At 59.9% G+C, this 56,609-nt stretch carries 53 protein-coding genes and 1 riboswitch (2 of these 54 cut by a window edge); of the genes, 25 read left to right on the top strand and 28 right to left on the bottom strand.

Features of this window, described 5'->3' with window-relative positions; all coding sequences use genetic code 11:
* From ACZ1G7_RS20015 to ACZ1G7_RS19990, 6 genes are all read right to left on the bottom strand, one after another.
* A protein-coding gene (locus ACZ1G7_RS20015; RefSeq protein ID WP_472661227.1) for a dihydroneopterin aldolase crosses the window boundary here: on the bottom strand, positions 1-651 show its 5' portion. Its footprint begins 222 nt before the window's first position; 651 of the gene's 873 nt are visible here — the first part of the coding sequence; it begins with the start codon at positions 649-651; its stop codon lies off the left edge, out of view.
* Positions 652-750: 99 nt separating this feature from the next.
* Complete coding sequence (locus tag ACZ1G7_RS20010) at positions 751-1,452, bottom strand: cell wall hydrolase (protein WP_472661225.1); 702 nt, start codon at positions 1,450-1,452, stop codon at positions 751-753.
* 217 nt (positions 1,453-1,669) lie between these two features.
* On the bottom strand, positions 1,670-4,204 hold the full coding sequence (locus ACZ1G7_RS20005) for a putative PEP-binding protein (RefSeq protein ID WP_472661223.1): 2,535 nt from the start codon (positions 4,202-4,204) through the stop codon (positions 1,670-1,672).
* A gap of 369 nt (positions 4,205-4,573) precedes the next feature.
* On the bottom strand, positions 4,574-6,742 hold the full coding sequence (glyS, locus tag ACZ1G7_RS20000) for a glycine--tRNA ligase subunit beta (RefSeq protein ID WP_472661221.1): 2,169 nt from the start codon (positions 6,740-6,742) through the stop codon (positions 4,574-4,576).
* A gap of 1 nt (position 6,743) precedes the next feature.
* Positions 6,744-7,268, bottom strand: a complete 525-nt coding sequence (locus ACZ1G7_RS19995; protein ID WP_472661219.1) for a DUF6446 family protein — start codon at positions 7,266-7,268, stop codon at positions 6,744-6,746.
* Positions 7,265-8,212 carry a glycine--tRNA ligase subunit alpha gene (locus ACZ1G7_RS19990; RefSeq protein WP_472661217.1) on the bottom strand — a complete coding sequence of 316 codons (948 nt, stop codon included), beginning with the start codon at positions 8,210-8,212 and terminating at the stop codon, positions 7,265-7,267. Before ACZ1G7_RS19990 ends, ACZ1G7_RS19995 begins: the two co-directional genes overlap by 4 nt.
* Positions 8,213-8,390: 178 nt before the next feature.
* Between ACZ1G7_RS19990 and ACZ1G7_RS19985 the strand changes: the two genes are divergently transcribed.
* Together ACZ1G7_RS19985 and ACZ1G7_RS19980 are read left to right on the top strand one after the other, a co-directional pair.
* Complete coding sequence (locus ACZ1G7_RS19985) at positions 8,391-10,130, top strand: peptidoglycan-binding protein (RefSeq protein ID WP_472661215.1); 1,740 nt, start codon at positions 8,391-8,393, stop codon at positions 10,128-10,130.
* An 83-nt stretch (positions 10,131-10,213) separates the two neighbouring features.
* The gene (locus tag ACZ1G7_RS19980; RefSeq protein ID WP_472661213.1) at positions 10,214-10,726 is read left to right on the top strand and encodes a GNAT family N-acetyltransferase; all 513 of its coding nucleotides are present in this window, start codon (positions 10,214-10,216) and stop codon (positions 10,724-10,726) included.
* On the opposite strand, the gene ACZ1G7_RS19975 is transcribed toward ACZ1G7_RS19980, so the two are convergent.
* Entirely contained in the window at positions 10,723-12,381 is a 1,659-nt protein-coding gene (locus ACZ1G7_RS19975) for a thiamine pyrophosphate-binding protein (protein WP_472661212.1), read from the bottom strand. The two genes, ACZ1G7_RS19980 and ACZ1G7_RS19975, sit on opposite strands and share 4 nt — an antisense overlap.
* Positions 12,381-13,829: a TrkH family potassium uptake protein gene (locus ACZ1G7_RS19970; protein WP_472661210.1), complete on the bottom strand. Its 1,449-nt coding sequence runs from the start codon at positions 13,827-13,829 to the stop codon at positions 12,381-12,383. The genes ACZ1G7_RS19975 and ACZ1G7_RS19970 overlap by 1 nt, the downstream gene beginning before the upstream one ends.
* Before the next feature lie 144 nt (positions 13,830-13,973).
* Between ACZ1G7_RS19970 and ACZ1G7_RS19965 the strand changes: the two genes are divergently transcribed.
* The 4 genes from ACZ1G7_RS19965 (at position 13,974) to ACZ1G7_RS19950 (ending at position 15,672) form a co-directional block, all read left to right on the top strand.
* On the top strand, positions 13,974-14,495 hold the full coding sequence (locus ACZ1G7_RS19965; RefSeq protein ID WP_472661208.1) for a hypothetical protein: 522 nt from the start codon (positions 13,974-13,976) through the stop codon (positions 14,493-14,495).
* Between the two features lie 75 nt (positions 14,496-14,570).
* Positions 14,571-14,894, top strand: a complete 324-nt coding sequence (locus ACZ1G7_RS19960; RefSeq protein ID WP_472661207.1) for an ArsR/SmtB family transcription factor — start codon at positions 14,571-14,573, stop codon at positions 14,892-14,894.
* Entirely contained in the window at positions 14,887-15,327 is a 441-nt protein-coding gene (locus ACZ1G7_RS19955) for an SRPBCC family protein (protein WP_472661205.1), read from the top strand. The genes ACZ1G7_RS19960 and ACZ1G7_RS19955 overlap by 8 nt, the downstream gene beginning before the upstream one ends.
* Positions 15,328-15,357: 30 nt before the next feature.
* Positions 15,358-15,672, top strand: coding sequence for a YciI family protein (locus ACZ1G7_RS19950; RefSeq protein WP_472661203.1), 315 nt, complete (start codon positions 15,358-15,360; stop codon positions 15,670-15,672).
* A gap of 96 nt (positions 15,673-15,768) precedes the next feature.
* Here the strand turns inward: ACZ1G7_RS19950 and ACZ1G7_RS19945 are convergent, their stop codons facing one another.
* The gene (locus ACZ1G7_RS19945; RefSeq protein ID WP_472661201.1) at positions 15,769-16,890 is read right to left on the bottom strand and encodes an aminotransferase; all 1,122 of its coding nucleotides are present in this window, start codon (positions 16,888-16,890) and stop codon (positions 15,769-15,771) included.
* Positions 16,891-17,030: 140 nt separating this feature from the next.
* On the opposite strand from ACZ1G7_RS19945, the gene ACZ1G7_RS19940 reads away from it, so the two are divergent.
* The 6 genes from ACZ1G7_RS19940 (at position 17,031) to ACZ1G7_RS19915 (ending at position 25,222) form a co-directional block, all read left to right on the top strand.
* Entirely contained in the window at positions 17,031-18,752 is a 1,722-nt protein-coding gene (locus ACZ1G7_RS19940) for a phage baseplate assembly protein V (protein WP_472661199.1), read from the top strand.
* Positions 18,753-18,807: 55 nt separating this feature from the next.
* Positions 18,808-19,578: a hypothetical protein gene (locus ACZ1G7_RS19935; RefSeq protein WP_472661197.1), complete on the top strand. Its 771-nt coding sequence runs from the start codon at positions 18,808-18,810 to the stop codon at positions 19,576-19,578.
* A 29-nt stretch (positions 19,579-19,607) separates the two neighbouring features.
* A riboswitch (SAM riboswitch) is annotated at positions 19,608-19,685 on the top strand.
* 76 nt (positions 19,686-19,761) lie between these two features.
* Positions 19,762-20,955, top strand: coding sequence for an O-succinylhomoserine sulfhydrylase (metZ, locus tag ACZ1G7_RS19930; RefSeq protein WP_472661195.1), 1,194 nt, complete (start codon positions 19,762-19,764; stop codon positions 20,953-20,955).
* Positions 20,956-21,052: 97 nt separating this feature from the next.
* The gene (folE2, locus tag ACZ1G7_RS19925; protein WP_472661193.1) at positions 21,053-22,156 is read left to right on the top strand and encodes a GTP cyclohydrolase FolE2; all 1,104 of its coding nucleotides are present in this window, start codon (positions 21,053-21,055) and stop codon (positions 22,154-22,156) included.
* A gap of 78 nt (positions 22,157-22,234) precedes the next feature.
* Positions 22,235-23,194 carry a Do family serine endopeptidase gene (locus tag ACZ1G7_RS19920; protein WP_472661191.1) on the top strand — a complete coding sequence of 320 codons (960 nt, stop codon included), beginning with the start codon at positions 22,235-22,237 and terminating at the stop codon, positions 23,192-23,194.
* A gap of 93 nt (positions 23,195-23,287) precedes the next feature.
* Complete coding sequence (locus ACZ1G7_RS19915) at positions 23,288-25,222, top strand: C25 family cysteine peptidase (protein WP_472661189.1); 1,935 nt, start codon at positions 23,288-23,290, stop codon at positions 25,220-25,222.
* Between the two features lie 3 nt (positions 25,223-25,225).
* Here the strand turns inward: ACZ1G7_RS19915 and ACZ1G7_RS19910 are convergent, their stop codons facing one another.
* The 4 genes from ACZ1G7_RS19910 to ftsY form a co-directional block, all read right to left on the bottom strand.
* The gene (locus ACZ1G7_RS19910; protein WP_472661187.1) at positions 25,226-25,828 is read right to left on the bottom strand and encodes a hypothetical protein; all 603 of its coding nucleotides are present in this window, start codon (positions 25,826-25,828) and stop codon (positions 25,226-25,228) included.
* 113 nt (positions 25,829-25,941) lie between these two features.
* A complete protein-coding gene (locus ACZ1G7_RS19905; protein WP_472661186.1) occupies positions 25,942-26,547 on the bottom strand; it encodes an inner membrane-spanning protein YciB in 606 nt (201 codons plus the stop codon).
* 3 nt (positions 26,548-26,550) lie between these two features.
* A complete protein-coding gene (locus ACZ1G7_RS19900) occupies positions 26,551-27,456 on the bottom strand; it encodes an EamA family transporter (RefSeq protein ID WP_472661185.1) in 906 nt (301 codons plus the stop codon).
* A gap of 79 nt (positions 27,457-27,535) precedes the next feature.
* A complete protein-coding gene (ftsY, locus tag ACZ1G7_RS19895) occupies positions 27,536-29,092 on the bottom strand; it encodes a signal recognition particle-docking protein FtsY (RefSeq protein ID WP_472661184.1) in 1,557 nt (518 codons plus the stop codon).
* Between the two features lie 306 nt (positions 29,093-29,398).
* Here ftsY and ACZ1G7_RS19890 point away from each other — a divergent pair, with 306 nt between their 5' ends.
* Complete coding sequence (locus ACZ1G7_RS19890) at positions 29,399-30,085, top strand: FkbM family methyltransferase (RefSeq protein ID WP_472661183.1); 687 nt, start codon at positions 29,399-29,401, stop codon at positions 30,083-30,085.
* Here the strand turns inward: ACZ1G7_RS19890 and ACZ1G7_RS19885 are convergent.
* The gene (locus ACZ1G7_RS19885) at positions 30,082-31,779 is read right to left on the bottom strand and encodes an NAD(P)H-dependent oxidoreductase subunit E (RefSeq protein WP_472661182.1); all 1,698 of its coding nucleotides are present in this window, start codon (positions 31,777-31,779) and stop codon (positions 30,082-30,084) included. The genes ACZ1G7_RS19890 and ACZ1G7_RS19885 overlap by 4 nt on opposite strands.
* Positions 31,780-31,989: 210 nt before the next feature.
* On the opposite strand from ACZ1G7_RS19885, the gene ACZ1G7_RS19880 reads away from it, so the two are divergent.
* Positions 31,990-32,433, top strand: a complete 444-nt coding sequence (locus tag ACZ1G7_RS19880; protein ID WP_472661181.1) for a hypothetical protein — start codon at positions 31,990-31,992, stop codon at positions 32,431-32,433.
* Here the strand turns inward: ACZ1G7_RS19880 and xseA are convergent.
* Entirely contained in the window at positions 32,430-34,025 is a 1,596-nt protein-coding gene (gene xseA / locus ACZ1G7_RS19875; protein WP_472661179.1) for an exodeoxyribonuclease VII large subunit, read from the bottom strand. The genes ACZ1G7_RS19880 and xseA overlap by 4 nt on opposite strands.
* Positions 34,026-34,089: 64 nt before the next feature.
* Between xseA and purD the strand changes: the two genes are divergently transcribed.
* Complete coding sequence (purD, locus tag ACZ1G7_RS19870; protein WP_472661177.1) at positions 34,090-35,355, top strand: phosphoribosylamine--glycine ligase; 1,266 nt, start codon at positions 34,090-34,092, stop codon at positions 35,353-35,355.
* 96 nt (positions 35,356-35,451) lie between these two features.
* Here purD and ACZ1G7_RS19865 read toward each other — a convergent pair whose 3' ends face one another.
* On the bottom strand, positions 35,452-36,204 hold the full coding sequence (locus tag ACZ1G7_RS19865) for an FG-GAP repeat domain-containing protein (RefSeq protein WP_472661175.1): 753 nt from the start codon (positions 36,202-36,204) through the stop codon (positions 35,452-35,454).
* Positions 36,201-36,524, bottom strand: coding sequence for a 2Fe-2S iron-sulfur cluster-binding protein (locus ACZ1G7_RS19860; RefSeq protein ID WP_472661173.1), 324 nt, complete (start codon positions 36,522-36,524; stop codon positions 36,201-36,203). Before ACZ1G7_RS19860 ends, ACZ1G7_RS19865 begins: the two co-directional genes overlap by 4 nt.
* A gap of 171 nt (positions 36,525-36,695) precedes the next feature.
* Here ACZ1G7_RS19860 and ACZ1G7_RS19855 point away from each other — a divergent pair, with 171 nt between their 5' ends.
* Positions 36,696-37,241, top strand: coding sequence for a peptidoglycan-binding domain-containing protein (locus ACZ1G7_RS19855; RefSeq protein WP_472661171.1), 546 nt, complete (start codon positions 36,696-36,698; stop codon positions 37,239-37,241).
* 49 nt (positions 37,242-37,290) lie between these two features.
* Here ACZ1G7_RS19855 and ACZ1G7_RS19850 read toward each other — a convergent pair whose 3' ends face one another.
* Together ACZ1G7_RS19850 and ACZ1G7_RS19845 are read right to left on the bottom strand one after the other, a co-directional pair.
* Positions 37,291-38,670: a Do family serine endopeptidase gene (locus ACZ1G7_RS19850; RefSeq protein WP_472663772.1), complete on the bottom strand. Its 1,380-nt coding sequence runs from the start codon at positions 38,668-38,670 to the stop codon at positions 37,291-37,293.
* Between the two features lie 294 nt (positions 38,671-38,964).
* Positions 38,965-39,879: a sterol desaturase family protein gene (locus ACZ1G7_RS19845; protein ID WP_472661169.1), complete on the bottom strand. Its 915-nt coding sequence runs from the start codon at positions 39,877-39,879 to the stop codon at positions 38,965-38,967.
* Between the two features lie 549 nt (positions 39,880-40,428).
* Here ACZ1G7_RS19845 and ACZ1G7_RS19840 point away from each other — a divergent pair.
* Positions 40,429-41,085 (top strand): glutathione S-transferase family protein, encoded by a 657-nt coding sequence (locus ACZ1G7_RS19840; protein WP_472661167.1) that lies wholly within the window; start codon positions 40,429-40,431, stop codon positions 41,083-41,085.
* 2 nt (positions 41,086-41,087) lie between these two features.
* Complete coding sequence (locus ACZ1G7_RS19835; protein WP_472661165.1) at positions 41,088-41,357, top strand: glutathione S-transferase C-terminal domain-containing protein; 270 nt, start codon at positions 41,088-41,090, stop codon at positions 41,355-41,357.
* A gap of 109 nt (positions 41,358-41,466) precedes the next feature.
* Here the strand turns inward: ACZ1G7_RS19835 and ACZ1G7_RS19830 are convergent, their stop codons facing one another.
* The 6 genes from ACZ1G7_RS19830 to ACZ1G7_RS19805 all read right to left on the bottom strand — a co-directional run bounded on the left by ACZ1G7_RS19830 (position 41,467) and on the right by ACZ1G7_RS19805 (position 46,616).
* Complete coding sequence (locus tag ACZ1G7_RS19830) at positions 41,467-41,667, bottom strand: DUF2065 domain-containing protein (RefSeq protein ID WP_472661163.1); 201 nt, start codon at positions 41,665-41,667, stop codon at positions 41,467-41,469.
* On the bottom strand, positions 41,664-42,551 hold the full coding sequence (gene hflC / locus ACZ1G7_RS19825; protein ID WP_472661161.1) for a protease modulator HflC: 888 nt from the start codon (positions 42,549-42,551) through the stop codon (positions 41,664-41,666). Before hflC ends, ACZ1G7_RS19830 begins: the two co-directional genes overlap by 4 nt.
* The gene (gene hflK, locus ACZ1G7_RS19820; protein WP_472661159.1) at positions 42,548-43,708 is read right to left on the bottom strand and encodes an FtsH protease activity modulator HflK; all 1,161 of its coding nucleotides are present in this window, start codon (positions 43,706-43,708) and stop codon (positions 42,548-42,550) included. Before hflK ends, hflC begins: the two co-directional genes overlap by 4 nt.
* Positions 43,709-43,771: 63 nt before the next feature.
* The gene (locus tag ACZ1G7_RS19815) at positions 43,772-45,229 is read right to left on the bottom strand and encodes an FAD-dependent oxidoreductase (protein WP_472661157.1); all 1,458 of its coding nucleotides are present in this window, start codon (positions 45,227-45,229) and stop codon (positions 43,772-43,774) included.
* A gap of 18 nt (positions 45,230-45,247) precedes the next feature.
* Positions 45,248-46,036: a ribose-5-phosphate isomerase RpiA gene (gene rpiA / locus ACZ1G7_RS19810; protein ID WP_472661155.1), complete on the bottom strand. Its 789-nt coding sequence runs from the start codon at positions 46,034-46,036 to the stop codon at positions 45,248-45,250.
* Positions 46,037-46,112: 76 nt separating this feature from the next.
* On the bottom strand, positions 46,113-46,616 hold the full coding sequence (locus ACZ1G7_RS19805; protein ID WP_472661153.1) for a thiamine pyrophosphokinase: 504 nt from the start codon (positions 46,614-46,616) through the stop codon (positions 46,113-46,115).
* 305 nt (positions 46,617-46,921) lie between these two features.
* On the opposite strand from ACZ1G7_RS19805, the gene ACZ1G7_RS19800 reads away from it, so the two are divergent.
* Positions 46,922-48,928 (top strand): hypothetical protein, encoded by a 2,007-nt coding sequence (locus tag ACZ1G7_RS19800; protein WP_472661151.1) that lies wholly within the window; start codon positions 46,922-46,924, stop codon positions 48,926-48,928.
* A gap of 437 nt (positions 48,929-49,365) precedes the next feature.
* On the opposite strand, the gene ACZ1G7_RS19795 is transcribed toward ACZ1G7_RS19800, so the two are convergent.
* From ACZ1G7_RS19795 to ACZ1G7_RS19785, 3 genes are read right to left on the bottom strand one after another with little or no spacing between them, the layout of a single operon-like run.
* Positions 49,366-50,037 (bottom strand): phytanoyl-CoA dioxygenase family protein, encoded by a 672-nt coding sequence (locus ACZ1G7_RS19795; protein WP_472661149.1) that lies wholly within the window; start codon positions 50,035-50,037, stop codon positions 49,366-49,368.
* A complete protein-coding gene (locus ACZ1G7_RS19790; RefSeq protein ID WP_472661147.1) occupies positions 50,027-50,245 on the bottom strand; it encodes a DUF2842 domain-containing protein in 219 nt (72 codons plus the stop codon). Before ACZ1G7_RS19790 ends, ACZ1G7_RS19795 begins: the two co-directional genes overlap by 11 nt.
* 16 nt (positions 50,246-50,261) lie before the next feature.
* Complete coding sequence (locus ACZ1G7_RS19785) at positions 50,262-51,557, bottom strand: adenylosuccinate synthase (protein ID WP_472661145.1); 1,296 nt, start codon at positions 51,555-51,557, stop codon at positions 50,262-50,264.
* A gap of 335 nt (positions 51,558-51,892) precedes the next feature.
* On the opposite strand from ACZ1G7_RS19785, the gene secG reads away from it, so the two are divergent.
* The 6 genes from secG to ACZ1G7_RS19755 all read left to right on the top strand — a co-directional run.
* A complete protein-coding gene (gene secG / locus ACZ1G7_RS19780; protein WP_472663771.1) occupies positions 51,893-52,243 on the top strand; it encodes a preprotein translocase subunit SecG in 351 nt (116 codons plus the stop codon).
* 161 nt (positions 52,244-52,404) lie between these two features.
* Entirely contained in the window at positions 52,405-54,048 is a 1,644-nt protein-coding gene (locus ACZ1G7_RS19775; RefSeq protein ID WP_472661143.1) for a CTP synthase, read from the top strand.
* Between the two features lie 117 nt (positions 54,049-54,165).
* Positions 54,166-54,459, top strand: a complete 294-nt coding sequence (locus ACZ1G7_RS19770) for a DUF1330 domain-containing protein (protein WP_472661141.1) — start codon at positions 54,166-54,168, stop codon at positions 54,457-54,459.
* Positions 54,459-54,905, top strand: a complete 447-nt coding sequence (locus tag ACZ1G7_RS19765; protein ID WP_472661139.1) for a tellurite resistance TerB family protein — start codon at positions 54,459-54,461, stop codon at positions 54,903-54,905. The genes ACZ1G7_RS19770 and ACZ1G7_RS19765 overlap by 1 nt, the downstream gene beginning before the upstream one ends.
* A gap of 50 nt (positions 54,906-54,955) precedes the next feature.
* A complete protein-coding gene (locus tag ACZ1G7_RS19760) occupies positions 54,956-56,290 on the top strand; it encodes a glutamine synthetase family protein (protein WP_472661138.1) in 1,335 nt (444 codons plus the stop codon).
* A 45-nt stretch (positions 56,291-56,335) separates the two neighbouring features.
* Positions 56,336-56,609, top strand: the start of a protein-coding gene (locus ACZ1G7_RS19755) for a type 1 glutamine amidotransferase (RefSeq protein WP_472661136.1). Its footprint extends 425 nt past the window's final position; 274 of the gene's 699 nt are visible here — the first part of the coding sequence; its start codon is at positions 56,336-56,338; its stop codon lies off the right edge, out of view.

Genomic DNA, 56,609 nt, shown 5'->3' with positions numbered 1-56,609 from the left:
ATCGCGGCTGGCCAGCACCCAAGCTTGTTGTTCAAGCGCCAACAGGTCGATGCGGCGCTGCGTGAACGCATGCCTCGTAACCGGGCGTTCACTCTGCCCCGGCCCTACACACAGGATCAGCGGCGCTTCCGCCTTTGACAAGTCATCAAGCCACGCGGACAGGTCTGTCGCATGCACAGCGTCTTCATCAAGGAAAACCACATACGGGCGCACGACCTCCGGCTCTACGGGTGTCACCGCCTCCCGGTCGCGCACGATCTCAACGCCCAAAGCGCCCGGCCCACGATCCAGCTTTTCAATGCGCACAAACACACGCGCCGCGCGTGGGTCGGCCAAAATGCCCTCCGCCACACGTTCCGCGAGCGTCTCAAGCAGGTTCAAACGCTCCGCATTCAGTTCGCGATCGATGGCTTCGGTGATCGTGTCATAGCTTAGGATGCGGTCGACATCATCGTTCAACCCGTCAGGCAAACGCACCTCCACGACGATGTTAAAACAAATGCGCTGCGTCGCGCCACGCTCTGCCTGAAAGGCACCGATCTCTACCTCACGCGTGTGATCACGCAGCGAAATCCGGTCGCGCGGTTCGTCAGACATGGCTTCGGATCGCTCAGACGGATGCGCGAAAGCAAGACGAATTTCAGAGCTCATAACGGCGCACCTTTTTCCTTTGGTCCAAGGCTGCTTAACAGAGGCTGGGCGCGCTGTCCTGCGCCAAACCCGAACCCGAAGCCGCCAAAAGCGAACCCGTCAGCTTGGTTTGTAGAAAAGATGCACACCCATCTTGGCCGTCCGCTGAAACTTGCGCGCCCAACGCGGGTTAACGGCTGTGGTATGGTAATATGTGGCCCCACCAGACAGCTTACGAGGCGCGCCGTCCAACATCATCCGCGCCACTTTGCCGACACGCTCATAGGCTTTGGCGTCGTTGATATGCTCAGGGATACCGTCACATGTATAGGTGAATTGGCAGGCATATTTGCGGCCTGTGCCCTGATTGACCACGGCGCAAACGCTATTGGGAAATTTCGAAGACTCGACCCGGTTCAAAATCACTTCGGCCACGGCAACCTGGCCCTTTAGTGTCTCGCCACGGGCTTCGAAATAAATTGCTTCCGCCAGGCAAGCCCATTGCGCGCCACCAGTCGCTTTTGGGCGTTTGTCCAACTCGTTCAGCTTGTAGGTCAGGCTTGCCGGGCTTTTTGACCGAAACGCAGTGACTGGCGCCGTGATCTTTGCCACCCGTGCCGAGCGCAATCGCGCTTTGCCTGCCTTGTCAGCTTTCAGCAACGCAAGAAATGCCGGCGAAATCACCGCGCCTTGGGCTGCTTCAAAATCGGAATTGCCGGAGGTGCTACCTGTCCCTGACAGGCCATCCGCCCATAAGGCTGCTGGCAAAGAGGCCGCAGCACAAAAAAAGGCCCCCGCGATAAGCGAGCTCTTGAAACTCATAACATTCCCCCACCCGTTGGCGCCCCTTCGTCGGGACGCGCAGTGCCCCCATGGCACAGTCGTAGCAGTCGTTTGGTTTGGTGGGCATATAGTCGGCACGCATCGCGGCGTCTAGGTCCCCGGCAATTGGTCGCAGTAGAGCGATGCTATTCTGCTACATGTTGTGGGCCTACACCCCAGACCCACCACCCTGAGCGGCGGTTATACGCCTATGACGTCATTTTCCACTTTCGGGTCGCGAGATCGCGAGATGCGCTGCCGCCAGCCGAGCAATCGGCACCCGGTAGGGCGAGCAGGACACGTAGTCCAATCCCAAATTGCGGCAAAACGCGATGCTTTCCGGGTCCCCACCATGCTCACCACAGACAGAGAGCGTCACCTTTGATCGTACCTGTCGCCCGCGACTTACCGCAATATCCAGCAGCTCGCCGACCCCATCTTGATCAAGCGCAAGGAATGGATCCTCGGCAAACACGCCTTGCTGCACGTACTGCGACATAAACCGCCCCGCATCGTCGCGCGACAGACCATAGGTCATCTGCGTCAGGTCGTTTGTCCCAAAGCTCAAAAAGCTCGCATGTGTCGCGATATCACCTGCCCGCAACGCGGCGCGCGGCGTCTCAACCATGACGCCAAGTCTATAATCCAGCGCCTCGCCCGTTTGCTGGCGCAGTTCCGCCGCGACAGCATCAATACGCGATTTCACCAGCTCAACTTCGCGCTTGGCAGAAACCAGCGGGATCATGATCTCGGGAACCACCTTCGGGTTGTCACGCGTCTGTGCTTGTAGCGCCGCTTCGAAAATCGCCCGCGCCTGCATATCGTAAATCTCAGGCACCGTAATCCCAAGCCGGACGCCGCGCATGCCGAGCATCGGGTTGAACTCGACCAAACCGTCAACCCGCGCCTGCACCTCGCGCGCGCTTATTCCCATGGTTTCGGCCATCTCTTTGATCCCGCGCCGTCCGGCAGGCAAAAATTCATGCAACGGCGGGTCAAAAAGGCGCAAACACACCGGGCGATGCGCCATGATGGTAAACAATTTCGCAAAATCATCCCGTTGCATCGGCAGAATGCGCGCCAGTGATGCTGTCCGGTCCGACCCCTCCTCCGCAAAGATTGCCTCGCGCAGCACCGACAAGCGATCCTCCGCAAAAAACATGTGCTCAGACCGCGTCAAACCGATCCCTTCGGCCTCAAACATGCGCGCAACCATGGCTTCGGTGGGCGTGTCGGCATTGGCACGCACGCCAATGTCTCGATGTTCATCCGCCCAGCTGAGCAAGGTTTCAAGCGGGCCGCCAATGCCCGCTTCGACCAGCGGCATTGCCCCGGCAAGCGCTTCGCCAGCGGTGCCATCTAGCGTGATCTGATCTCCTTCGTGGAAAACCCGGCCGTCTCTCGTGCGCAGAACCTTTGTTTTTGCGTCGATATCCAGATCCGTTGCCCCTGAGACGCAAGGCAATCCAAGCCCGCGCGCGATCACGGCGGCATGGCTGGTTTGCCCGCCACGCTCCGTCAAAATTCCGCGCGCCGCATGCATGCCGCGAATGTCTTCTGGCGCCGTTTCGCGGCGCACCAAAATACATGCATCGCCTTGGGAAGCTGCAGCTTGGGCCGCCAAAGCATCAAAAACCAACTTGCCGCTAGCGGCCCCGGGGCTGGCCGCGATACCCGTGGATATGACATCCCGCTTTGCCCCTGGCGCTACTTGCTGGTGCAACAAGTCCGCGATGGATTTCGGCTCGATCCGCAAAACCGCGTCCGCCTCCGATATGATGTCTTCTTTCGCCAAAGCGACCGCCGTGGCGACCGAGGCCCGCGCGCTGCGTGGCGTCAGCACCGCGTCGATAATATACAGACGGCCGCCCTCAAGAGTGAATTCGATCTGCATTTCTTCGCGTAAACCAACACGAGCAACGCTTCCCAAGCGCTTTAATTCGCTAAATAATTCCGGCTGGTCATCCTCCAATGACGGCCCGCGCTCGTCATGGGTCAGAAACAGCGCGTCGCCTTCCGCACTCAGCGCGTCGCGACCTTGCGATTGGCGCATATAGCGGCCCGTATCTTGCGGTTCGCCCGTGGCGGGATTGATAAACTGGATCACACCGGCGCCGCTTTCGCCTTTTCCAAGCCCAAATGCCATGCGTTGGATGACCAAGCCAAGCCCTGCTTCTTCGGGCGCACCTTTGGACATGCGCAAGAGCCGGGCTGAAGTGCCCTCCCATGCGCGCGACATGGATTTCAGAACCTCGTAGAGCTGAACATCGACCTCCTGTGGGAAGGCCTCATCCATTTCCTGCTCATATGCGTCGTAGGCATTTTCTACAGTTAAATCAGTCGCTTCAAACAGATCTTCATCCAAGAGCGCGACGTCCAGTGCATAGGATTGGATGAATTTCAGGTGCAATTTCCGCGCGGCTTCGGCGCCGAGTTTTGAGGCAAAAAACGCCTCATTCGTGCGGTTCATGCCGATATTGATGACGGTGGAGGGGCCGCCCCAGGCTGGATCGACGGGGCTGGAGCGGACGGAGAGGACGGGCCAGGAGCCGAATTCTTCGATCAGCGACTTCAAGTCGGGGCGCTGACCGGCCGCGATTTTGCGCACCAGAGGGATCGAGAGCGCCACAGTGTCAGGGACAGGGAGTCCCAATCTTATCAACCTTTGCAAGCACTTAGCGCGATGCCCATGCAGGTTTCGCGAGATGCCAGCGACGTCGGTAATGCGTTCGAAGTTGAGTGAGTCCAACATGAGTGTGACCTTATACTGCGGCGCAGCATAGACGCATAAAACTGTCAATCAACCGTTACATTAGGGAAATTTCGTGACTGTTGCGCGGGTCTTCGCGCATCTTTTGTACAAAATGGGGATGAATTTTCGAGGCGCATACCCAATTTGTACAAAATTTTTTGGCTAAGAACTGGTTAAATTCTGGGCGTCAAACCAGTACCACGCCCCCCTGCTTTCAAAGGGATGAAAGTGCCTATCAGGCGACCAGACTTCCAGGGTTCCGCCCGTAAGCGCCTGAAACGGTCCACTGGATCATTTCTTAGACGGCTAAACGGGGCTCCGCCCGTGATCCGGCGAAACGGTCCCCCGGACCGTTTCCGGGAAGCCGGATCACCCCTCTAAATTCGTCAAATCCGCGACACCGCCGCAAATCACCCGGATGCGGTTGAGCAGGCAAAGCCGGTTGCGGCGCACGATTTGGGCGTCGGCGTTGATTTTGACGGCCTCGAAGAAGGCGTCGATTGGTCCGCGCAATGTGGCCATGGCCTCCATTGCGGTTCCGAAATCCTCCGCCGCCATCGCGGGTTTGATCGTGGCCTCCGCCGTGTCAAGCGCTGCGAAAAGGGCGCGTTCTTCGTCGGTCTCCGCCAGCGCCGGCTTCGGGTCCAGCTCGTAGGAGACGCCGTCTTTCTCTTCTTCCTTGGACAAGATGTTGTTGGCGCGTTTGAAGCCCTGCACGAGGTTCTCCCCGTCTTCGGTTTTGAGCACTTCGGAGAGGGCTTCTGCCCGTTTGACCAAAAGCGTCAGGTCGTCATTTCCCGGCATCGCGATGCAGGCGTCGATGATGTCATGGCGGATACCTTTGTCTTTGAGGAAGACTTTGAGGCGGTCGTGGAAGAAGGAAAGGAGATCGAATATTACGGCCTGCTTTTCGTCATAGGTGACAACGTCATCTTCGACACTAATCACTGCTTCCACTTTTGCCTCGCCAACCGCATTGCGACCAGCATCTTGCAACCACTCGGCAGGTAGAGGGCCAAAGCCTTTCAACAGCATTTCTTTGAGAGACGTTGAAACGGAATTGTCGATAATTAGACGAACAACACCGAGTGCCGCTCGTCTAAGTGCAAACGGGTCTTTCGAACCAGTAGGCTTTTCATTAATCGCCCAGAAGCCTGTCAGCGTATCGATCTTGTCGGCAAGTGCGACGGCGACAGAAACAGGCGCGGTTGGCACATCATCCGAAGGCCCAAGCGGCGAGTAGTGCTCCTCGGCGGCATTGGCGACCTCCGCCGGTAGGCCTGCGGCTTCCGCATAATACCGGCCCATGAGGCCTTGGAGTTCGGGGAACTCGTAGACCATTTCGGAACTGAGATCGGCTTTGGCGACGCGGGCGGCTTGTTCGGCGAGGTCGGCATCGGCGCCGACAACGGGGGCGATTTCGCGCGCAAGCGCTGCGATGCGGTCGATGCGTTCTTTCTGGCTGCCCAGTTTGTTGTGGAACGTGACATTCTCCAAAGCATCTAACCAAGGCTGCATGCCCGCTTTCGCAACGCGCAAATCGTTTTCCCAGAAGAATTTCGCATCAGACAGACGCGCAAAGAGCACCTTCTGGTTGCCCGCCAGAATAGTCGCGCCGTTGTCTTCGGTCTCAACATTGGCGACGGTCACGAATTTCTCGATACGGCCGGTCTTAGGATTGCGGACAGAGAAGAACTTTTGGTGCTCTTTCATTGAGGTTTGCAGGACCTCCGGCGGCAGGTCCAAAAACGTCTCGTCAATATCGCCCATCAGCACGACAGGCCATTCAACAAGGCCCGCAACCTCAGCCAGCAGGCCTTTGTCTTCGACCACTTCCAGACCTTGCGCGAAGGCGGCGGAGGTGGCGTCGGCCCAGATGTGATCGGCGCGTTCTTGCGGATCAAGGACGACATGGGCGCGTTTCAACTTCGCGCTGTAATCGTCGAAACTTGTGACAGAAAACGGCTGTGGGGCCAAGAACCGGTGCCCTTCCGTCATGTCGGCAGATGTGATGCCGTCCACGTCCAGAGGTACGATTTCTGTGCCCGCCTCATCGGACAGGATGCACAGAATGCGGTGCAAGGGCCGGACCCAGCGTAGCGTCCCGCTGCCCCATTTCATTGATTTGGGCCATGGGAAGGTGCGGATTGTGGCCTCCAGCACCTCGGCGATGATTTCGGACGCGGCGCGGCCCGGCTTCTCGATCACGGCGAAGAACACCTCGCCCTTCTTGCCCAGATCGCGCTTTTCCAGCTGATCCGCCGTCAGACCCGTGGAGCGCAAAAAGCCTTCCAAGGCTTTTTCTGGCGCGTCGGCGCGCGGGCCTTTGCGTTCTTCGCTTGTGGCGGCGCTTTCGGATGTCAGGCCTTCGACGGTCAGGCACAAGCGGCGCGGCGTCGAAAAGCTGCCAGCGGAGGCGTAGGTCAAGCCCGCCTCCACCAGCCCGTCAGTGACCAGCTTTTTCAAATCGCTCGCGGCGCGCGATTGCATGCGGGCGGGGATTTCTTCGGAGAAGAGTTCGATCAGCAGATCAGGCATATCAGTTTTCCGTTTCCAGTGCGGGGCATTCGGGCCCCGTGGGCGTGCCGTCATAGCGCTTGCGCCCGCAATCATTGAGCTGGTGCCAGACAAAGCCGCGCCCGTCCTCATGGATCGCGACGATGCGGTCGACGCCGTATTCGTGGTTCTCGGTGCCCAGGAAGGCCAGCGCAGTGCCCGCTTCCAGTGCCGCGCCGATTTCTTCGGCGTCGAAACAGTCAAACCAGTTGGGCGCGACCAGCGGGACCGCGTTTTGGGCCGGCACGTAAGCCTCCGTCAGCAGCGATTGCGACATCGGCGTGGTAAAGCAGGCGCGGTAGCGAATGGGCGACGACGTGGCGTCGATGGAGGTGACGTCATCGGCGATGATCTCCTCCGGCGCGCCAGTGGCGATTGCGGTCAGCAAGACAGGATCGCCCGTGCGCGGCTCCTCATAGAAGGCGTAGACCTGCAGGTAATACATCGAGCCGGCGGCGACGAGGGCGGTGATCATGAAACAAATTCCAACCAGCTTTCCGGCGTTCATGCCTGTTCCTTGGCGGCCTCAGCCGTGTACCCGCCCGCCTCCGACTGCACGAAAGCGTCGGCGCAGGCTTTGGCAAGCGCACGGACGCGGCCGATATAGGCTTGACGCTCGGTCACGGAGATGACCCCGCGCGCATCAAGCAGATTGAACAAATGCGATGCCTTGATGCATTGGTCATAGGCCGGGTGCGCCATGACGATGCGTTTGCCCGTCTTTGGGTCGTCATAGGGCTGGTCGAGGATCCGCTGGCATTCGGCCTCCGCATCTTTGAAGTGCTGCAACAGTGTGTCGGTGTCAGCCACGTCGAAATTCCAGCGGGAATATTCCTGCTCCGTCTGGCGAAACACATCACCATAGCTCAGCGCGATGGGCGCCTGCGGGTCGTTATAGGGCATGTCCATGACGTGATCGACGCCGAGGATATACATGGCCAGCCGTTCGAGGCCGTAGGTCAACTCGCCTGAGACAGGCTTGCAGTCATGGCCGCCGACCTGCTGGAAATAGGTGAACTGGCTGACCTCCATGCCGTCGCACCAGACCTCCCAGCCCAGCCCCCAGGCGCCCAGCGTCGGGCTTTCCCAGTCGTCTTCGACGAAACGAATGTCGTGGACCGTGAAGTCGATGCCGATGGCGCGCAAGCTGCCCAGATACAGCTCTTGCATCTCGGGCGGGCTGGGTTTGATCAGCACCTGGTATTGGTAGTAGTGCTGCAGCCGGTTCGGGTTCTCGCCGTAGCGCCCGTCCGTGGGGCGGCGCGACGGCTGCACATAGGCCGCGGCCCATGGGTTTGAACCCAGCGCACGCAGGGTTGTGGCGGGGTGGAACGTGCCCGCACCAACCTCCATGTCATAGGGCTGCATGACGGCGCAGCCTTGGGCGGCCCAGTAGTTTTGCAGGCGCAAAATGATCTCTTGGAACGAGGTCGGTGTGGTCGTGTCGGCCATGACGGGTGCCTTTGCTGCGGTGTTGGCGCCTCAATAGGCAAACCCGCCAGAGGGGTCAACGCGGCAACAACGCCGCGCTTTCGCATTTATCGGGGGTGCGCTCGGGCGTGCAGGTGATATCTTAGCGCCAAGATTCGCGCATGGGGCGCCGTGACGCGAATGAATTGGGGATATCTACATGGTTCGAGCATTTTTGACGCTGTTTTTTCTTGGGCTGGCCGCTTGGGGATCAACCAGCGCGGCGCAGGCGCAGCAAGCCTGGATTCAGGTCGAGGCCCACCCCACCTTACGCACCGCCGAGGAACGCGCCCGCGAATACGCCCAAGCCTTTGATGAGGTCGTGGGATACCGGCTGCCGGGCGGCTGGTACGCGCTTGCCCTTGGGCCCTATGCCTCCGCCGATCAGGCGCAGGCCCTGCTGCGTGAGCTGAAACGCGGCCGCATCATTCCGTCTGACAGCTATCTCGCCGATGGGCGCGGCTACCGGGCGCAATTCTGGCCGGTTGGCGCGCGCGCAGGTGCCGCGCAAGTGCCGGTGACGCCGAGCGTGCCGACGGAAACGCCTACTGATACAACGCCAACGGTCCAAACCGCGCCGTCTGAGCTGTTTGAGACACCAAGGCAGGCCCGCGCATCCGAGCGCGCCTTGACCCGCGACCAAAAACGCGATCTGCAAACCGCCCTGCAATGGTTTGGGTTCTACAATGCCGCTATTGACGGGTCATTCGGGCGAGGCACCCGCGCGTCGATGTCCCGCTGGCAGGAATCAAACGGTTATGAGGTCACAGGCATCCTGACGACGAAACAACGTGCGGCTCTGATGTCGAGCTATGATCTTGCCCTGAAATCCCTTGGCCTCGCCCCGGTTGTGGAACGCAAGGCCGGGATTGAAATCACACTGCCCACCGGGTTGGTAGAATTTGACCGCTACGACTACCCCTTCGTCCAATACAAGCCCAAGTCGGGCAGCGACGTGCAGGTTCTGCTGATCAGTCAGGCGGGCGACGAGGCAACGTTGGGCGGGCTTTACGAGATCATGCAAACGCTTGAAATCGTCCCCGTTGAGGGCGAACGCCGCAAACGGGCCGACAGCTTCACCCTGCGCGGTGCTGACGACACAGTGCAAAGCTACAGCTTCGCCAAGCTGGGCGGCGGCTACGTCAAAGGCTTCTCGCTGGTCTACCCGCCCGAAAGAGCGCCGGAGATGGAACGCGTCATCGCGATCATGCAAGACAGCTTCACCACCCGCGAAGGCAGCTTAGAGGCCACCGACAGCAACGAGGAAGCTCAATCGATTGACCTGCTGGCGGGCCTCGAACTGCGTAAGCCAAAACTGGCGCGCTCCGGCTTTTATGTCGACGGTACGGGCAGCGTGGTGACCGTGGCCGACGCGGTGCAAAGCTGTGAACGGATCACGCTGGATGACACCTATGAGGCCGAAATCACGACCGCAGACGGTGGGCTGGCGCTGCTGCAACCCAAGGACACGCTGGTTCCGCTGGGCTTTGCGCGCTTTGCGCCCAATCCGGGGCTTTTGCGCTCCTCCGTCGCGGTCGCGGGCTATTCCTATGAGGGCGCTTTGAGCGCGCCAACAATGACCTTCGGCACGCTGCAAGACCTGCAGGGCCTGACCGGTGATGCCCGTCTCAAACGGCTTGAGATAGGCACGTTGCCGGGCGATGCGGGCGGGCCGGTATTGGACGAAACCGGTGCCGTCAGCGGCATCTTGTTGCCCACTGACACCACCGGGCGCGCCTTGCCAGAAGGCACCGCCTTTGCCGTCAAATCCACCGAAATCGCATCTTTCCTGACCGAAAACGGGGTGACGGCCACGCCATCCGCAAGTGGCGGCGCGCTCGCGACCGAGGACCTTGCCCTTGCTGCGGGCGACATGACGGTGCTGGTCAGCTGCTGGTAGCCCCCAAAGCCGCCGAGCGCGCACAATGACCGGGGCCCAGATTGTGATCAGCGAGGGCACGATTGCCCAACGCGGTGATTGAGATGACACTCGAACTGACCTTCGTAACCACCCTGCCCGACCCGGACGCGTTTGAGCAGATGATGCGGGAGTATTACGCGATCATGGTGGACAAGTTGCGGGCTATCGGCGGCCCGGTCTTGTCAGCGGATGATCTGGCCGCCGACACGATGGCCCATTTGGACGAGCTGACCCCACCTGAAGGGCGACTGCTGCTTGCCACAGATATGGGCGGCGCGCTGCTTGGCTGCGGTGTGATCCGCAAGATCCGCCCCGATGCGGCGGAGCTGAAACGCATGTTTGTCCGCCCTGAGGCGCAAGGTCTGGGGCTTGGCCGCAAGCTGTTCGAACTACGCATAGCGGAGGCCCGCGCCATGGGCTGCCGCGCGATCTATGTCGACACGGTCAACGGCAACAAGGCGATGCTGAACATGTATGAGCGCCACGGCTTCACCTACATCCCCCGCTACCCCGAAAACGCCAACCCTCCCGAGTTGGCGCCGTATCTGGTCTTTTTGGAATACCGGTTTCCTTAGAGCCCGATCCCCGGCGTAACGCGGATGATGGTCGGGCAGTCCGCGTCCAGCGCGGCTTCCACAGCGGCTTGGAATTCTGGCAGCGTTTGCGGGCCTGCGGCATAGGCGCCGAAGGCCTCTGCCAGCTTCAGGAAATCGGGGTTTTGCTGGTGGACCGCATTTGGCGCGATCTGGGCACGCACCATGCTGTCCTCAATCTCGCCCAGCTTGCCATTGTCCCACAGGATGATGGGCAGCGGCAGTTGCAGCTCCACCGCCGTGGCGAGCTCCGCCATTGTGTATTGAAAGCCGTAGTCGCCGATGATGCAGATCGTGGGCAGACCGGGCCGCGCGACGGCACCGCCAATGGAGGCCGGCAGCGCATAGCCAAGCGTGCCGAAGCCCGTCGGGTGATGCCAATGACCCGGCGCGTCCATATCCCAAACCTCTTTTGCTGCATAGGCAAACTGGGTCATGTCGGAATAGATCATCGTTTTGGGCGGCAGCGCGTCGCGCAGCGCGTCGGCGACAGGGACGATGCCGGGGCGTTCGGAGGCGACTTGAGCGCGCCACTTGTCGCGGTAGCCAGCGACTATTTCTTCCGACCATGACGATTTTGGTGGCCTTTTTAGGTTTTCTTTGTGCTTCGAGAGTGCCGTTTTGAGTTTGAACATGACGTCTTCGGCGTCTTGGAGAAGGCATTCATCCTTCAGGTGAGCTGCTGCCAAGACCTCTGGGTCAATGTTGATGTGAATTGCGCCGGGCAAATGACCAGCAGTATCGCGCCACAGGTCAACTTCGGATAAATCAGTGCCGATGAAGACCGCACAATCACTCGCCTCTAGGATCTTGGCGCTTTCGGGCCGGGCCAGATTAGACCCAAAGGAGAGCCTCCAATCTGCTGGTACAATCCCGCGCCCGGCATAGGTGGTGAAGGTCGCCGCCTTGCTCAAGTCAAGAACCTCTCGGACACCGTTCAGCATCCCGCATTCTCGCGCCCCTCCGCCAAACACAAACAGTGGCCGTTCCGCATGCAGAAGGCGGATCGCAATCAAATCCACCATGTCCAACGGCACGCTGTCTTTGATCGCACTTGGAATCCGTGTGACCTGAAAATGGCCGTCCGGCACCGTATCGGGTTCGGGCCGCCAGGCTGTGAAGGGCGGCGCAAAAGCTTCGAGCTGGGCAATGGGCACTTGGATGTGCTTGGGTCGCGCCCGCTTTGCCCCAAACTCCATGAGCGCCCGGTCAATCAAAGCATAGGCCGCCTCCGCCGTGCGGGCCTCCTCAGACCAGTCGCAGACCGTCTCGGCGGCGGCGCGTTGATCTTTCATTTGGTGCAGCTGGCCTTTGCGCGCGGCGGTCTCATCCAAACAAGACGAAATACACAACACCGGGACGCTGTCGGAATAGGCCTGCCCCAGCGGCGTCATGACGTTGCAAAGCCCCGGGCCGGTGATCACGTAGCACACGCCGGGCCGCCCCGTTGCGCGGGCGTAGCCGTCGGCCATAAAACCCGCGCCCTGTTCGTGGCGGGCGAGGATGTGGGTCAGCCCCGCCTCCTCAATCCCGCGATACATCTCTTGGTTATGTACGCCCGGAATGCCGAAAATATGGGTGACGCCGCGGTCGCGCAGCATGTGGGAGATTTGGGCGCCAAGCGGTCGGGTGGACATCAGTTTCTCCAGAAATTCAGGGTGAACAGCACGTAGACGGAGACCAGCTCCAACCGCCCGATCAGCATGCCCGCAATCAGCAGCCATTTGGCGGTGTCATTCAAAGGCGCGAAATTACCAGCCGGGCCGATCACCTCGCCCAAGCCGGGCCCGATATTGCCGAGCGCTGTCGCCGCACCCGACACGGAGGTGATGAAATCGAGGCCTGTCATGCCCAACAGCACCGCCAAAACGCCGAGCGACACCATGAACATGATGAAAAACGTCATCACGGAGGAAACAACATCCTCCGACACGGTGCGGCCCTGATAGCGGGGCTGAAAGATGCCGTGGGGCGAGTGGATGCGCCGGATCTGCGCCTTGATGGAGGCAAACAGCAGCTGGAAGCGGAACACTTTGATCGCGCAAGATGTGGAGCCCGCGCAGCCGCCGATTAGCCCCATGAGGAAGAACAACGCCACCGCATAGGTGCCCCAAAGCGGGTAATTGTCCGACGCGTAGCCGGTGCCGGTCAGGATTGAGACCGCGTTGAACAGCGATTTGCGCCACGCTTCTTCGCCGGTGTTGTAGCCTGTCGCCTGCTGCCATAGCGCCAGCACCACGACCAAGACCGCCGCAATACCGAAAAACGTCTGGATTTGGCTGTCACGGAAGAGCGGCTTTGCCGTCCCCGCGAGCAGTTGCACATAGCGCACGAATGGCAAGGCCGCGAGCATCATGAACGCCGCCCCGACATATTCCGACGCCCCGGAATAGGCCCCGAAAGACGCGTCATGATTGGCAAACCCGCCCGTCGCAATCGTCGTCATCGCATGGGTCGTGGCGTCCAACGCGGATTGTCCGGCAGCAAAATAGGCGAGCCCGCAAGATACCGTCAAAGCCAGGTAAATCACCGAGATATTGCGCGCGATTTCCCCCGCGCGGGGCAGGATTTTTCCAAATGTATCAAAGCCTTCGGAGCGGAAAATTTGCATGCCCCCGACCCGCAGCTCAGGCAGGAACACCATGGCGACCACAATGATCCCAATGCCGCCGAACCACTGCATCAACCCGCGCCAAATCTTCAGCCCTTCCGGCATGATCGAAATATCTGACAGCACCGTTGAGCCGGTCGTGGTCAGGCCCGACATCGCCTCAAAAAACGCGTCCACAAAGCGCACGGTGTCATTGCCTATGTAGAATGGCAGCGCCCCAAACAGCGGCAAGGCCAGCCAGACCGTGGTGGTCAGCAGAAAGGTCTGCTGGATCGATAACCCTTGCCCGACACCGTTTGACGTCGCCAGCGCCAGCAACCCGCCAGTGATCACCGTCAGGATCGCGGATTGGGCGAAAACGGGCCAATGCCCGTTGCCCGCGGCCATATCCACGGCCATCGGCACCAGCATCGAGATGCCCAAAACGCCCACCAACAGGCCGATCACATAGCCCACCGGGCGCAGGTCAAACATGGGGTAAAGGGTTGGCCGCTGCGCAGCTAGGTGTCAACGGCGCGCGTGCGCCGCGCACAAAATTTCCGCCGGTAAACCTTATTCCTGCCCAAAACGACACGGATCAAGGGCGGGTTGATACAGGGTATTTTAGAGGTATTTATCATGAGTGGCGGAAACATTTCCCAGTCCAGCGACTTTCAAGACCGTTTGGCGCGCATCGCGCAAGGCACGACCCAAGCGGCTGAAGGCTTGGTCGTGGTCGAACGCAAACCTACCAAAGACGTCAAACTGACCGGCGGGATCGTGGAAAACGCGCTCTACCCGCTCAGCATTGCAGGGGCGTTCGTCCTTGGGATGTTTGCCGTTTTCATCAGCCGGTTTGCGCGCGTCCACCTGTTGGGCACATCCGACCCAGATACGGATATTATGTTGGCGCTTGTCGCCGATGGCGGCATGGCCATGGTGATCGGCTTTGCGATTAAGGAGCTGTTTCGGATGCGCGGGGCGGAATGGATCAGCGCACAAACGGCGGGCGTCACCGTGATGGTGGCCGCCATGCATAACCTAATCCATATGGCCCCTGACCTGTTCTCCATGGTTTTCACGCCCGACTATGTGCAGCTGGTGCAAACCACCACCGAGATGCGCAGCTTGGTGCTGATGGGCTACGTGGTGCCGTTCTAGGGGCGATACGGCGTTCTAGCGGGCGCTTAATATTTAGCATTTACGTTATTTAACATTTATGCTAAATAATACGTCATGAGTATGATGCCCACCCTTTTTGCCGCTCTGAGCGACCCTTACAGGTTCGACATTATCGAACGCTTGATGCGTGACGGCGAAACCCCCGCGGGCCAGATCAGCGAGATGTTCGACATCTCCGGCCCGGCCGTGTCCCGCCATTTATCGGTGCTTTTGAAAGCTGGGCTTGTGAGCCGACGGGTGCAGGGCCAGCAACGGCTTTACACTGTGCGCCCTGAGGCGATCCGGCAGGTCAGCGACTGGACCATGGACCACCGCGCCTTTTGGGAGGCGAGCATCGACCGCATCGAACGGGCGCTGTTGGAGGACCAAAATGACTGACACAGTGACGCTCAGCCGGGTGATGCCCGCCTCCGCCCTGAGAGTATTCGACATGATCAGCCAGCCACAAAACATGGTGCGCTGGTGGGGCCATGACGGGATGATCGTGCCGGAACACAACCTCAATTTCTCACAGCCCGGCCCATGGCATGCGGTGATGGAGCTGCCCGACGGCACCCAAAAGATGGTCTCGGGCGAGGTCACCCAGGTCGACCCGCCGCGTTTCATCGCCTTCACCTGGGCCTGGCATGATGGCGGCCCCGGCGGGCCGCGCGAAACAGAAACCCAGGTGACAATCGAGGTGTCCGAGGCGGGCGACAACAAAGCGACGCTCACGCTCAGCCATAACGGCCTGCCCAGCGACAGCGCCCGCGCGGGCCACACCAAAGGGTGGATGGCCATCTACGACAAACTAGAAAAAGGGCTGTCATAACGACCGCCCGCAACATTGGAGGATGTTTATATGCCCGACTTTATTTTCGCCTATCACGGCGGCAAAATGCCCGACACGCCCGAAGAAGGCGCCGCCGAAATGGCCAAATGGAACGCGTGGTATGGCGGCATGGGCGACAGTCTCGTCAACCCCGGCGGGCCAGTGGGCAAGTCAAAAACCGTCAGCAATGGTGGCGTCGCAGATGATGGGGGCGCGAACCCGCTGTCAGGCTTCACCGTCGTGAAAGCCGCCGATATGGACGCGGCTTTGGCGCTCGCCAAGGGGTGCCCGATGGTGGAAGGCGACACCGGCACGGTTGAGGTCGTCGAGATAATCGAGATGTGATCCAAGCCGTGATTGCCCGTGGCGCTGTCGCGGGCAATCATGCTGCGCCAAGCCGCGTCGGGGCACAAAGTGAGGCTAAAACTTCAGTTCAAAGCCCTAACCTTGCGCCGCCAGAAACTCCGACAGGCGCGCCAATCCCGCTTTGAAGACATCGCCATTATTTGCAAACCCGATGCGCACATAGCCTTCCATGCCCAAGGCCGAGCCGGGAGTCAGCATAACGCCGGTGTCGCGCAGCAGCGCGACGCAGAATTCATATGACGGCATGTCGAGATCGTATTTCAGCAAACAAACCGTGGCCGATTGCGGTTTGACCCAACTGATGCGCGGCTCGCCCGCGACCCAATCTGACAGCACCTGCAAATTGCGGCGCGTGATCGCGTGGCTGCGCGCCAGAATGCGGTCTTTGCTTTCCAACGCCATCGTCGCGAAATGGTCGTCGATCAGGCCCACCGAAATCGTGTCATAGTCGCGATGAATGGCGACCTTTTCCATCACCTCATGCGGCGCGGCGATCCACCCCAGCCGCAGCCCGGCCAAGGAGAACGCCTTGGACATGCCCGCCGTGCTGATCCCCTTCTCATAGACATCCACGATGGAGGCTGACATTCCCGGCCCCGTCTGATCGGTGCCGCGATACACCTCGTCACACAGGATATAGGCGCCCACGCCCCGCGCGATTGCGGCGACCTCCTCCATCAGCGCGCGCGGCATCAAGGCGCCCGTCGGGTTGTTGGGATTGTTCATGGCGATCAGCTTCGTCTCGGGCGTGACAATGGCGCGCAACGCGTCCGGGTCGGGCAGGAAATTATCGGCCTCCGACAGCTGCAAGCGCTGCACATCCGCGCCGATACTGGCGGGGATGGAATAATGCTGCTGATAGGTTGGCACGATGGCCACCACCGTGTCGCCGCGTTCCACCAGCGCTTTGTGAACCAGCATATTCGCCCCGATGGTCCCATGGGTGATCACGATATCCTCAGGCGCATGCGCGTCGTAGAGCGTGGCAACCGCCGCCCGCAGCCGGTCTGAGCCTTCGATCGCCCCGTAGGTCATTTTTATCGGCAGAAGCGCCGACAGGTCATCCGCGTTTTGCCCCGACATTTGCAATAGCTCGGCGATGGTCAGGCTTTCAACGCAGGTCTCCGCAAGGTTCAGCTCGCATTTGGTTTCCCATGCGTTCATCCACTGCTCAACGCCGAAGGGTTCGATATACATGAGGCGCGTCTCCCGGTTCACTACCCTGTTCACGAAGGCTTAGCCGCCCCACCCCGCATGCGCAATCAGCGGGTTTTCTTGCCGCGTGCCTCTTTCAAGGCTAGCGTTGCGGAATTTACCAATTTGAAAGGTGCGCGCCAATGCCAGTCAGTCCAGCGAAGGGAGCCGACGGTCCCGTCGGGGTCAAAATCACATCCAACGGGCGCACCCTCCCCGATACCGCCGACGTGCTCAGCGTCAAGACCCGCGCCACCCTGGGCCAGGTGTCTGAGGCCGTGATCCGGCTGAGCGACGGCGACGTGGCCACCAGCAAATTCCCCCTCACCGACGGCAAACTGTTTGAAGCGGGCGACGAAATCACGATCTCCGCCTTCTACGGCCGCGGCACTGAGATGGCGCTGTTTGACGGCGTGGTCACAACCGCCGCGCTGCAAATCCATGCCAGTGGCTTGGTGCTTGAGGTCACCGCCCGCGCCAGCGCCTTCAAATTGGACGGCCCGGCACGCGACGCGGTCTACACGGACAAAACGATAGGCGAGATCATCAGCCAGATTGCCAGCGATGCGGGCCTGACGGCTGAGGTTGACGATGCGCGCAGCGACGCCCGGACCCGGCTACGCGCCGGCCGCAGCGATTGGGGCTATATTCACGACCTCAGCCTTGAGGCGGGATTGGTCATCTCCACGACGGGCAACACGATCACCGTCGCGCCGCCCGACATAAGCGGGGCAGCACCGCTCGGCGTTACATTGGGCTTCGATATTGTCGACTTCGATGCGCGCGTCGAGACGCAGGATTTGATCACCTTGGCACAAGGCAGCGCTTGGGATCAGGACACGCAGAAAACGGTGCGCGGAAATTCAGACGGCGTCCCGGACATCAAATGGGGCGCGGATAGCGCCAAGAAACTGGCCGCCACCCATGGCCCGGTGACGGAGTCCTTCAGCGCGCAAGGCGACACCGAAACCCAATTGGCGCAACAAGCCAAGGCGCGTCTCACGCACACCTCACTGGCAGCGATCCAAGGGACTTGCCGATTCATAGGCTCAGGCCTCGCGCGCCCGGGTGAGATTTTGCAGATCGACGGGCTCGGCCGCCGGTTCAGCGGGCAGGCCTATATCAGCGGCGTGACGCATGAGATTGAAGACGGCACTTGGACAACCAGCGCGCATCTGGGCCTGCCCCGCCCGCCTGCCCGCACGCCGGATGCGCAAGGGATGCAGATCGGCAAGGTGATCCAAACGTCCGACGACCCGGAAAACAAACAGCGCATCAAGCTGCGCCTGCCGCTTTTGGGCCAAGACGGGGCCGAGCTTTGGGCGCGCTTCGCCCAGCCCTATGCCAGCAACGGGGCCGGTATCCAGTTCTTGCCCGAAATCGGCGATGAGGTGGTGGTCGCTTTCCTTGGCGCCGACCCGGACGCCCCCGTGATCATCGGCGCCTTGCATAACGGCGTGGCCGCGCGCAGCGATGAGGCGGAAGCGGAAAACAGCCTTAAATCCATCACCAGTCGCGTAGGGCTCAAGATCAGCTTTGATGACGCCAAGAAAATCCTGACCATGGAAACCCCCGGCGGGCACAGCATCGTGCTGGACGACGAAGACGCTTTGGTTGCGCTTCGGGACAGCCACGGCAACGCCATCACGATGAGTGAGAGCGGTATCACTTTGAAAAGCGGCAAAGACATTACGCTCGACGCGGGCAAGGACGTGGTGCTCGACGCGGATGGCGATGTGACCGTGACGGGCACGGACATCCTTTGCGATGCCGATGCAACGCTCACCGTGAAAGGCGCTGCAAGCGCCGAGCTTTCAAGCACTGGGGTGGTCACCGTCAGGGGCGCGCTGGTCGATATTCCATGATGCCAAAAGGAGCATTGCACACCGAATGCACGCAGACATGATGACAGGAGCTTAAGTGGCACTCTACAAATTGTTTCTTTGGGTCTTGGGCATTTTAACGATCCTACCGTTGTTTTTCTTCTATTTCGCGAGCTACAAATTGGCCGTGTACTATCCGGTGCAACACCAGGTGAATGTCTGGCGGATGGATGCCAAGAACAAAGCGGTTTGGGAAAACGGTGAGGGCAAGCGCGTCACCGTAGCGGCGCAGCTGGATACCGGCGCAGGCCCGCAGACGATTGAAACCGCAGTTATATGTTTTGAGGGCCACTCCGCCCGACCATTGTCCTTAAAGGCGGGACCGCCGGATGTGTTTCGGCAGGTGCTCAGCGCAGAGCCCCCAGTGCTAAGCGCAGACCTGCAAGAGGGCGGGCTCATAGATCTAGAATTGCAGAACGTCTGCCAAATTGCCCAGCGTACTGATCCCGCGGATTTGCCAATAGGGAACCTATTTTTCCGCACTAGAATTCTGGCCCCGCATCTTGAAAAGGTTTGTTCTTTCGCGGGCTACGTCAATCGCGACGCGCTTGCGATCAAGACGGAGACCGTCAGCCTAGGCCGCCCCATTGTCACAGAAATTGAGACAGGACCGTTACGCTCTTTCTTTTCCGCCGAGGGCCTTCTAAGTGCCGACACCTCAGCCAATGAAGCAGCTCTTTCGTCCCGTTGGCCTTGGGCGCATGGACAAAATTATAGCGGGTGGAACACTCAGAAAAATTGCTGGACCGGCATCGCTAGCGTTTGCCACGAAGAATTGACCGCCATCTGCGGCGCAAATCCGCGCTAGGGCCTTGACCCCTCTGCCGCGCGGGCGTAACCAACCTGCGTGGCGATTTGTTACCGGATTGCGGGCCACGTTAAATATGCCGCTAAAGAGGATGGAACATATGCATCTATGCATGAGCCTCCCCCTTTTCCCGGTGGAGGCTTTTTTGTTTTGGGACGCCGATCCCGCTGAAGGATAGAAGATATGACTGACCGGTCACTGGAAGACTTTTCCCCCCGCACCCGCGCCGTTCACGCAGGCACCCGCCGTTCGCAATATGGCGAAGTGTCGGAAGCCATCTACATGACGCAGGGCTTTGTCTATGACAGCGCCGAAGCCGCCGAGGCGCGGTTCATCGAAAGCGGCGATGACGAATATATCTACGCCCGCTACGGCAACCCCACCGTGCGCATGTTCGAAGACCGCATCGCGTCGCTTGAAGGCGCTGAGGACGCGTTTGCCACTGCCAGCGGCATGGCTGCGGTGAATGGCGCTTTGTGCAGCGCATTGAAAGCGGGCGACCATGTGGTCAGCGGGCGCGCGCTGTTTGGCTCATGCCTGTACATCCTTGAAGAGCTGCTGCCGCGCTGGGGCGTCGAAGTCACCTTCGTAGACGGCACTGATCTGGACGCTTGGCGCGCCGCCGTGCGCGGCGACACAAAAATCGTCTTTCTGGAAACCGTCGCCAACCCAACTTTGGAGGTCGTCGATCTGAAAGCCGTCGCCGAGATCGCTCATGCCAAGGGCGCGACCGTGATGGTCGACAACGTCTTCGCCACGCCGGTCTTTGGCCACGCGTTACGCGACGGGGCGGATGTGGTGATTTATTCGGCCACCAAACACATTGACGGCCAAGGCCGCTGTCTGGGCGGGGTCATCCTTGGCAGCAAGGATTTCATCCGCAAAACTGCGGAACCTTACCTCAAGCATACCGGCGGGGCGCTGTCGCCGTTCAACGCCTGGCTGCTGCTCAAAGGGTTGGAAACCGTGCATCTGCGCTGCGCTGCACAGGCGGAAAGCGCGCTCAAGCTTGCGACGGCGCTGCACGGGCACAACAAACTGACCAATGTCGCCTACCCGCATTTGCCGTCGCACCCGCAATATGACGTCGCAAAACGCCAGATGGACCAAGGCGGCACTGTGATTGCTTTGGATGTCGCAGGCGGCAAGGAGGCGGCGTTCAAACTGCTCAACGCGTTGAAAATACCGGTGATTTCCAACAATCTGGGCGACAGCAAGTCGATCATCACCCACCCGGCCACCACGACGCATCAGCGCCTGACCGACGATCAACGCGCCACGCTGGGCATCACAGATGGCATGCTGCGCCTGTCGGTGGGGCTGGAAGACGCCGATGACCTTTTGGCCGACATAAAGGTCGCTTTGGATATGATCTAACCGGCCCCTTGTCGCGTATAGTTTACATTAAATTATTGGACTTTGCTTGGGGGTGACCCCATATCTGTCCCACGCGCGAACCAAAGGGGGGACAGTTATGAACGTCCACACGCCGGAAATTGACCGCCATCCCAGCCGTGACGAGGCCGAGAGAGCTTTAGAGACGCTACGCCAATGGGCGGAAACCGCGTCAGATGTTGAGGTATCTGACCTTGACCCGATGGTGGCACGTTTGTTGCCGGGCAATGAGGTGTCGAACTACCCTGCCCTGGCCCGCGCCTACCCCGAAGAATTCAAGGTGGATGACGCCTACAAAGCATCGATGCCAGATCTGCAAAACGGGCCGTCATCACTGATCCGCGGTGCAAAGCAGCATATCGAACATGTCGGCATCTCCAATTTCCGCCTGCCGATCCGCTTTCAGACCCGCGACAACGGCCCGTTGACGCTGGAAACCTCGGTGACGGGCACCGTGTCACTGGAGGCCGAGAAAAAAGGAATCAACATGTCGCGCATCATGCGCACATTCTATAAGCGCGCCGATGAGACATTTTCCTTCGATGTGATCGAACGCACGCTGGACGCCTATAAATCCGACCTCGAAAGTTTTGATGCCCGCATCCAGATGCGCTTTTCCTTCCCGATGAAGGTGCAATCGCTGCGCTCCGGCCTTGAGGGGTACCAATATTACGACATCGCGTTGGAGGTCGTGGACGCGGGCGGGCAACGCCGCAAATTCATGCATCTCGACTATGTTTATTCCTCGACATGCCCTTGCTCGCTGGAGCTGTCAGAACATGCCCGCCAATTCCGCGGCCAGCTGGCGACCCCGCATTCGCAGCGCTCCGTCGCGCGCGTCTCGGTGGAGATCATGTGCGAGCAGAATTGCCTCTGGTTCGAAGATCTGATCGACCATTGCCGCGCCGCCGTGCCGACCGAGACGCAAGTCATGGTCAAGCGCGAGGATGAACAGGCCTTTGCTGAACTCAACGCTGCCAACCCGATCTTTGTCGAAGACGCTGCGCGGTCTTTCTGTGCTGAGCTGCAAAAAGACACCCGCATCGGCGACTTCCGCGTGATCGCCAGCCATCAGGAAAGCCTGCACAGCCATGACGCAGTGTCAGTGCTGACCGAAGGCGATACATTCGCGGCTGAAAGCATAGACCCGAAGCTGTTCTCGACCCTCTTCCATACCGGGTAAGTTGACCGCTCATAGCGATTGCACTTTGCGCAGCGATACGAAATTCTGTTCGGGTATATGCCCGGACAGGGGGGCGGTGTGTTAAAAGACTATACCTTTATTCAGGCGGCGACCGTCTGCGTGGCTTTGCTGCTGGGCTATTTTGGCTTTGTGTTCGGCTCGGGTCGGGCGGAACGCTGGTCAAAAGTTCTGGCAGCCCTGTTTTCGGTCACGATGTTTGTCGGGTTGCTGTTTTATTCCGCCGTCACGGGGAAATCGTTTCAGGACGAGCTGATCGACGGCGTTATTGCCCCGGTCGCCCAGTTTTTCGGCTTTGAGACGGCGCGCAGCGCCCCCGAAGGCCTCAGTCGTGAAGATATCGAAGCCTGGCGCGCCTTTATGGCCGAGCGGGACCGCGAAAACGCACCGCGCGTACCAGTTGACGAAGCCAAACCTGCACCTGAAATCCCGGCGCCCGCACCTGACCCGACACCGCTGCCCCCAGAAACTGTCGCCGAGATGTTCTACCGCTTCAGGCTCGCGCCCAGCACCGAACCGGCAGGTCTGCGCATCACCGCGATCGACCAGAAAAGCCATGCATATGAAAAAGGTCTGCGTGTGGGCGACGTGATCGCCGAGGCGGGCCAGCAAATCGTAAGCAGCGCAGCGGAGCTCAGCACCATCGCAGAAACCGCCTCAAATGCCGGGCGAAAATCGCTGCTCATCCTTATGCGCCGTGACGGCGCCCCTCGTTTTGTGGCGCTCAGCCTCGTTGAAAACCGCTCTGAGAATGAGATTTTGCGCATCGATCTGGGTCTGACTGTTGAGATAGCTCCAGAGGGCGGATTGCGCATCATTGAAGTCGAGCCACACAGAAACGCGTTTGAGAAAGGCCTACGCCCCGGCGATGTCGTCTGGGAAGCAAGCCAACGGCGCGTTGACAGTATTAGCCAGTTGAACACAGCACTCACGCTAGCACGCGCTGCCGGTCAAAAGAGCATCTTGCTCTTGATCCGGCGCGACGGTGAACCGCGTTTCGTGGCACCAGAGTTCCGGTAACCTATGCTCACTTGCCTGTGCCCGGCGCGCCCCGCCCTTGACCCGAAACCGGGCACAACGCTATGAATTATCTGATTTTTTGTGAGTGATATGATGTCTTTTCGGTTTTTTGCCCTTCTTCTGTCCTTGATCGCCGCCTCGGCATTTGCCGCCTCGGCCCAGCAGCGCGCCGAAGCCTCGCTGGCCGTGACAGGTCAGATCGCCGATGATGGAAGCGCGGTGCGTCTGGATTTCTCGGACGCCAAGCCGCCGCAAGTCGGCAATGTCGCGATCAAACGCCGCCTTCTTGGCCAGACCGGCGGGCAAAGCTGGACCACGCTGGCCCCGGCACTTGGTTCGGTGCAAAGCTACACCGACGCCACAACCGAACCGGGCATCGCCTATGAATATCAGGTGCTGCGCAGCAATAGCGACATTGTTGATGTGGGGTATTTTACCGCCGGCGTGGCGCTTCCAGCCGTTGAAAACCGTGGCCGCGCGCTGGTCTTGATTGACGAAACCATCGCCGAGGCACTGACCCCGCGCCTGCTGCGCTTTGCGCGCGATCTGACAGGCGACGGCTGGGAGGTCGAATTCCAGCAAGCCCCGCGCGGCAACGTCAAAAAGCGTCAGGAAAGCATCGAACAGGCCTCCGCACTGCGCCAGTGGATCAAAGAAACCTATGAGCGCAATCCCGACAAACCGCATGCGGTGATCCTCGTTGGCCACCTGCCCTTCGTGGTGTCCGGCAATGTCGCCCCTGACGGCCACGCGCCAACGCCCCACCCAAGCGATCTGTTTTATGGCGATGTGGACGGGTTGTGGCGGCTGTACCGCGACGCGGAAGGCACGCTGCGGGTTGGCGAAGACAAGCTACCAAGCGATGCGATTGAGCTGCAGGTCGGGCGCATCGACTTCCACAGCGCCAGTCAGCGAGATCAGGACCGTGAACTCGCCCTGCTGCGCGCCTATTTCGACAAGAACCACCATTGGCGCAACGCGGTTCATGGCGACCTGCGCGAGGCCTATGCCGACACCAACCATCTGCGCGTCGAACGCGACGGCTTGCTCAATGTGGTAGGCGCACCGGCGCTTAAACAAGGCGGCCACCACGATATCGGCGAGACGCAGCCATGGCTTTGGGGCGTCGATTTCGGCGCGCACAAGGTCAAGCGCTACCGCAATGAATTTCAAAACAAAGCCGCCTTCGTGATAAATTTCGGCAGCGGCAAACAGAAGATCGAAAAGCGCAATAATGTGTTGACCGAAACGTTGGCGCAGCCTTGGTACACGGTCGCGGTCGGTTGGGGCGGTCGTCCCTCTTGGCGGCTGCATCACATGGCCTTGGGGGGCACGATTGGGCAGGCGCATCTGCGCACCGTCAACAATGGCGCAGATGGCCAACCCTACCGCGACAGCATGGATTACTACCCGACCGGCAACTACCTGTGGCGCAATCCGATCTGGGTGAACCTGCTGGGCGACCCGACGCTGCGCGCCTTCATGCTGGCCCCGCCCAGCGGCCCGCAAGCAACGCGCAATGGCGCGGTGGTTCAGCTTAGTTGGACCCCGTCCACTGATCCCGACACCAGCGGGTACAAAGTTCTGCGCGCTACGGGGCCGGGCCTGTATGAAAGGCTAGCGAAACTCGGTGGTGATGCGCAGACATTCACCGATCCTGACGCCCCGGCGGAAGCGCGTTACATGATCCGCGCAACAGGGTTGAAAACCGTCGCCGCGGGCTCTTTCCACACATTATCGCAGGGCGCATTCGCGATCCCCGGCGCGCCGCAGCCCACCGCGCCTGACCAAGTCCTGCGCGCAACCGGTACGGAGCCCGTAATCCTGCCCATCGCTACGCTCAATGCGGAAACCATCACCATGCAGGCGCTGGTCGCAGGGCCCAGAAACGGAACGGTGTTTGAAAAAGACGGGACGTGGTTCTACCGCCCCAATGACGGGTTTTCCGGCACGGAGACGCTGCGCTACACCAGCTCCAACGCGGTCAGCAGCGCAATCGGCACGCTCACAATCGAGGTCACGCAGTAGCGCCTATTGCGCCAGCCGCATCTGGGCCACATGGCTCAATGCTTTGCGCACTGCTTCAAGACTGACGGGGCTTTTGCCGCCCTCAAGGCTGTAACTTGGTACCCGGATATGCAGGTAGTTCTTGACCAAGGTCTCCCCCGCCAGCTGCATGTTGAAAAAGGCGACCTCCCCCATCGCGGGGCGGTCTTTGTAACTGGGGCAATAGACTACGAACAGCTTTGTGCCTTCCGGCGTCGTGCGGGCGTTTTGATGCGTCACCCCATCGCAGGCGCGTGACATCCGGTTGATCTGGCCATTGGCGTAAGCCTGCAGGTCGCCGTTCAGCGGGTATTCCGCTGTGACCGCGTAAAGCCGCGACCAGTCTTGAAAGCTCTCACCTTTGGGGATCGCTTCCCAGATGTAGAAATCATTGCCATTCTCGACCACGCCCTGACGCCGCACAAACTCGCTCCGCGCGTCAAGCGCGTCAGATGCGTCCGCCCAGGGTGGCGGGCTGATGCGGGTGGTGACGTTAAGTGTGTCCAACACCAGTTGCCCCACATCGCGTGCGTTCACAGGCAACGCAAACGAGAACAGGCAAGCCAATAAGGACAGAAAACGCAACATGTACCAAAGCTCCAAACCTGGGCAAACAGAGCCCGGTAGAGCAAGATCTAAAGGCAGATTTAGGCGAGATCGCGGCGCAAGGCCCGCTCATTTACACCTTGGTAAACAAGGCCTTAAGCCTCATCCTCCGGCTCATCGGCGTATTTCTGAAACACCCAGCTCTGGCTCATGAAAAAAACGAACAGCGCGGCCGGAAACCCAAAGGTTTCGATCTTGACCCAGGCGTCGGTCGACATGGTGCGCCAGACAATCTCATTGACCGCAGCAAGTGTGGCGAAGGCCGCGGTTAGGCGTTTGGTGAAGATCATCCAGCCTTCATTTGTCAGCGGCAGAAACTCATCCATGATGTATTCCAGCCAGCTTTTCTTGAGCAAAAGCCCAATGCCCAGAATGGTCGCGAAGGACCCGTAAACGATGGTGGTCTTGATCTTGAAGAACTTTTCGTCGTTGAACCAAACGGTCAGCCCGCCAAAGAAGATCACCAAAAACGCGGTCATCACCTGCATGCGGCTGATCTTGCCGGTCAGCTTCCACAAAATGGCGATGGAGGCCAACAGAACAGGCACAAAGGCCGCGGTGACCACGATGAACCCGTCATATTCGGTCCCGCCAATCGTGTAGACCTCATCCTTCAACCGCGTATAGGCCACGAAAAACAGCAGCACCGGGCCCAGGTCCAGCGCCATTTTCAGGCCTTGCGAGATTTGTTTTTCAGCCATGTTTCATCCTGCAAATTCTACAACCACGGCGCCTGCCGCGATCAAAGCCATCAAGCTCAGGCGGCGCGGCCCGACCTTTTCACCCAAAACCAGCCAGCCGATCAAGGCGGCAAAAACGGTCGAGGTCTCGCGCAGTACCGCAGCCTCCCCCACCTTGTCGAGCCTTGTCGCCACCATGATCGACCCAAAGCTGAAAAAAGCGACGACCCCGCCCAGAACGCCGCGCGCCATCAACGGGCCAAGGTCAGGACGATCTGGGTTTCTGATCCAGAGGTAGCCCGCGACCCAAGGCATAAAGAACAACCCGTCGATAAAGAAAAACCACGCAAGGAAGGTAAACGGATCAGCCGTCGCGCGGATGCCGTACGCATCATAAGTCGTATAGAGCGCCACAAAGAGCCCCGTCGCCACGGCAAGCCAAAGTGCGGGCACCAGCGTGCCCCGATCAACTGTGATCGTGCGCAGATTATAAAGCGCCAGACCGTAGATGCCCGACAGCAAGATACCAACGCCAAGCCACTGGCCTGCGTTGAACCGCTCCCCAAAAATCAGGTAGGCGCCGATCACCGCGAAAAGCGGCCCGGTACCGCGCACCACAGGATAGACAACCGTGTAGGCCCCCTTGGTATAGGCGAAGCCCTGCAGGGTCTTGTAAATCACATGGATTACGTAGACGCCCGCGAAGATTGGCCACATATGCGGCTCAGGCCAAGGGACCACAAACAGCGCAAAAGGCGCGGCCATCAGCCCATAGCTGAGATCAATCGCCCCCCGGCTGAGCCACGGGTCGTGCCGCCCCTTCTGCAATGCCCCGAACAGCGCGTGCAGAAATGCCGCCAGCAAAGCCAGAAACAGCGCCACCTGATGACCCTGCGCCGTCCCTTCAAGCGAGATCAGCCAGTCGCTCATACGATAAGTTTCGTTTGATCAACTGCCGTGGGATTTGAGTATTTTTGACAGAACGAAGCCATAGGGGCGGTCTGCAAAGCTATTCCGCCGCGATGCCGGTGAGGGCTTGGGCGAATTCTTCGGGGTCAAACGGCGCGAGATCGTCGATCTGCTCGCCAACCCCGATGGCGTGTATCGGCAGCCCGAACTTGTCCGCCAACGCCACCAAGACACCGCCCTTGGCGGTACCATCCAGTTTGGTCATCACAAGGCCGGACACGTCAGAGATATTTTGGAAAACATCAACTTGATTCAAGGCGTTCTGGCCTGTTGTTGCATCGAGCACCAGCAGCGTATTATGCGGCGCGCTTTCATCCTTTTTGCGAATGACGCGCACGATTTTGGCGAGCTCTTCCATCAGGTCCGCGCGGTTTTGCAACCGGCCCGCCGTGTCGATCATCAGCAGGTCTGCACCGTCGGCCTCCGCCTTGGTCATCGCATCAAAAGCAAGGCTTGCAGGGTCTGACCCCTCAGGCGCGGTCAGCACGGGCACGCCAGCACGGTCGCCCCAAACCTGAAGTTGCTCAACCGCAGCCGCGCGGAACGTGTCACCTGCCGCGATCACCACTTTCTTGCCCGCCTGTTGGAATTGCGAGGCCAGCTTGCCGATAGTCGTGGTCTTGCCCGACCCGTTCACACCGACCACCAACACCACCTGCGGGCGTTTGGGGTAAAGCGGCATGGGCTTGGCGACTGGTTCCATGATTGCGGCAATCTCTGAGGCCAGAAGTTCCTTGATCTCCTGTGTGGACAGCTTCTTGCCAAAGCGCCCCTCCGCCATGTTCGCCGTGACGCGCAGGGCTGTGTTCACACCCATATCGGATGCGATCAATAGCTCTTCGAGCGCCTCTAACATGTCGTCATCAAGCTCGCGGCGGATGACCGTTTTGGCCTCTTTCCGGCCCATCAACCGGCCAAACAGGCCCGGTTTCTTCTCTGGCACCGGCGCGTCGCTTTGCTCCGACAGAACACTGGCCGCGGCAGGTGCATCGAGGCTGGCGGCCACATTGGCCTTCGCCTGTTGCAATGCAGCCTCGTCGGCTGCGCGCTGCGCGTCCTCTTCGGCCTGACGCGCTTTCTCTTGGGCCTCGGCTTCGGCGGCAAGGCGGCTTTCTTCTTCGGCGGCCTGCTTTTCGGCCGCAACCCGGGCGGCTTCCACCTCCCGCGCGACACGTGCGTCTTCCAATGCGCGCGCAGCCTCCTCAGCCGCTTTTGCGTCTGCCGCGGCTTTTGCGGCGTCTTGCGCTGCCTGCAGCTCGGCCATCTCACGCGCGGCCTCAGCTTCACGCGCGGCTGCGTCTTCCGCGGCTTTCTGCGCCCGTGCTGCTTCCTCTGCGGCTTGCCGCTCGGCTTCCAGCCGCGCCGCCTCAGCGGCTGCTTCTTCTTCTAGACGGCGCGCCTCAGCAGCGGCGGCTTCGGCCTCACGCTGCGCGCGGGCCTCTTCTTCCAACCTCCGGGCCGCATCCAGATCCTCGCGCGGTTCAGATGCCGCAACATCTTCCTCAACCCCACCGTCAGAAACAATGGCATCCAGCCCCTCATCCAGCTTGGACGAGGATTTAAAAAGCTTGGTCTTGAGTTTCTTGAAAAAGGACATGGCCACCTGATGAGTTTGCCCTCCTCACCTAATACGTCGCGCGTCCGGTGAAAAGAGAGGGCGGCCACTTGTTGAGCCGCAAACCCCACTGGACAGAGACGCGCTTGCGCGCCACCCTACGCGCAATATGTGGCGTGGAGAGGCCCAATGAGCAGCACAACCCGCAAGGTGGCGCATCAAGATGCCGCCGATACGCCCGAATTTTTCGACGCGCCTTGGGGTCATTTTAAACCTACAGCCTTGCAAGCGGGTCTGATCGCCCTTACGCGCGCCACGCCGTTGCAGCGTGGGCGTATGCGGCACAAAATGACCAATTTGATCACCGGGCTTGGTCGTCCGCTTGATATCCGCTTTCGTGATTTAAATTTCCGTATAGAAGGGCGGAATAATCTGATCGAATACGGGCTGCTCACGCGCGCGTCCTATAACGGCCCTGAGCTGGATTTTCTGTGCGAAGGTTTGCATCCCGGCGATGTCGCTTTGGATATCGGCTGCAATATCGGACTGTATTCAATGCCAATGGCCCGTGCGGTCGGCGACGATGGGCGTGTGGTGTCAATTGATGCAAATATCGAGATAATAAAGCACTTAAACTATCATGCCCAAGCCAATGAATTTAAAAATATTTTAGGAGTGAACAGCGCCGTCGGAGACCACGAGGGTCATGTCGATTTGCTGATCCGAAGTGATGATGTCGCCATCGTGCGGGTTGACGAAAACGCGGATGGCAAAGTCCCGATGCGCCCGCTTGCCGACATCGTGCGCAGCGCAGGGCTAACCCGTGTTGATGCTTTGAAAATCGACATCGAAGGTCACGAAGACAAGGCGCTTGTCCCCTATTTTGATCAGATGCCCGAACCCTTTTGGCCCCAGCGCATTGTGCTGGAATATCTGGCACCCGACGACTACCCGGGATGCGCCGCGGCATTCAAAGACAAAGGCTACCGGCTGATCGGTCGCACCAAGAGCAATTCAATGTATCTTAGGGATTAAATCTCGTCCCTGAAATGCTCCATCACCAGCCGGATCGGGTTGGGCGCGGCCTGCCCCAAGCCGCAGATTGATGCGTCCGCCATGGCGGTGCACAGGTCTTCCAGCAAAGGTTGATCCCAGCTGTCTTTTTCCATCAATTTGACCGCCTTTTCGCAACCCACGCGGCAGGGCGTACATTGCCCGCAGCTTTCATCTTCAAAAAAGCGCAGCATGTTGAGCGCTGCCGCCTTGGCGCTATCCTTGTCCGACAGCACCACCACTGCGGCGGAGCCGATGAAAGTTCCCAGCGGTTGAAGCGTGTCAAAGTCGAGCGGTACGTCGTTGATACTGCTTGGTAAAAGGCCAGAGGACGGGCCACCCGGTTGATAGGCTTTGAAGCTGTGCCCCGCGGCCATGCCGCCCGCCGCCTCGATGATATCGGTGATGGTTGAGCCTGCGGGCAGCAGATAAACACCCGGCGCGGCGACGCGGCCGGAGACGGAATAGCTGCGCAGGCCCTTGCGGCCGTTTTTCTCAGTCGTGTTCAAAACCTCGGGGCCTTCGCGGCAGATCCGGGCGATCCAGTGCAGGGTTTCTACATTGTGCACCAGCGTGGGGCGGCCAAAAATGCCGACCTGTGCCACGTAGGGCGGGCGGTGCCGGGGCATGCCGCGTTTGCCTTCGATGCTTTCAATCATTGCGCTTTCTTCGCCGCAGATATAGGCGCCCGCGCCGCGGCGCAGGTCGATATAGCCGGGCTCAACGATGCCCGCCTCTTCAAGCGCGGCAATCTCAACGGCCAATATGTGCAGCACTGCCGGATATTCATCGCGCATATACAGATAGACGCGCTCCGCCTCGACGGCCCAAGCCGCAATCAACATACCTTCAAGGAAAAGATGCGGTTCGCGCTCCAGGTAATAGCGGTCTTTGAAGGTGCCGGGCTCGCCCTCATCGCCGTTCACGGCCATATAGCGCGGACCCTCATTTCCGCGCACAAAGCCCCATTTGGTGCCCGACGGGAAACCCGCGCCGCCCAGTCCGCGCAGCCCGCTTTCCTTGATCTTGGCCTGCACATCTTCCCAATTCCCATTGGCGCGCAAATCGCTCACCGCGTCATAGCCACCACTTGAACGGTAGGCTGCAAGCTGTTGATAATCTGGGATCGTTGGGTGGGTGTGATTGCTGGAAATCGCTTCTTTCACCTTTTCGACCGTCGCATGATCGATATGGGCGTGGCCCAGTTCAAGCGTCGGCGCGGTATCGCAGCGACCCATGCAAGGCGCGCGCAATACGCGCACCTCGGACGCATCCAACCCGTCTTCCAAAGCGGCCTTCAATTGCTGTGCGCCCGCCAGCTCGCAAGACAGCGAGTCGCAGACGCGGATGGTCAGCGCCGGTGGCGGGGTTTCACCCTCTTTCACGACGTCGAAATGGGCGTAGAAGCTGGCGACCTCATAAACCTCCGCCTGGCTCATCCGCATTTCTTCCGCCAACGCGCGCAGATGCGCGGCGGACAAGCAGCCGAACTTATCTTGGATCAGGTGCAAATGCTCAATCAACAGATCGGCGCGGCGGGGCTTGTCGCCCAAAAGCGCTTTGACCTCGTCCCAGGCCTGATCATCCAGCTGACGGCCCTTTGGCGTAGCCCGACCTTTGCCGCGCGCATTTTTCCAAACGCCTTTTTTGTCGTCAGATTTGTGGTCCAAAGCCATGCGCGCACCTCTTGAGCAGTATTTGGCAAAGATTAGCCGCGGCGCACGGCAGCATACCATTGCAAATGCGACCAAATACCCAAGGTTCGCGCAGTGCGAACCCAGCTTTGATGCCCATGTCAGACCGTGCGATGACTATCGGAAACGCGCCTGCCCCATGGGCGGATTTGCCGCTTTCCAAGCCGCGCACAGTTTGCCACACTCCGCTTCATGCGTGTGCTTTACCTTGTCTTTTTCGTCCTGATATCCCTCCCCGCTATCGCGCAGGAGGGTGGCAAGAATTCACAAAGCCCCGAACGCCTGATGAGCGCGTCGGAGTTTGAAAACTACACCAACGGCACGACATTGTATTTCACCCGCAACGGGCGCCCATTCGGGGCGGAAGAATATCTGGCAGACAGGCGTGTGATTTGGACGTTTCTGGACGGCACATGTCAACGCGGCGCTTGGTATAATGAGGGTGATACGATCTGCTTCCTTTATGAAAGCGAAAGCATACCGCAATGCTGGAATTTCATTGAAGCAGGCGGCCAAAAGCGCGCCCGTGTTGTCGGCGATCCGCCAGAACGCGACCTTTACGTGGTTGGCCAGGACAAAGAACCGCTCTCATGCCCCGGCTCGGGTGTCGGCGTCAGCTACACACCCGCCAATTAATCATCAAAGAGGGAGCTTTGCGTGGGCGGCGGCGCTTTTGGCTTTTTCGGTGTGGTTGCTGGCTTTGGGGCCGCAGGTTTTGAGGCCGCAGTTGCAGCGCCCAGCGCAAATCGGCCATCCTTGAATTGCACCTCAAGCGCGCCCGCTTTTTGGGCCGCAGCCGCGCTGGTCACAACCTGCCCCCCGGTCCAAACCACCGCATACCCGCGCTCTAGCGTCGCCTGATACCCAAGTGTCTCGCGCATCCGCTCAAGCCGCGCCAGGCCATCGGACCATGCGCGAATCTGCCGGGTCGCCGCACCCGAAAACCCTTGTGCTGCGCGCTGCAACCGGTCCGTTGCGTTGCCCAGATCCCGGTTCAACTGGTTGGCATTAAGCCCGCGTACCACCTGCGACAGCCGCGCGCGCCCGCGCTCGGTATTGGTCGCCAATGCGCGGTCCAACAGCTCCGCACCGCGCGCCAACCTTGTGGCCATAGCGGCGGTTTTCTGGGTCAGGATCGTGCCCCGCAAGGGCGCGGCAGCCCGTTCAAGATGCACGCGCTTGGCTTGGGTCGCGGCAATCAAAGCAGGCCCCAACCGCGCGCTGATCGCGTCAAAACGCTGCTCGGCGGGTTTGGTCAAATCTTCGCGTCGCGGCAACGCACGCGCAAGGTCGCGCAGCCGGTCTTGGCGCCGTGTCGCGGCCAGGCTGATCGCGCGCGCCATCCGCGCCTCATACCCCTCAACAGCGGCCATCAGGTCCAGCCGCACCGGCACCGCCATTTCGGCAGCCGCCGTGGGCGTCGGCGCCCGCCGGTCGGAAACGAAATCGATCAGCGTCGTGTCGGTCTCATGCCCCACGGCGGAAATCAGCGGAATGTCAGACGCCGCAACCGCCCGCGCAACGTTTTCCTCGTTGAACCCCCACAGATCCTCAATCGAGCCACCGCCGCGTGCCACGATGATCAAATCGGGGCGCGGCAAAGCCCCACCCGGCGTCAGCGCATTGAACCCGTTGATCGCGTTGGTAACCTGCGGCGCGCAGGCGTCGCCCTGCACGGCCACGGGCCAAATCAGCACCTTGCGCGGGAACCGGTCGCGCAGCCGGTGCAGGATGTCGCGGATCACAGCCCCTTGCGGGGAGGTCACAACGCCAATGATTTCTGGCAGGTAAGGCAGCGGCTTCTTGCGCTCGGGGTCAAATAGGCCTTCGGCCTGCAACGCCTTCTTGCGCTTTTCCAAAAGCGCCATCAGCGCGCCCTCGCCCGCCACCTCAATCGTGTCGACATTGATGTTGTAACGCGACTGCCCGCCAAAGCTGGACACTTTGCCCGTGACGATCACCTCAAGCCCTTCTTCGGGCAACACCGAAAGCCCGGCCACCTGTCCCTTCCAGGTGTTGCAAGAGATGACGTTCCGGTCGTCTTTGAGATCATAATACATATGCCCCGAACCCGCCTTCATCACGCGCCCGATCTCGCCGCGCACCCGGATGCGGCCAAAGGCGCCTTCCAGCGTTTTCTTCACCGCGCCGGAGATTTCCGAGACGGTGAATTCGGGGGCGTTCTCGCCTGGATTTTCTCCTGGGGTATCGTCGTCGAGCAGGTCCATGCGCGGCCTCTTGTCGTGGGCTTTGTCACAGCTTAGAACGCAGCGGAAAGAAGGGGAAGCAGCCATGAACATTTTGATCCTTGGATCGGGCGGGCGCGAGCATTCGTTGGCCTGGGCGGTAAAGCAAAACCCCAAATGCGACCGGCTGATTGTGGCGCCGGGCAACGCGGGCATCGCCGCAATCGCGGAATGCGCAGCTCTCGACATCATGAGCGGTAGCGACGTCGTGGGTTTCGCCGATGCGCAATCCATAGACTTCGTGATCATCGGGCCCGAAGCGCCCCTGGCCGCAGGCGTGGCCGACGCGCTGCGCGCCGCCGGGATCAAGTGTTTTGGCCCGTCGGCGGCGGCGGCGCAGCTGGAGGCCTCCAAAGCCTTCACCAAGGAAATTTGCGATGCGTCCGGCGCACCAACGGCAGGTTACGCGCGGTTCACTGAGGCCGCCCCGGCCCGCGCCTATGTTGAGACGCAAGGCGCGCCGATTGTGATCAAGGCCGACGGGCTGGCCGCAGGCAAAGGCGTGGTCGTGGCCATGACCGTAGCCGAGGCCTTGAACGCCGTCGACGACATGCTGGGCGGCAGCTTTGGCGAGGCGGGCGCAGAAGTGGTGATTGAGGAATTCATGGAGGGCGAGGAAGCCTCATTCTTCATCCTCTCGGATGGCAAAAACATCCTCCCCATCGGCACAGCGCAGGACCACAAACGCGCTTTTGACGGCGATGAGGGGCCCAATACCGGCGGGATGGGCGCCTACTCGCCCGCGCCCGTGATGAGCGACGCGGTCGTGGCCAAAGCCCTGAGCGAGATTGTGCAGCCAACGGTCGATGAAATGGCCCGGCGCGGCACCCCCTATCAAGGTGTGCTCTACGCCGGTTTCATGATCAAGAACGGCCAGCCGCGGCTGGTTGAATACAACGTGCGCTTCGGCGACCCGGAATGTCAGGTCCTGATGATGCGGCTGGGCGCGCAGGTATTGGATTTGCTTCTGGCCTGCGCGGAGGACCGTCTGGACACAGCACAAGTCAACTGGGCCGACGACCATGCGCTGACGGTGGTGATGGCCGCCAAAGGATACCCCGGCGCTTACGAAAAAGGCTCGCGGATTGGCGGGCTTGATACGGCCTCAGAGGACAGCTTCAATATGGTGTTCCACGCAGGCACCGCTCTGGCCGATGACCATATCGTCGCCAACGGCGGGCGGGTTTTGAACGTCACCGCACGCGGGGCATCACTGGCTGAAGCGCAGGCACGCGCCTACGCCATGGTCGACGGCATCGATTGGCCGGAGGGCTTTTGCCGCCGCGACATAGGCTGGCGCGCACTGACCTGAATGCGCGCGCGATGCGCGCCCACGATATTTGAGTTTTATGGGGCTCTGCCCCCGCGCGTCCCGCGCTCCCCCGGAATATTTTGAAAACAATGAAGGTTACGGACAGCTGAGTGCCGCGTTTAAGGAAGCGCGTCCGGTATGCAGTGCGATTTTACGGGTTGCGAGGTGCCCATCTTGGAGTGACGTCGCCATGATGTCGCGCCAATTGGCTGAGGCGGTGATCATCTCGGGGCCCTGCCCGCAATCACGAATGCCCCCGCCGATATCGCGCTCCCCGATGCGGTGGTTGGTCAGCCCCACCAGATCAGCAACAGGCGTGAGCGTGCCCTTGTCAAAGCGCCAGACCCTCAGCGTTTTGGCCAGATGTGGCCTGTCGATATAGGCCAGCTCTATCTTTCCGTCGCCGTCAAGATCCGCTGCACCTATCGGGGCCAGCCATCGGTTGCGGGTTCCGATATGCGGGGTCGCGGCGCGCTTGCCGGTTTCGTCATAGATCGCCAGTTGCGCGCCAGTATTGGCCTGACTTTCGACAACGACGACCTCCAGATCTCCGTCCCTGTCAACATCGACAAGCCTTGGGGCCACATCCTCGAACACGCGATCCTGGGGCAGCACGATGTCCACGCGCCCCGTTTTGGTTTCAAGCCGAAGCGCGCCAAATTCGATGGCATCCCCCAGCACACCATGGGCGTAGCGTGTGGTCGGCATCGTGTATTCGGCGCTCAGCACTTGCGATTGCGCGGCAGAAACGCCCGCAACGAGCCCAGCCGCCAGCAACGCGCGGCGGGCAAGACGGTGCCAAAAACGCAAGGCCAGACGCCGCGCCCCGCTTGGTAGCGTGCCGATCAAATCTGCTTTTCGGGCATCCGCACGACAAGCCCGTCCATCGCGTCGCTGACTTTCAGCTGGCACGTCAGACGCGATTTTTCCGCGTCGGGCTCATAGGCGAAGTCCAGCATGTCTTCTTCCATCGCCTCTTTGGCAGGCAATTTGGACACCCAGGCGTCATCCACATAGACATGGCAGGTCGAGCACGCGCAGGCACCGCCGCAATCGGCCTCGATGCCCGGAATGTTATTGTCGCGCGCGCCTTCCATAACGGTCAGCCCGTCGGCCACATCCACGACATGCTCGGTGCCGCCAAACTCGATATAGGTGATTTTCGCCATCTGTCCGGGCCTCTTATTGAACTCACTGTCACCCGGATTTAGGGCAGTTTTGCGCCAGTTTCCAGCCCCCTCGCGCCTGCGGGTCGCAGACGGCGCTTTGTCTGTCACGCAGCGCGTGGTAACAGCGGAACTGAACTTGGGCGCCAAGACCCTGAAGAGTGAGACCGCAGCATGAAATTCCTCCCAATTCCGGCCCTTTTTGCCTGCGCCGCGCTCTGCGCCTGCGCGCCGCCGCGGCCTGCCGATGTCACGCAAGCCTTCGCGCCGTCTGATATCACATTTCTGGACGCACGGCCCGATGACGCAGCTCCCGGCCAGTGCTGGGCCAGCCTCAGCGCCCCGTCCACGACCCAAGTCACGCAAAAAACCACCGAAGTCACGCCAGCCCAACGCGGTGCCGACGGTACCGAAATCTCACCCGCTATTTTCAGAAAGACCGAGGAACGGCTTGAAATTCCTGGCGCCAAGAAATGGTTCGAACGGGTCTGCGAAACGGATCTGGATGCGCAAATGGTGGAGAGCCTGCAACGCGCGCTGCAGGCGCGCGGCGTCTATGATGCGGCCATCACCGGACAGCTCGATGCGCCAACCCGCGCGGCCATCCTAGCGTACCAGACGCAGCAAGGCCTGCCATCCGCCATCCTCAGCCTCAGCGTTGCACGCCAGCTAGGCCTGATAGCTATCGAACGCACCCCGGCACCCGACGCTGAGCCATAAAAAAGGGCGCCCGCATGAGGCGCCCTTCCAAATTCACGGTCTCAGTGACTTATTCGTCGTCCAGCGACAGCGCCACGAAGCGCGGATCACCTTGGCGGCGGATCAGCATCAGGAACGACTTGCGTCCGGCATCGCGTGCCTCGGTGATCTTGTCTTCCAGATCAGAGACCGCAGAGACCTTTTCCTGGCCCGCCTCGACAATCAGGTCACCCGCCCGCAGGCCTTTTTCAAAGGCATCGCTGGCCTCGTCGACCTCCTTGACCAGCAGGCCGCTGGCGTCATTGTCCAGGCCCAGCTGGCCGCGCAATTCCTCGTTCAGAACCGCGACGGTCATGCCCATGATGGTGGCCTCTTCGGGGTCGGCCTTCTCTGCCACAACCGGCACGGCCTGCGCTTCTGCTTCTTCACGGCGGCCAAGCGTCACGGCCAGTGTCATCGCCTCACCTTCGCGGATAATGTCCACGTCGACCGCTTTGCCAACGGCGGTGTTGCCAACGATGCGCACCAGTTCGCGGGTGTCCTCGACGTCGCGGCCGTCAAAGGTGACGATCACGTCGCCCGCCTCAATGCCGCTGTCTTTGCCGGGCCCGTCTGGCACGTCGGTGACCAATGCGCCGCTGACGGATGACAGTTCAAGCGCCTCGGCCACGTCTTCCGACACGTCCTGAATGCGCACGCCCAGCCAGCCGCGGCGGGTCTCGCCGAATTCCTGCAACTGGTCCACAACTCGCGTTACCACGTTCGAGGCCATCGAAAAGCCGATGCCGATTGATCCGCCAGAAGGCGACAGGATCGCGGTGTTCACCCCGATCACATTGCCGTCCATGTTAAACAGCGGGCCGCCGGAATTGCCTTTGTTGATCGCCGCGTCGGTTTGCAGGAAATCGTCATAGGCGCCGGACAATTCGCGCCCGCGCTGCGACACAATCCCGGCGGAGACCGAAAAGCCCTGCCCCAGCGGGTTGCCCACGGCCAGAACCCAGTCGCCGACGCGCATCTCGTCGGAATTGCCGAATTCCACGAAGGGCAAATCCTCAGGCGCGTCCACTTTCAAAAGCGCGATGTCGGTCTTGGGGTCGGTGCCGATCAGCTCCGCCACCAGCCGTTCGCCGGAGAAGAACTCGATCTCAATTTCGTCAGCTTTATCAATCACATGGTTGTTGGTGACGATATAGCCATCAGCCGAGATCACAAAGCCGGAACCCAGCGCCGAGGATTGGCGCGGCCGCTGGCCACGGTTCTGGCGGTCCAGAAAGTCCTGGAAAAAATCTTCCAGCGGTGAGCCCTCAGGCACGATCGGCGACGGGCCTTCATTGACCCCCGCCACCGTGGTCGAGGTGGTGATATTAACAACAGCCGGGCTGACATCATCGGCCAGATCGGCAAAGCTTTCGGGCAGCGCCGCGCGGGCAGCGACGGTTTGCGCCATAACAAGCGCGAGCCCAACGGCCAAGGCTTGCAATGCGCGCAGCGGCGTCGCCTGTCGCAAAGTTTGGGGAATAACGTGAGCGTTCACTTAGAGGCTCCTCCAGTTCTTGGGTTATGAGACGCGCGGACGCATCTGAACAGACGCGCCCGCATTCTGGTAGCATAGGTGGGCAATTTTTGCGTTAATGCAAGAATACCCCCCTCGCGTGTCCTCAACAGGACGTGAGCCCCTGAAACACATTACTATAAGCATCTAGTGCTGTTGCACATTTCGGCAAAGCACCGCGCGCAGCTTTCAGGCTTTGGCGCGGGCGGCGCGGAATTTTGTGTCCGCCTCCGGGGTGCCATCATGAAAAGAGCCGAACCATTTGTCCAGCGGCACCGCGCTTTCGCCAAAATTGACGCTGTGATAGCGGTGATGCAGGTAATGCATCAGCTTTTCCTTTTTGACCTCCCCCGCATCGCCAAAGACCAGCGCGTCAAATCCCGAATGGCTGACGCCCGGCCCCAGCGCGGTCGCCACGCCGTTGAACATCATATGCAACGGATGCGACGGCACGATCAGATGGATCAGCAAACAGCTGAAATAGAGCGCATGTTCCACCGGATGCATCGCCATCCCCGACCATGGCCCCACATTGACGTTTTTGTGGTGCAGGTAATGCACAGTGCGGTACAGCGGCGGCCAATGGATCAGCCGGTGGATGCAGTAGAAATGGAAATTGCGCCAGAACGGCATCAGCAAAAACCACGCGACAAACCACACCGGATTGCCCGCAAGACTTGAAAAAGGCAGCGCCTGATTGGCATAGCCCCACCAGAGCAGCACCTCAAAACCTGACCAGATCACAACGCCCACATTCGACCAGAACACATTGTCATAGACCTGATTGTGAAACAGGAACCGCTTGTCGCGCTCCGCAGGCCAATTGCCATTGTATTTTGCCCGCCGCCCTTGCTTGCGCCATCGGTAGAGCCACAGATGCAAGGCGCCGGTGAACAGCCCCACCATCACGAGATTGCGCAGCAAGATCTCGGCCGCCCAGCCGGGCCGCAGCACGACCATCCGCTCCAATGCCGGCGTGAAAAACAGGTAGGCAATCACCGCGATGCCCAGATACAGCCCGAACCACGGCAGCAAAAACCCGGGCACCCCGAAAAACCAACGGGCGATCACACGCGGTCGGGTCGGAAAGTCCAAAAGCGGCATGAAACGCACCGGAGCTTTCGGTCTCCACTCCCCCGCCGGTCGCGGGTCTGCCCATGTTCGTCGACTGTCTCGCTCATGCGTTAAGGTTGAACGCCACTTTGGTTAACCGTCAAGCTCTGCTCGTTCCTTAATTTGGTTTCGAAAGGCGAATTGTCGGCTATGCAGGACAAAAGAGACTTTCAACTTCTTCTCAATCGGAAGCCTTGGCTCGCAAGACCGCGGGATGGCGAAGCAACTTTGGTTCTGTGCGCTTTATGGTTGCCAAGCACATTCCGAACTCAGTTCGGCGTGATAACAGCAACCAGATCGCCAGCCCGGTGGGTGGGTGAAGTGCGTCTTGGAAACGGTCCCGTGGACCGTTTCAGCGCTGAACGGGCGGAGCCCTGGACCGGCGATGCACGGCGGCTTCGCCTTGTTTCCGTGCAAGTGAGAGAGAACACAGGACGCCTAAGCGGACTTTGTTAGCTTTCGCTGCATTTGCGCCGAGGTCGGCTTTCGGTACTCTGGCCTTGGTGATAACTTTCCAACAACAGTTGGTGGGGAACGAAAATGGGTATGTTGATTGACGGAAAATGGGATGATGCTGCTGATCGGTCGATGGTGTCTGGCAAGTACCGACGCGAGTTGAGCTCACTTCCAACGTCAATTGATACGAACTTTCTACGAGACGCCGGTAGTGCGAATGGTCGATTTTTCCTCGTTGCTTCCGCAAGTTGCCCGTGGTCGCACGGCGCGGTCATCGCGCTCGTTCTAGCTGGTCTAAAGGGCATTATTGAAATTCAGTGGGCTGGTGGAGTACGTCGTGAAGGATATGGCCTATTGCCGGGCGGACCACTTCCGAACCGTTCAGATTTTGAACATGTTCATCAGTTTTATACGTCAACGGTTGCTGACTACACGGGCCGCTCAACAGTACCTATCTTGTGGGATGCCGCAGAAAGCAGAATTATTTCTAACTCCTCTGCTGACATTATGTCGGCATTTGATGGGATCAGCCAAAGGATCGATCTTCGACCAACCGAGTTGGGAAACGAAGTCGACGATTTAACACATTATATTTTCGACGGGCTGTCAAACGCTGTCTATCGCGCAGGAAAGTCCCAACGACAGGACGAATATGACGAAGCCGTCGACACTGTGTTTGGTACACTTGATGCCCTCGAAGACAGGTTGGAAGGTCAAACCTTCCTCTTCGGGGGGATTTAACCATGGCCGACATAAGGCTGTTTGCTACTCTCGTGCGATTTGACACAGTCTATGCGACGCATTTCCGCTGCACGCGCAAAAGACTGGTGGATTATCCGCGACTATGGCGGTTCACGCGCCGCATGTTTCAGATGCCTGGCATTCGACAAACAGTTGATTTCAACGAAATCAGATATGGTTACTACGTCAACGATGGCGACCACAATCCGAACGGCATCATAGGTCAACAACCAGAGATTAACTGGGAAAGCCAAGAAGGGCTGTCTGAATAGCGGCCTTTCGTTCACCATACAGCATCATGCACTTTGGGCTCAAACAAGACACTCTTCGTGGCCACGTCATTGAAAAGAAAGGAAAGGCGGCGCGCAACCTGAGCGCGGCCTAGCCTCCAAACGCACCCTTCGCCAGCCACACCAGCACCACGCCAACCGCTAGGCAGCCCAGACCCAGCATGCGGCGCGTGTCTTCGGGGATTTTCGAGATCACCTTGATCAGCTCTTCCAAACGCGAAGGGGCCAGTGCGAACACCAGCCCCTCGACAACCAAAACCAGCCCTAGAGCCAGCAAAATATGGCTGATCATTGATTTGCAGCCGCGCCCTGATCTGACCGCAGATAGTCAAAGAACGGGTCATTGGGCGAGATCACGAAGCTTGAATTGCTGCCCAAAAGCCCGCGCTCATAGGCGTCCAGCGAGCGGCGGAATTCAAAGAATTCCTGATCCGCGCCATAGGCCTCGCCAAAGATCGCGTTGCGGCGGGCATCGGCTTCACCGCGGATGATATCTGCGGTTTTTTGTGCCTCTGACACCAGCTCAACCACGGTCCGGTCGGCTTGCGCACGTACGCGCTGCGCCGCTTCTTCACCACGCGCCCGTTCGTCGGCGGCTTCGCGTTCGCGTTCTGCACGCATCCGGTTAAACGTGGCTTCCAGGTTTTGCTCAGGCAGGTTGGTCTGCTTCAGGCGCACATCGACCACTTCCAGCCCCAGGGGCCGCGCCCTCGCGCGTGCTTGGCTGGTGATGCGGTTAACCAAAGCGACCCGATCCGCCGACAGGATGGTGTTGGACGTCACACCCTCAGCACCCAGAACTTCCCGGATCACCGGGTTCAGGATGCCAGCAAGGCGCGATTCCGCGGTCGCCAGACCACCCACACCCACCGCTTGACGGAACTGAACCACGTCGGAGATGCGGTAGCGCGCAAAGGCGTCGACAACCAACCGGCGGTCATCAGATGGCGTCACCTCGGTCTCGGGCGTGTCCAAAGCGCGGATCCGGTCGTCGTAACGCACGACCTCCTGGATCAGCGGGATCTTGAAGCCCAAACCCGGCTCTTCTTTGGTTTTGACGATCTGGCCAAATTGCAGCACCAGCGCCTTTTCGCGCTCGTCCACAATGAACACCGCTGACAGGGCCACAAACAAGATCGCGAAAAGGCCGATCAGCCCGATAAGTCCCTTGTTCATTGGCTTGCTCCTGTCGTGGATTTGCGCAGCTCGTTGAGCGGCAGGTAGGGCACGACGCCTTGGCCATTCTCGCCGGAGCTGTCGATGATGATCTTGTCGGTCGCGCCGTAAACGCGTTCAACAGTTTCCAGCCACAGGCGTTTGCGGGTCACTTCCGGCGCCTTTTGGTATTCCTCCAAAACGGCGGTGAAGCGCGCGGCCTCACCCTCGGCCTGATTGACCTGTTGGGCGCGGTAGGCTTCGGCCTGCTCCAACAGCTGGGCGCTGTCACCACGCGCTTTCGCGAGCGCTTGGTTTGAGTAGGCGTCCGCGCGGCGTTGCAGCGTGTCGCGTTCCTGCTCGGCGGCCTGAACCTCGCGGAAGGCGTCAATCACCTCACGCGGCGGGTCGGCCTTGTCGAGGTTGAGACGCACAATGTTCACGCCCGCCTCATATTGGTCCAGCGTGGTCTGGATCAGCTCGCGCACCTCGTCGGCAATCAGCTCCCGGTCGCGGTTGAGGATCGGGGCCAGCTCAGAGCGGGCAATCACCTCCCGCATCGCCGATTCAGAGACCGCGCGGATCGTGTCCTGCGGGTCGGCGAGGTTAAACAGGAATTGCGCCGGGTCATTGATGTTCCACACAACCTGGAAATCAATGTCGACAATGTTTTCGTCCGTGGTCAGCATCAAGCCACTGTCCGTGCGCCCGCCCACACCGATATCCTCGGTCTGCTCTCGCGTCACCGGGATCACCTCAGCGGTCACAACCGGCCAGGGTGCAAAGTTCAGACCCGGGTTCCCGGTGGAGCTGTATTCGCCCAGAAACAGCTCAACGGACTGTTCTTCCGGCGCGACGGTGTAGAACGAGGTAAACAGCCAAAGCGCGGCCGCGCCCAAAGCTGCCAAACCCAAAGTGCCCTTGGACAGGCCACCCGGCCCGTCGCCACGCTGGCCAGTGCCGTTGGTGCCGCCACCGCCACCGCGACCGCCCATCAGGACGCGCAGCTGCTCTTGGCCTTTTTTCATAAGCTCGTCGATTTCAGGGATCTGCGGCTGGTTGCCGCCACCTTGGCCGTTTCCACGGTTCGGGCCGTTGCCCTTCGGTCTGTTGTCCCTGTCATCCCCATTGCCGCCGCTGCCGCCGCCGCCCCAGGGTCCGCCACTATTACCGGCCATCAAAGCTCCATTTCATAAGTCTCTAATCCTGTTGCCCTGTAATTGGGCGTTTTGCGCCTGAATTCAAGCAGATCTCACAGGAGATTTCATTGTGACCAGCTCTTCGGACATGGTCGGGTGTACGGCGCAGACCTGGTCAAACTGCGCCTTGGTGGCGCCCATTTTGACCGCGATGCCTGCCAATTGGATCATTTCGCCCGCTGCGGGTGCGACGATATGGCAGCCCAGAACGCGATCGGTTGCCTGCGAGACAACCAGCTTCATCAACACCCGGTCCTCACGGCCAATAAAGCTTTGCTGCATCGGCTTGAAAGAGGTGCAGTAGACATCAATCGGCTCTTGGTCGCGCGCTTCTTCTTCTGTCATGCCGACGGTGCCCAGCTCTGGCTGGGTGAACACAGCCGATGGGATCAGCTCGTGATCCACCTTGGTCGGGTTGCCCTTAAACACGGTTTCGACAAAGGCCATGCCTTCGCGGATCGCCACTGGCGTCAGGTTAATGCGGTTCGTCACGTCGCCAATCGCAAAGATCGACGGCTGTTTGGTCTGGCTATACTCATCCACCAAAATCTCGCCGCGGCGGCCGATCTCGGCGGCGGTCGTGTCCAGCCCCAACCCTTCGGTGTTGGGCGTGCGACCCGTGGCAAACATCACCTGATCAAACACCTGCGTCTCACCGTTGGAGGCTTTGACCCAAATCGGACCGCCCTTGCCTGCACTATGGGCGTGACGCAGCTCGGCTTCCTGCTCAGAGGTCAACGCGCCCGCAGCATCTGACCCCGTCATCTGTGAGGTGTCATCAACCTCTGCCTCGCGGCGCATCTCAACAATATTGGTGCCCAGATGCAGCTTGACGCCTTTCTTGGTCATCATCTCTGACACCAAGCCACGCGCCTCATCGTCAAATCCGCGCAGAATTTGCGCGCCTCTATAATACTGCGTCACCTCAACGCCCATGCCGTTCAGAATGCAGGCAAATTCACAAGCGATGAAGCCGCCGCCCACAATCAGAATGCGCTTCGGCAGCTCTGGCAGATGGAAAATATCATTCGAGGTGATGGCCAGATGGTCATTGTCGATGCCCGGCAGCGCGGGTTTGCCGCCCGTGGCCACCAGAATATGCTTCGCGCTGACCGTCTCGCCGGTGCTCAGCGTCACGGTATGGGGATCGGCAATCGCCGCCCGCGCATCGTGAATGGTCACGCCCGAATTGGTCAGAAGTGTGCGGTAGATGCCTTCCAAGCGGTCCAGCTCGCCGACCAGCCGCGCCTGAAACTTGGTCCAGTCAAACCCGCCCGCATGCACGGTCCAGCCGTAATCCTGCGCCTCGCCCATTGCCTCACGATAGCCCGACGCAAAAACCATCAGCTTTTTTGGCACGCAGCCCCGGATGACACATGTGCCGCCCATCCGGTCATCTTCGGCCAGCCCTACCTTGGCGCCTTCAGCCGCCGCAACACGCGCGGCGCGCACGCCGCCAGAACCGCCCCCGATGACAAACAGGTCATAGTCAAAGCTCATAGGCTCGCGTCCTTTTCTTTAATCCGCAATATCGGCGAATAGATTGTCGGTCTCGGCCACGTCGATTTTGCTCTGCTCGACCCGACCACTATTGATGTCGCGGGTTTCCACAGTCCCGTCGCCATGGCCAATCACAACCACGTCACAAATATCGATGAACAGCCCGTTCTCGACCACGCCGGGGATCTGGTTCATCACAAGGCTTAGCTGGCGGGCATTGCCGATGCGGCGAAGATGCAGATCCAGAATGTGGTTGCCCTCATCGGTCACGAAGGGCGCGTCATTATTCATCCGCAGCGCGGTCGTGCGCCCCAGCACGTCCAGATTGACCAATGTCTCTTCTATCAGCGCCTGCGTGGTGCGCCAACCCAGCGGGATCACCTCGACCGGTAAGGGGAACGCGCCCAGCGTCTCAACTTCCTTGGCCGCATCCGCGATCACGATCATCTGGTCAGACGCGGTTGCCACAATCTTTTCGATCAGCAGCGCGCCGCCGCCGCCCTTGATCAGGTTCAGGTTCGGGTCATATTCATCGGCCCCGTCAATCGTCAGGTCCAACCATTTGGCCTCATCCAGCGTGACAACATTGATGCCAACTTCGCGCGCCAGCTCCGCCGTACGGGTGGAGGTCGCCACGCCCGTGATCTTCAACCCGTCCTCGCGCACCATCTCGCCCAGGCATTTCACCATCCAAGCGGCGGTCGATCCGGTGCCCAACCCCACCTTCATGCCGTCCTCAACATAGTCGACCGCGCGTTTGGCCGCGACGAATTTGGCTTTATCAATGGGGGACAGGTTGGCGGTCATGGTCTCTCTCCGGTTAGCAGCGCGAAATCTATAGGCTCTTTACGTGGCGGGCGCGAGGGCTGGCGTGGCAAAAACTTCATCCTGTGGGGCCGACCATTTGGTCCAGTACCAGCGGCAGGCAATCGCGCGGCAGCAAGACCAGCATCGTGGCGCTGCTGCACTCCAGACGCACAGGCCCCGTCGCTTCATTCGACGTCCCAATTTGTCCTGCGGGCGTGAACACCAAACCGTCCGTCGGATACTTGAGCCCGGTTGACGCCACCCGCGCCTCCCCCATCGGGAACAGCGAAACCCGCGTACCCGGCGCCAACGCCAATTCCAAGACCGGCGGGCACAGAAAGCAGACATCCGCCTCGCTCATCATAAAGATGCGTGCCTCGGGAAATTTGGTTAACGCCGTGCACGCCGCCAGTTGATGGTCCAGCCGCCCGCCGCAAAACCCTTCCGCCAGCACCGCGAGCGCGTCGATGCTGCGCAAACATTTCTCCAGGTCGGTGCTGTCCTGCTCGGAAATCTGGTGCATCCGCTCCGCCGGTATCTGCGCGCGCGTCTCGGGCGAAATCGAGATCCATATCGCCAATCACCGCCTCCGGGATCACCCCATTTGCGATTGCCAAATCCGCGCCACCATCCGCGGCGACAAGAATCGGGGCCATCTTAAGCGATTGTTTTACATGGCTAAAATGTGTCGGCGCCCCACCCAAAAGTGTCAAAATTGTGGGGCTGTGAACAATTATCGCCATATTGTAGAGATTAATGCGCAATTTGAGGACAATCAGCAACGTTTCCCACCGCGATTTCCGTGCAAAATTTAGTTTTTGTTTGGGAACGCGATTTACCCTGAGCTAGCCTGCTTGCGTGGGTCGGGGAGAAAGTGAGCACACCGTGGTTGGTGACAACAAGATATTAACAGTGTCCTACGGGACGTTTTCATGCACCCTTGAAGGGTTCGATGATCCGTTTTCGACGATGAAGGCTATTGCGGAATATTTCCGCGACCTTGCCGCCGAAGACCGCTTTTTCGGCGCGGAACCTCCGCAGCCGGATGCAGACATGCTGCACCGCATCGCGGAGCAGACAATTCAATCGCGCGTCAATGCCGATGTGTCCGAGAACTCGGTCACCCTGCGGCAGGAGCCCGCACCGATGGCAGCGCCCATCGCCGCAGCCCCCTTCGTCGCACCTGTGCCCGAAGCGCCTGCCGCACCGGTTCACCATGAAGTGCCTGCCGCGGCCGCTGCTGCTGCACCGCTTGATGGCGACTCGATTGCCGCCAAACTGCAACGCATCCGCGCCGTCGTTTCGCAGGAGGCTGAAGCCGCGCAGGGAGACGCGCAGCTCTATAGCGAGGATGAGCACGCACAGAACTTTGCCAGCGATGACACATCCGAGGATGAGGCCGACACAGTCGCAACCCCCGAGCCGGAGGTCGCTACCGCCGAGCCCGAGGAGATCGAGGATGCGCCTGTCGCCGATAGCGCTGATGTCGAAGACGCCATCGCAAGCGACGACGCCGTCGAAGCCACCCCCGACACATCTGAGGATGCCGAGACTGCAGAAGATGACACCGAAGCTGAGGCCGAGGTGACAGCGTCAGACGAGACGACAGACGACAGCACGCCAGCCGAGGATGCGCCCGAAGTGGTGTCAGAAGCGGCGACAGACGAAGCCGTCGAAGAGACATCTGACGAGACACCTGACGAGACAACCGACGCCGCAACGGACGCGACATCAGAAGACGCATCAGAAGATACGTCCGACGACACAGTTGCCGAAGACCTGGCTGAAAACATCTTTGAAGAAGCCACGCCACGCCGTCGCATCGTCGTGCAAAAAATCTCTCGCGCCGATGTCGAGGCCGCGCAGCAAGACGCAGGCACCCCTGCTGAAACTGCCGACCTGTCGGAAGAGGCCGAAGCCGCATTAATGCGCGAACTGGCCGATGTCGAAGCAGATATGGAAGGCGCCACCGCCACAACAGATCAGGTCGAAGACACTGCAGAAGATGTAGCCGAGGGCGATCAACCGTCACGCACCGACGCCCTTGCCGCAATCCGCGCGCAAATGTCGGACACAACAGACGAGGCGGAAGACGAAAACGTCACGGCTGAGACTGCTGAAGAAAACGCGGAGGACGCTCGCACAGATCGCGCCGCCCGCCGTGCGCTTCTGGTCGAAGACGAAGATGCAGCGCTCAATCGTTTGATGGACGCCACCAGCTCGAAAATGAGCGATGATGACGAAGGTGCTGTGCGCCGGGCTTCTATCGCGCACCTGAAAGCTGCCGTCGCCGCCACCAAGGCCGATGACAGCATCGCCCAGGCCGCCGCCGATGAGGAAGAGCGCGAGCTTGACCAATATCGTGACGATCTGGCCCGTGTCGTGCGCCCCGGTCGGTCCCGTCCTTTGCCAGATGGCGAAGATACGAGCCGCCCGTCGCCCCTGATGCTGGTCAGCGAGCAACGTATCGAAGATGAGGCGCCGGAAGCCGCAACTGCCGCACAGGCAGATGTACGTCCACGCCGCATCTCGACAACCGGCAACCTGGCGCTTGAGGAAGAATTTGAAGAAGTGGAGGCTGTCTCCGATAGCTCCGCGGATGAAACCTTCCCCGAATACGCCAAACGCGTGAACGCGATGGAGCTGCCAGACCTTCTGGAAGCCGCCGCCGCACACTACACCTACGCGGAAGAAACGCCGGAGTTCACACGCCCCATGTTGATGCGCAAGATCGCAACAATAACCACAGGCGAAACCCCGTCGCGCGAAGAAGGGCTGCGTTGCTTTGGCGCGCTGCTGCGCGACAATAAAATCATCAGAAACGGAAACGGGCGGTTCATCCTGTCGGAAACCTCCCGCTTCACCTCCGAGGCTCAGAGCGCCGCCACCTAAGCGCCGCTCGAAAGCACCAACCACAGGACGGGGCATGCGCAAGCATGCCTCGTTTTGTTTGTTTTACAGTCCTTGGGGTTTCAACTGTCGCGGACAAAAATTTATCACACGCACCCGCCCCCTATCCTATCGAGGTTGATACATGTCGGTTTATACAGAGGCTTTCATACTCCTCTTCTTTTTTTGTGTATTTTTCTGGGCCTCTAAGCTTTGGCAGAAATCCGATCCTCAAAACGTGCCCTTGACGCGTATCAATGCGCTCATCCTCAGAAAATTTAGATTGCAGTACTACGCAGAAAACATCACCCCGATTATGTCAGCTCTCTTTTTCTTTTGCGCTGTTTCGACAGGTGGTCAGTTGGTGGCTTTCCTACTAGGGGCCGCTCACACTGTCGAAGGATAGACAACGCCTGTTTCAGACCCAGCCAGACAGGTGTTCACGCCTGAAACACGGCCCAACATAGCGGCGGCGGCAAATTGGCCTGCGCAAGGTCTACACGCACTACGCGGCGGGGCCCCACGCACCGCGACACAGTCGACCGGTGCAACAACAACATATGCATAACCAGCACGTCACCCCGCGATGCAACCGTAAGTTCAGTGTCACATTGCGCTGCGACGGCCTCGGCCTCGCTGGCAGGTACAGCGCCAAACTTATGACTGCCCAATGCAATTTCCATCGGCCCGGATGTCGGGCCAGCATCATCCAAATGAACGCGGACAAACAACATGTCGGACAAGACGCTTACTGGTGGTTCGCAATGCCAGATGCCCGCCTTCTTCGTCCAATTCTGGAACCCGTCACGTTTTGCACGACCCGCGACTGCGATCACGCGGTCCTGATGCCAGGGAACCGACCAATTCCCGCTTTCACTTTTGTTGAAAGCCACAACCCGTGTGACAAAAGGTGCGACCGCTTTGCCAGACAAATACGGTTGAGTTTGGATCGTGTCGCTTAGTGTTTTTGAAACGGCCTCGGTTGCAAACCGCCGCCCCCCTATTTCTGTCTCCACGCCACAGAGTGCATCAAAAGGGGCCAAGTCTCGTTCCGACAAAGCTCCGCGCAGCCAGACGCGCCCGGTACTTTCAAACGGCGCACTACTTCCCATCTGGGTCTTCTTGCCCGATGCCTTTGAACAGGAATTTCAGCGGGATCGCCCAGACGATCCCAAGGCCGATATAGATCAGTAGCTCCAGCAAAAATGACGGGCGCGGCAACAGTCCAACCAACGACACGGCCGCCACGATATAGACCGGCAATCCGACGACCAACACCAGCAGAGACAGGCGTTTGCGGGCTTTGTAGCTTAGCGCCAAGGTGGCCTCCGATAGATCAATCCGCGAACGGGTCGGTCACCAGAATGGTGTCGTCGCGCTCGGGTGAGGTGGAAAGTAGGGCGACCGGGCATTCGATCAACTCCTCCACGCGGCGCACGTATTTGATCGCATTCGCGGGCAAATCCGCCCAGCTGCGCGCGCCCTCGGTGCTTTCCGACCAGCCCGGCATTTCCTCATAGATCGGCACGCAGCGCGCCTGCTGATCAGCCGCCGTCGGCAGGTAATCCAGCCGCACCCCGTCCAGATCATAGCCCACGCAAATCTTCAGCACCTCAAACCCGTCCAGCACGTCCAGCTTGGTCAGCGAAATCCCCGTCACGCCCGAGGTCGCACAGGTCTGGCGCACCAGTGCCGCATCAAACCAGCCGCAGCGCCGTTTGCGCCCGGTCGTGGTGCCAAATTCATGGCCCCGCTCGCCCAGCCGCTGCCCGTCCGCGTCTTCCAGCTCCGTCGGGAACGGACCTTCGCCAACCCGGGTCGTATAGGCCTTCACAATGCCCAGCACGTAGTCGATCGAACCGGGTCCCACGCCCACGCCCGTCGCCGCCTGCCCTGCAATCACATTAGACGACGTCACAAACGGGTAGGTCCCGAAATCAATGTCCAGCAGCGCGCCCTGGGCGCCCTCAAACAGGATCCGCTGCCCGCGTTTCTTGCGGTCATTCAGCTCTTTCCACACCGGCTTGGCATAGGGCAAAATCTGCCCTGCAATGTCGCGCAGCGCGGCCAGCAGCGCATCGCGGTCCACGGGCTCAATGCCCAGACCGCGCCGCAGCGGGTCGTGATGCTGCAACGCGCGGTCAACGCGGGCGATCAGCGTCGCGTCATCGGCCAGATCGGCCACCCGAACAGAACGCCGTCCGACCTTGTCTTCATATGCTGGCCCAATCCCACGCCCGGTCGTGCCGATCTTGGTCCCTTTGGAGGCCGCCTCTTCGCGCGCCCGGTCCAGCTCGCCGTGAATCGGCAAAATCAGCGGCGTGTTCTCAGCGATCATCAGGTTCTCGGGCGAAATATCCACGCCTTGGCCTGCAATCGTCGCGATTTCCTTCACCAGATGCCACGGGTCCAGCACCACGCCATTGCCAATGATCGACAGCTTGCCGCCGCGCACCACACCCGAAGGCAGCGCATGCAGCTTATAGACTTCCTCGCCGATCACCAGCGTGTGGCCCGCGTTATGGCCGCCCTGAAAGCGCACGATGATGTCGGCGCGTTCCGACAGCCAGTCCACAATCTTGCCTTTCCCCTCGTCGCCCCATTGGGCGCCGACAACGACGACATTGGCCATGATGATCCCTTTCGTGGAGTAAACCCGCGCCCGTATAGCGAGGCCGCCCGCGCGGGGAAACCCTCAATCGCTCAACCACGTACCGTCCCGGCCCGGAACAAGCCGAAGGCGCCGGGCGAACGCCTGACCGTCCCGGCGGTCTGGTGTTTTTGCAAAAGGCACCACACAGAAAAAGCAGTGGAATGTGCTTGGCTGCCACCAAGCGCCCCCGCATGAAAGTTGGAACACCAGCCCACGGTCAGGCGTTGGCCCGGCTCAACACCAAATTGAATGGGTTGCGCCACGCCCCCCGCACGACTACATACGCGCAAACACGTATCGAAAGCCGCACACCCATGGAAAACATCGTCCTCACCGTCCACCTGATCATTGCGCTTTGCCTGATTGGCGTAGTGCTGATCCAGCGGTCCGAGGGCGGCGGCCTGGGCATTGGCGGCGGCGGCGGGGCCATGTCGGGCCGGCCGGCCATTTCGGCCCTGGGCAAACTGACCTGGGTGTTCGGTGTGGCGTTCGTTTGTACGTCCATCACGCTGACAATTCTGGCCGCGCAAAACGCGACCGGCGGCTCGGTTCTGGACGGTGACAGCCTGCTGCCACCAACCACCGAAGACGCAGCGCCGGGCGATATCTTGTTGCCGCCGTCGCTAGGTGACGTGCCGCTGGCACCACCACCCGTCAACGAATAATCCACTAATTCTAGAGGTTTGCAGGCAGGTCCCCACGATATGTGGACCTGGACTGTTGCGATGCGGGCGCGAATCCTCTATGTCTTAAATCCCGTGAGTAAGGGCATCTGCACGCCCTGAAGAACCAACAAAAACACTTGGAACGCGGGACCGATCGGCACATGGCAAGATACATTTTTATTACGGGTGGCGTGGTGTCCTCTTTGGGCAAAGGGCTGGCCTCCGCGGCGCTTGGGGCCCTGCTGCAAGCGCGCGGCTATTCGGTCCGTCTGCGCAAGCTCGATCCCTATCTCAATGTTGATCCCGGCACGATGTCCCCGTTTGAACATGGCGAAGTGTTCGTGACAGACGATGGCGCAGAAACCGATCTCGATCTGGGCCACTACGAACGCTTCACAGGCGTGGCCGCGCGCAACACTGATTCCGTCTCCTCCGGTCGCGTCTATTCCACCGTTTTGGAAAAAGAACGCCGGGGCGATTATTTGGGCAAAACCATTCAGGTTGTCCCCCACGTCACCAATGAAATCAAAGACTTCATTGCTATCGGCGATGATGAGGTCGATTTTCAGCTTTGCGAAATTGGCGGCACCGTCGGCGATATCGAAGGCCTGCCCTTCTTTGAAGCCATCCGCCAGTTTGGCCATGAACGCCCGCGCGGCGATTGCATTTTCATGCACCTCACGCTGCTGCCCTATCTGGCGGCCTCAGGTGAATTGAAAACCAAACCCACACAGCATTCCGTCAAAGAACTGCAATCCATCGGCATCGCGCCCGACATTCTGGTCTGCCGCTCGGAACATGACATCCCGAAAAAGGAACGCGAAAAGCTGGCGCTGTTCTGCAATGTGCGCCCGGATTCGGTGATCGCCGCCTATGATCTGAAAACCATCTATGACGCGCCGCTCGCCTATCACAAAGAAGGGCTCGACCAAGCCGTGCTTGATGCGTTCGGCATCTCGCCCGCGCCCGCGCCAAAACTGGCCACGTGGGAAGACGTATCCGACCGCGTGCACAATCCCGAAGGCAAAGTCAAAGTCGCGATTGTCGGCAAATACACCCAGCTCGAAGACGCTTATAAATCCATCAATGAGGCCTTGACCCATGGCGGCATGGCCAACCGGGTGAAGGTCAAAATCGAATGGGTCGACGCCGAGATTTTCGACCGCGAAGATGCGGCCCCCCATCTCGAGGGCTTCCACGCCATTCTGGTCCCCGGCGGCTTCGGTGAGCGCGGCACAGAAGGCAAAATCAAAGCCGCGAAATTCGCCCGCGAACACAAGATTCCCTATCTGGGCATTTGTCTGGGCATGCAAATGGCCGTCATTGAGGCCGCACGTAATCTGGCAGGTCTGGAAAACGCGGGCTCCGAAGAATTCGACCATGAGGCGGGCAAAAAGCGGTTTGAACCTGTCGTCTATCACCTCAAGGAATGGGTGCAGGGCAACGCCAAGGTCAAACGCAAGGAAAGCGACGACAAGGGCGGCACGATGCGTCTGGGCGCCTATGATGCGGTGTTGAAAGAAGGCTCAAAAGTTGCCGAAGTTTACGGCACCACAAATATCGAAGAACGTCACCGCCACCGCTACGAAGTCGACATCAAATATCGCGAAGAGCTGGAAAAACAGGGTCTGATCTTTTCGGGTATGTCGCCAGATGGCTCCCTGCCCGAGATTGTCGAGGTCAAGGACCACCCGTGGTTCATCGGCGTGCAGTTCCACCCCGAACTCAAATCAAAACCATTCGCACCGCATCCGCTTTTCGCCGATTTTGTACGCGCCGCCAAAGAGGTGTCACGTTTGGTTTAACGCGGCTGGAATTCGGCCAGATTCGTGCTTAATATCAGGTAAACGAAAATCTGGAATTTGTTGGTTTTCAACGTGTTATGAAATTCCCCGCATGCGGGGCGACTGGAAGGACAGTACATGCCCAAAGGATATTGGATCGCCCATATCGACGTCTCCGACCCGTCCGAGTACGAAAAATATCGCGAAGCCAACGCCACAGCTTTCGAGAAATACGGAGCCAAATTTCTGGTCCGCGGCGGCTCTCAGGAGGTCCATGAAGGCCAGCAAAAATCGCGCAGCGTCGTCGTCGAATTCAAGGATTTCGCGACCGCCAAAGCCTGCTACCTCAGCCCCGAATATCAGCACGCCAAGACGTTCCGCGATCCAGTCGCGACCGGCGATCTGATCATCATCGAAGGATACGACGCCTGATGTTTGAAGCCCTGCTGAAAGCCCTGACAGGCGACGACCAGACCCCCCTGCCCGAACCCGACGCCCGCCTAGCTCTGGCTGCCCTTCTGGTCCGCCTCGCCCGCACCGACGGCCAGTATCAAGCCTCCGAAAGCGCCCGCATCGACGTCATCCTGGGCCGCCGCTACAGCCTGAATGATGCCGACGCCGCCAAACTGCGCGGGGAGGCCGAGACACTGGAATCTGAGGCCCCCGACACCGTCCGCTTCACCCGCGCCATCAAGGACCACACTGCCTACGAGCACCGCGACAGCGTCATCGAAGATATCTGGGAACTCGCCCTCGCCGACGGCGCCCGGTCAGACGATGAAGACAGCCTGATCCGACTGGTGGCCCCATTGCTGGGCATCAACGACCGCGACAGCGCATTGGCCCGCCAACGGGTGATCGAACGCCTGAACGGCTAAGATCGCGCCTCCCTTGACGCAGCTAGCACCACGCTGCCAGAAGGGGCGCCATGGAAACCTGGTTGAAAGATCACCCCGAAATCCGCAGCCTGCGCGCGGTTGTCGCCGACCTGAACGGTCAGGCCCGTGGAAAACGTATGCCCGCACGGTTTGGTGCGAAATTGCTGGCGGAAGGGACACGTCTTCCATTCTCGATCCTCAACCTCGATATTTACGGCCATGACATCGAAAACAGCCCGCTGGTCTTTGAAAGCGGCGATGTGGACGGCGTATTGAAGCCCACCGAGCGCGGCTTCGTTCCAATGCCATGGCTCGACACACCCGCCGCTATGCTGCCCATGTGGTTGTTTGACGATGACGGGACGCCTTTCGTAGGTGACCCGCGCCACGCGTTGAAATCCGTGCTCGACAGGTACAGCGCTCATGGATGGACCCCGGTCGTGGCGACCGAGCTTGAATTTTACCTCATTGACGATGCGGGCCACGAAGTGCGGCCACCGAAATCGCCGCGCTCAAGCAAACGTCGCGCCGCTGGAGCAACTTTGTCGCTGCGTGCCCTCGATGCGTTTGACGGGTTTTTCACCGAGCTTTATGACGCATGCGAAGCTATGGACATCCCCGCCGAGGCCGCGATTTCCGAAGGTGGTATGGGACAGTTTGAGATCAATCTGACCCATGTCGCGGATGCCTTGAAAGCCGCCGATGATGCGTGGCTGTTCAAACAATTGGCGCAGGGGCTGGCACGCAAACATGGTTTCGCTGCAAGCTTTATGGCCAAGCCCTATGCCGATCACAGTGGCACGGGCCTGCACACGCATTTTTCCGTCATCAATGCCGACGGTGCAAACATCTTCGACGATGGCAGCGATGAGGGCAGCGAAGCTTTACGTCACGCGATTGCCGGTTGCTTGGCTGCGATGCCCGGCTCAACTTTGATCTTTGCGCCCCATGCCAACAGCTACGACCGGTTCACACCTGGATCGCATGCGCCAACGGGCATTGGTTGGGGGTATGAAAATCGGACCGCCGCCATTCGTGTCCCTGCCGGCGATCACACTGCGCGGCGTATCGAGCATCGCGTCGCTGGCGGCGATATCAACCCGTATCTGATGCTCAGCGCTGTATTGGGCGCGGCCCTTGTGGGGCTTGAGGATCGCATGGCGGCCCCCGCCGCGATCACGGGCTCCGCCTACGACGCCAACCTCGCGCAGTTGCCGAGCAATTGGGGCGCCGCAATCAATCAGTTTGAGACTGACGCCCTGATCGCACGCATTTTTCCGCCCGAACTGATCACCAACTTTGTGATGACAAAACGGCAAGAATTGCAAAACGACGCCGGCCTCAGTCAGGCAGAGCGGACCGACCTTTACCTCGACACGGTCTAAACGCTCAGCTACCCTTTGTGGCACCACCAAGTCTAAGAGGCCCTCATGAAAATCGGCATTCTCGAATGCGGCCACACCATGCCAGAGGTCGCACTCAAGCATGGCACCTTCCCCGAAATGTTCGCCAAATTACTGGCTGGGCACGGGTTCAGCTTTGAAAACTACGATGTTGAATCAATGCAGTTCCCTGCGAGCATTGATACCTGCGACGGCTGGCTGCTGACTGGTTCAAAACACGGCGCCTATGAGGATCATCCGTTCATAGAACCGCTGACACGCTTCATCCGCGACGCCTATGCTGACGCAGTGCCAATGGTGG

The sequence above is a fragment of the Litoreibacter sp. JB4-2 genome, assembly GCF_055693445.1.
Note: the sequence above shows the minus strand (reverse complement) of the source record. Positions and strands in the feature narration are given on the sequence as shown.

Coding starts and splice junctions, on each gene's coding strand:
- ACZ1G7_RS20010 (WP_472661225.1), bottom strand. CDS start 1,452: ATGAGTTTCAAGAGCTCGCTTATCGCGGGGGCCTTTTTTTGTGCTGCG.
- ACZ1G7_RS19840 (WP_472661167.1), top strand. CDS start 40,429: ATGGGTATGTTGATTGACGGAAAATGGGATGATGCTGCTGATCGGTCG.
- hflK (WP_472661159.1), bottom strand. CDS start 43,708: ATGGCCGGTAATAGTGGCGGACCCTGGGGCGGCGGCGGCAGCGGCGGC.
- ACZ1G7_RS19880 (WP_472661181.1), top strand. CDS start 31,990: ATGCGTGTGCTTTACCTTGTCTTTTTCGTCCTGATATCCCTCCCCGCT.
- ftsY (WP_472661184.1), bottom strand. CDS start 29,092: ATGTCCTTTTTCAAGAAACTCAAGACCAAGCTTTTTAAATCCTCGTCC.
- metZ (WP_472661195.1), top strand. CDS start 19,762: ATGACTGACCGGTCACTGGAAGACTTTTCCCCCCGCACCCGCGCCGTT.
- ACZ1G7_RS19850 (WP_472663772.1), bottom strand. CDS start 38,670: ATGGCGCAAACCGTCGCTGCCCGCGCGGCGCTGCCCGAAAGCTTTGCC.
- ACZ1G7_RS19815 (WP_472661157.1), bottom strand. CDS start 45,229: ATGAGCTTTGACTATGACCTGTTTGTCATCGGGGGCGGTTCTGGCGGC.
- ACZ1G7_RS19990 (WP_472661217.1), bottom strand. CDS start 8,212: ATGGCCGACACGACCACACCGACCTCGTTCCAAGAGATCATTTTGCGC.
- ACZ1G7_RS19955 (WP_472661205.1), top strand. CDS start 14,887: ATGACTGACACAGTGACGCTCAGCCGGGTGATGCCCGCCTCCGCCCTG.
- folE2 (WP_472661193.1), top strand. CDS start 21,053: ATGAACGTCCACACGCCGGAAATTGACCGCCATCCCAGCCGTGACGAG.
- ACZ1G7_RS19910 (WP_472661187.1), bottom strand. CDS start 25,828: ATGTTGCGTTTTCTGTCCTTATTGGCTTGCCTGTTCTCGTTTGCGTTG.
- hflC (WP_472661161.1), bottom strand. CDS start 42,551: ATGAACAAGGGACTTATCGGGCTGATCGGCCTTTTCGCGATCTTGTTT.
- ACZ1G7_RS19785 (WP_472661145.1), bottom strand. CDS start 51,557: ATGGCCAATGTCGTCGTTGTCGGCGCCCAATGGGGCGACGAGGGGAAA.
- ACZ1G7_RS19940 (WP_472661199.1), top strand. CDS start 17,031: ATGCCAGTCAGTCCAGCGAAGGGAGCCGACGGTCCCGTCGGGGTCAAA.
- ACZ1G7_RS19760 (WP_472661138.1), top strand. CDS start 54,956: ATGGAAACCTGGTTGAAAGATCACCCCGAAATCCGCAGCCTGCGCGCG.
- secG (WP_472663771.1), top strand. CDS start 51,893: ATGGAAAACATCGTCCTCACCGTCCACCTGATCATTGCGCTTTGCCTG.
- ACZ1G7_RS20005 (WP_472661223.1), bottom strand. CDS start 4,204: ATGTTGGACTCACTCAACTTCGAACGCATTACCGACGTCGCTGGCATC.
- ACZ1G7_RS19770 (WP_472661141.1), top strand. CDS start 54,166: ATGCCCAAAGGATATTGGATCGCCCATATCGACGTCTCCGACCCGTCC.
- ACZ1G7_RS19945 (WP_472661201.1), bottom strand. CDS start 16,890: ATGTATATCGAACCCTTCGGCGTTGAGCAGTGGATGAACGCATGGGAA.
- ACZ1G7_RS19900 (WP_472661185.1), bottom strand. CDS start 27,456: ATGAGCGACTGGCTGATCTCGCTTGAAGGGACGGCGCAGGGTCATCAG.
- ACZ1G7_RS19795 (WP_472661149.1), bottom strand. CDS start 50,037: ATGGGAAGTAGTGCGCCGTTTGAAAGTACCGGGCGCGTCTGGCTGCGC.
- ACZ1G7_RS19995 (WP_472661219.1), bottom strand. CDS start 7,268: ATGAACGCCGGAAAGCTGGTTGGAATTTGTTTCATGATCACCGCCCTC.
- ACZ1G7_RS19950 (WP_472661203.1), top strand. CDS start 15,358: ATGCCCGACTTTATTTTCGCCTATCACGGCGGCAAAATGCCCGACACG.
- ACZ1G7_RS19775 (WP_472661143.1), top strand. CDS start 52,405: ATGGCAAGATACATTTTTATTACGGGTGGCGTGGTGTCCTCTTTGGGC.
- ACZ1G7_RS19915 (WP_472661189.1), top strand. CDS start 23,288: ATGTCTTTTCGGTTTTTTGCCCTTCTTCTGTCCTTGATCGCCGCCTCG.
- ACZ1G7_RS19980 (WP_472661213.1), top strand. CDS start 10,214: ATGACACTCGAACTGACCTTCGTAACCACCCTGCCCGACCCGGACGCG.
- xseA (WP_472661179.1), bottom strand. CDS start 34,025: ATGGACCTGCTCGACGACGATACCCCAGGAGAAAATCCAGGCGAGAAC.
- ACZ1G7_RS19830 (WP_472661163.1), bottom strand. CDS start 41,667: ATGATCAGCCATATTTTGCTGGCTCTAGGGCTGGTTTTGGTTGTCGAG.
- ACZ1G7_RS19855 (WP_472661171.1), top strand. CDS start 36,696: ATGAAATTCCTCCCAATTCCGGCCCTTTTTGCCTGCGCCGCGCTCTGC.
- ACZ1G7_RS19975 (WP_472661212.1), bottom strand. CDS start 12,381: ATGTCCACCCGACCGCTTGGCGCCCAAATCTCCCACATGCTGCGCGAC.
- glyS (WP_472661221.1), bottom strand. CDS start 6,742: ATGCCTGATCTGCTGATCGAACTCTTCTCCGAAGAAATCCCCGCCCGC.
- ACZ1G7_RS19890 (WP_472661183.1), top strand. CDS start 29,399: ATGACCAATTTGATCACCGGGCTTGGTCGTCCGCTTGATATCCGCTTT.
- ACZ1G7_RS19905 (WP_472661186.1), bottom strand. CDS start 26,547: ATGGCTGAAAAACAAATCTCGCAAGGCCTGAAAATGGCGCTGGACCTG.
- purD (WP_472661177.1), top strand. CDS start 34,090: ATGAACATTTTGATCCTTGGATCGGGCGGGCGCGAGCATTCGTTGGCC.
- ACZ1G7_RS19970 (WP_472661210.1), bottom strand. CDS start 13,829: ATGTTTGACCTGCGCCCGGTGGGCTATGTGATCGGCCTGTTGGTGGGC.
- ACZ1G7_RS19835 (WP_472661165.1), top strand. CDS start 41,088: ATGGCCGACATAAGGCTGTTTGCTACTCTCGTGCGATTTGACACAGTC.
- ACZ1G7_RS19885 (WP_472661182.1), bottom strand. CDS start 31,779: ATGGCTTTGGACCACAAATCTGACGACAAAAAAGGCGTTTGGAAAAAT.
- ACZ1G7_RS19985 (WP_472661215.1), top strand. CDS start 8,391: ATGGTTCGAGCATTTTTGACGCTGTTTTTTCTTGGGCTGGCCGCTTGG.
- ACZ1G7_RS19860 (WP_472661173.1), bottom strand. CDS start 36,524: ATGGCGAAAATCACCTATATCGAGTTTGGCGGCACCGAGCATGTCGTG.
- rpiA (WP_472661155.1), bottom strand. CDS start 46,036: ATGACCGCCAACCTGTCCCCCATTGATAAAGCCAAATTCGTCGCGGCC.
- ACZ1G7_RS19960 (WP_472661207.1), top strand. CDS start 14,571: ATGAGTATGATGCCCACCCTTTTTGCCGCTCTGAGCGACCCTTACAGG.
- ACZ1G7_RS19845 (WP_472661169.1), bottom strand. CDS start 39,879: ATGCCGCTTTTGGACTTTCCGACCCGACCGCGTGTGATCGCCCGTTGG.
- ACZ1G7_RS19965 (WP_472661208.1), top strand. CDS start 13,974: ATGAGTGGCGGAAACATTTCCCAGTCCAGCGACTTTCAAGACCGTTTG.
- ACZ1G7_RS19765 (WP_472661139.1), top strand. CDS start 54,459: ATGTTTGAAGCCCTGCTGAAAGCCCTGACAGGCGACGACCAGACCCCC.